The organism is Streptomyces antimicrobicus, assembly GCF_020532625.1.
Classification (GTDB): Bacteria; Actinomycetota; Actinomycetes; order Streptomycetales; family Streptomycetaceae; genus Streptomyces; species Streptomyces antimicrobicus.
In genome coordinates, this window is the sequence record NZ_JAJAUY010000022.1 from 1 (window position 1) to 56720 (window position 56720).

Annotated in this window: 54 protein-coding genes and 1 pseudogene (1 of these 55 running past the window's edge); 36 read left to right on the forward strand and 19 right to left on the reverse strand. The window is 72.4% G+C overall.

Features of this window, described 5'->3' with window-relative positions:
* Window positions 1-344: pseudogene (locus tag LG632_RS08495) on the reverse strand (hypothetical protein); the annotation flags it as partial.
* Window positions 345-588: 244 nt separating this feature from the next.
* On the opposite strand from LG632_RS08495, the gene gcl reads away from it, so the two are divergent.
* Complete coding sequence (gene gcl, locus LG632_RS08500) at window positions 589-2376, forward strand: glyoxylate carboligase (protein WP_226726241.1); 1788 nt, start codon at window positions 589-591, stop codon at window positions 2374-2376.
* 103 nt (window positions 2377-2479) lie between these two features.
* Here the strand turns inward: gcl and LG632_RS08505 are convergent, their stop codons facing one another.
* Together LG632_RS08505 and LG632_RS08510 are read right to left on the reverse strand one after the other, a co-directional pair.
* The gene (locus tag LG632_RS08505) at window positions 2480-3118 is read right to left on the reverse strand and encodes an HdeD family acid-resistance protein (RefSeq protein ID WP_226726242.1); all 639 of its coding nucleotides are present in this window, start codon (window positions 3116-3118) and stop codon (window positions 2480-2482) included.
* A 17-nt stretch (window positions 3119-3135) separates the two neighbouring features.
* Window positions 3136-3975, reverse strand: a complete 840-nt coding sequence (locus LG632_RS08510; RefSeq protein ID WP_226726243.1) for a class II glutamine amidotransferase — start codon at window positions 3973-3975, stop codon at window positions 3136-3138.
* 234 nt (window positions 3976-4209) lie between these two features.
* Between LG632_RS08510 and LG632_RS08515 the strand changes: the two genes are divergently transcribed.
* Together LG632_RS08515 and LG632_RS08520 are read left to right on the forward strand one after the other, a co-directional pair.
* Window positions 4210-4632, forward strand: coding sequence for a DUF6325 family protein (locus LG632_RS08515; protein ID WP_226726294.1), 423 nt, complete (start codon window positions 4210-4212; stop codon window positions 4630-4632).
* Window positions 4633-4651: 19 nt separating this feature from the next.
* Window positions 4652-4930, forward strand: coding sequence for an SHOCT domain-containing protein (locus LG632_RS08520; RefSeq protein ID WP_226726244.1), 279 nt, complete (start codon window positions 4652-4654; stop codon window positions 4928-4930).
* A 400-nt stretch (window positions 4931-5330) separates the two neighbouring features.
* On the opposite strand, the gene LG632_RS08525 is transcribed toward LG632_RS08520, so the two are convergent.
* The 3 genes from LG632_RS08525 to LG632_RS08535 form a co-directional block, all read right to left on the reverse strand.
* Window positions 5331-6788 carry a catalase gene (locus LG632_RS08525; RefSeq protein WP_226726245.1) on the reverse strand — a complete coding sequence of 486 codons (1458 nt, stop codon included), beginning with the start codon at window positions 6786-6788 and terminating at the stop codon, window positions 5331-5333.
* A 226-nt stretch (window positions 6789-7014) separates the two neighbouring features.
* A complete protein-coding gene (locus tag LG632_RS08530) occupies window positions 7015-7914 on the reverse strand; it encodes a 2-hydroxy-3-oxopropionate reductase (RefSeq protein ID WP_226726246.1) in 900 nt (299 codons plus the stop codon).
* A 71-nt stretch (window positions 7915-7985) separates the two neighbouring features.
* Window positions 7986-8819, reverse strand: a complete 834-nt coding sequence (locus LG632_RS08535) for a TIM barrel protein (protein ID WP_226726247.1) — start codon at window positions 8817-8819, stop codon at window positions 7986-7988.
* 125 nt (window positions 8820-8944) lie between these two features.
* Here LG632_RS08535 and LG632_RS08540 point away from each other — a divergent pair, with 125 nt between their 5' ends.
* The 7 genes from LG632_RS08540 (at window position 8945) to LG632_RS08570 (ending at window position 14822) form a co-directional block, all read left to right on the forward strand.
* Window positions 8945-9196 carry a hypothetical protein gene (locus tag LG632_RS08540; protein ID WP_226726248.1) on the forward strand — a complete coding sequence of 84 codons (252 nt, stop codon included), beginning with the start codon at window positions 8945-8947 and terminating at the stop codon, window positions 9194-9196.
* Window positions 9193-9576 carry a helix-turn-helix domain-containing protein gene (locus tag LG632_RS08545; protein ID WP_226726249.1) on the forward strand — a complete coding sequence of 128 codons (384 nt, stop codon included), beginning with the start codon at window positions 9193-9195 and terminating at the stop codon, window positions 9574-9576. The genes LG632_RS08540 and LG632_RS08545 overlap by 4 nt, the downstream gene beginning before the upstream one ends.
* 153 nt (window positions 9577-9729) lie before the next feature.
* Window positions 9730-10236 (forward strand): 2-oxo-4-hydroxy-4-carboxy-5-ureidoimidazoline decarboxylase, encoded by a 507-nt coding sequence (gene uraD, locus LG632_RS08550; protein WP_226726250.1) that lies wholly within the window; start codon window positions 9730-9732, stop codon window positions 10234-10236.
* Window positions 10237-10243: 7 nt separating this feature from the next.
* The gene (uraH, locus tag LG632_RS08555; RefSeq protein ID WP_226726251.1) at window positions 10244-10636 is read left to right on the forward strand and encodes a hydroxyisourate hydrolase; all 393 of its coding nucleotides are present in this window, start codon (window positions 10244-10246) and stop codon (window positions 10634-10636) included.
* Between the two features lie 6 nt (window positions 10637-10642).
* The gene (pucL, locus tag LG632_RS08560) at window positions 10643-11566 is read left to right on the forward strand and encodes a factor-independent urate hydroxylase (protein WP_226726252.1); all 924 of its coding nucleotides are present in this window, start codon (window positions 10643-10645) and stop codon (window positions 11564-11566) included.
* Between the two features lie 201 nt (window positions 11567-11767).
* Window positions 11768-13162: an 8-oxoguanine deaminase gene (locus LG632_RS08565; RefSeq protein WP_226726253.1), complete on the forward strand. Its 1395-nt coding sequence runs from the start codon at window positions 11768-11770 to the stop codon at window positions 13160-13162.
* Between the two features lie 277 nt (window positions 13163-13439).
* Window positions 13440-14822, forward strand: coding sequence for a nucleobase:cation symporter-2 family protein (locus LG632_RS08570; RefSeq protein ID WP_374203433.1), 1383 nt, complete (start codon window positions 13440-13442; stop codon window positions 14820-14822).
* Between the two features lie 67 nt (window positions 14823-14889).
* Here the strand turns inward: LG632_RS08570 and LG632_RS08575 are convergent, their stop codons facing one another.
* From LG632_RS08575 to LG632_RS08585, 3 genes are all read right to left on the reverse strand, one after another.
* Window positions 14890-16083: a GDSL-type esterase/lipase family protein gene (locus LG632_RS08575; protein WP_226726254.1), complete on the reverse strand. Its 1194-nt coding sequence runs from the start codon at window positions 16081-16083 to the stop codon at window positions 14890-14892.
* Between the two features lie 286 nt (window positions 16084-16369).
* Entirely contained in the window at window positions 16370-17989 is a 1620-nt protein-coding gene (aceB, locus tag LG632_RS08580; protein WP_226726255.1) for a malate synthase A, read from the reverse strand.
* A gap of 251 nt (window positions 17990-18240) precedes the next feature.
* Window positions 18241-18810: a nucleotidyltransferase family protein gene (locus LG632_RS08585; RefSeq protein ID WP_308108144.1), complete on the reverse strand. Its 570-nt coding sequence runs from the start codon at window positions 18808-18810 to the stop codon at window positions 18241-18243.
* Window positions 18811-19146: 336 nt separating this feature from the next.
* Between LG632_RS08585 and yczR the strand changes: the two genes are divergently transcribed.
* Window positions 19147-20643, forward strand: coding sequence for a MocR-like transcription factor YczR (gene yczR / locus LG632_RS08590; RefSeq protein WP_226726256.1), 1497 nt, complete (start codon window positions 19147-19149; stop codon window positions 20641-20643).
* Window positions 20644-20700: 57 nt separating this feature from the next.
* Here yczR and LG632_RS08595 read toward each other — a convergent pair whose 3' ends face one another.
* A complete protein-coding gene (locus LG632_RS08595; protein WP_226726257.1) occupies window positions 20701-21330 on the reverse strand; it encodes a response regulator in 630 nt (209 codons plus the stop codon).
* Window positions 21327-22583: a sensor histidine kinase gene (locus LG632_RS08600; RefSeq protein ID WP_226726258.1), complete on the reverse strand. Its 1257-nt coding sequence runs from the start codon at window positions 22581-22583 to the stop codon at window positions 21327-21329. Before LG632_RS08600 ends, LG632_RS08595 begins: the two co-directional genes overlap by 4 nt.
* Before the next feature lie 233 nt (window positions 22584-22816).
* Here LG632_RS08600 and LG632_RS08605 point away from each other — a divergent pair, with 233 nt between their 5' ends.
* Together LG632_RS08605 and LG632_RS08610 are read left to right on the forward strand one after the other, a co-directional pair.
* Window positions 22817-23899, forward strand: coding sequence for an ABC transporter permease (locus LG632_RS08605; protein WP_226726259.1), 1083 nt, complete (start codon window positions 22817-22819; stop codon window positions 23897-23899).
* Complete coding sequence (locus LG632_RS08610) at window positions 23896-24579, forward strand: ABC transporter ATP-binding protein (RefSeq protein ID WP_226726260.1); 684 nt, start codon at window positions 23896-23898, stop codon at window positions 24577-24579. Before LG632_RS08605 ends, LG632_RS08610 begins: the two co-directional genes overlap by 4 nt.
* 114 nt (window positions 24580-24693) lie before the next feature.
* Here the strand turns inward: LG632_RS08610 and LG632_RS08615 are convergent, their stop codons facing one another.
* Window positions 24694-25497, reverse strand: a complete 804-nt coding sequence (locus LG632_RS08615; protein WP_226726261.1) for an IclR family transcriptional regulator — start codon at window positions 25495-25497, stop codon at window positions 24694-24696.
* A gap of 325 nt (window positions 25498-25822) precedes the next feature.
* On the opposite strand from LG632_RS08615, the gene allB reads away from it, so the two are divergent.
* Together allB and alc are read left to right on the forward strand one after the other, a co-directional pair.
* Window positions 25823-27181: an allantoinase AllB gene (gene allB, locus LG632_RS08620; RefSeq protein WP_264201566.1), complete on the forward strand. Its 1359-nt coding sequence runs from the start codon at window positions 25823-25825 to the stop codon at window positions 27179-27181.
* 2 nt (window positions 27182-27183) lie between these two features.
* On the forward strand, window positions 27184-28302 hold the full coding sequence (alc, locus tag LG632_RS08625; RefSeq protein WP_226726263.1) for an allantoicase: 1119 nt from the start codon (window positions 27184-27186) through the stop codon (window positions 28300-28302).
* 224 nt (window positions 28303-28526) lie between these two features.
* Here the strand turns inward: alc and LG632_RS08630 are convergent, their stop codons facing one another.
* Window positions 28527-29258 carry an SDR family oxidoreductase gene (locus LG632_RS08630; RefSeq protein WP_226726264.1) on the reverse strand — a complete coding sequence of 244 codons (732 nt, stop codon included), beginning with the start codon at window positions 29256-29258 and terminating at the stop codon, window positions 28527-28529.
* 195 nt (window positions 29259-29453) lie between these two features.
* Between LG632_RS08630 and LG632_RS08635 the strand changes: the two genes are divergently transcribed.
* Window positions 29454-30068 (forward strand): dihydrofolate reductase family protein, encoded by a 615-nt coding sequence (locus LG632_RS08635; protein WP_226726265.1) that lies wholly within the window; start codon window positions 29454-29456, stop codon window positions 30066-30068.
* A gap of 201 nt (window positions 30069-30269) precedes the next feature.
* Entirely contained in the window at window positions 30270-31454 is a 1185-nt protein-coding gene (locus tag LG632_RS08640) for a cytochrome P450 family protein (protein ID WP_226726266.1), read from the forward strand.
* A 102-nt stretch (window positions 31455-31556) separates the two neighbouring features.
* Here the strand turns inward: LG632_RS08640 and LG632_RS08645 are convergent, their stop codons facing one another.
* A complete protein-coding gene (locus LG632_RS08645; RefSeq protein WP_226726267.1) occupies window positions 31557-32594 on the reverse strand; it encodes a Gfo/Idh/MocA family protein in 1038 nt (345 codons plus the stop codon).
* 168 nt (window positions 32595-32762) lie between these two features.
* On the opposite strand from LG632_RS08645, the gene LG632_RS08650 reads away from it, so the two are divergent.
* The 12 genes from LG632_RS08650 (at window position 32763) to LG632_RS08705 (ending at window position 42674) form a co-directional block, all read left to right on the forward strand.
* Entirely contained in the window at window positions 32763-33770 is a 1008-nt protein-coding gene (locus tag LG632_RS08650) for a sugar ABC transporter substrate-binding protein (RefSeq protein WP_445271386.1), read from the forward strand.
* The gene (locus LG632_RS08655) at window positions 33767-34804 is read left to right on the forward strand and encodes an ABC transporter permease (protein ID WP_226726269.1); all 1038 of its coding nucleotides are present in this window, start codon (window positions 33767-33769) and stop codon (window positions 34802-34804) included. The genes LG632_RS08650 and LG632_RS08655 overlap by 4 nt, the downstream gene beginning before the upstream one ends.
* Complete coding sequence (locus LG632_RS08660; RefSeq protein WP_226726270.1) at window positions 34801-35658, forward strand: ATP-binding cassette domain-containing protein; 858 nt, start codon at window positions 34801-34803, stop codon at window positions 35656-35658. The genes LG632_RS08655 and LG632_RS08660 overlap by 4 nt, the downstream gene beginning before the upstream one ends.
* Complete coding sequence (locus tag LG632_RS08665) at window positions 35655-36821, forward strand: ROK family glucokinase (protein WP_226726271.1); 1167 nt, start codon at window positions 35655-35657, stop codon at window positions 36819-36821. The genes LG632_RS08660 and LG632_RS08665 overlap by 4 nt, the downstream gene beginning before the upstream one ends.
* Window positions 36818-37411: a hypothetical protein gene (locus tag LG632_RS08670; protein ID WP_226726272.1), complete on the forward strand. Its 594-nt coding sequence runs from the start codon at window positions 36818-36820 to the stop codon at window positions 37409-37411. Before LG632_RS08665 ends, LG632_RS08670 begins: the two co-directional genes overlap by 4 nt.
* A gap of 9 nt (window positions 37412-37420) precedes the next feature.
* Window positions 37421-38053, forward strand: coding sequence for an MBL fold metallo-hydrolase (locus tag LG632_RS08675; RefSeq protein ID WP_226726273.1), 633 nt, complete (start codon window positions 37421-37423; stop codon window positions 38051-38053).
* A 57-nt stretch (window positions 38054-38110) separates the two neighbouring features.
* Entirely contained in the window at window positions 38111-38890 is a 780-nt protein-coding gene (locus tag LG632_RS08680; RefSeq protein ID WP_226726274.1) for an exodeoxyribonuclease III, read from the forward strand.
* 16 nt (window positions 38891-38906) lie between these two features.
* Window positions 38907-39347, forward strand: coding sequence for a DUF6278 family protein (locus LG632_RS08685; RefSeq protein WP_226726275.1), 441 nt, complete (start codon window positions 38907-38909; stop codon window positions 39345-39347).
* 96 nt (window positions 39348-39443) lie between these two features.
* Complete coding sequence (locus tag LG632_RS08690) at window positions 39444-40187, forward strand: amino acid ABC transporter ATP-binding protein (RefSeq protein ID WP_226726276.1); 744 nt, start codon at window positions 39444-39446, stop codon at window positions 40185-40187.
* Between the two features lie 13 nt (window positions 40188-40200).
* Entirely contained in the window at window positions 40201-41136 is a 936-nt protein-coding gene (locus LG632_RS08695; protein ID WP_226726277.1) for a glutamate ABC transporter substrate-binding protein, read from the forward strand.
* A 15-nt stretch (window positions 41137-41151) separates the two neighbouring features.
* Entirely contained in the window at window positions 41152-41796 is a 645-nt protein-coding gene (locus LG632_RS08700) for an amino acid ABC transporter permease (RefSeq protein ID WP_226726278.1), read from the forward strand.
* Entirely contained in the window at window positions 41793-42674 is an 882-nt protein-coding gene (locus tag LG632_RS08705) for an amino acid ABC transporter permease (RefSeq protein ID WP_226726279.1), read from the forward strand. Before LG632_RS08700 ends, LG632_RS08705 begins: the two co-directional genes overlap by 4 nt.
* Before the next feature lie 36 nt (window positions 42675-42710).
* Here the strand turns inward: LG632_RS08705 and LG632_RS08710 are convergent, their stop codons facing one another.
* A complete protein-coding gene (locus tag LG632_RS08710) occupies window positions 42711-44318 on the reverse strand; it encodes a CocE/NonD family hydrolase (RefSeq protein ID WP_226726280.1) in 1608 nt (535 codons plus the stop codon).
* A 114-nt stretch (window positions 44319-44432) separates the two neighbouring features.
* Window positions 44433-45680: a L,D-transpeptidase gene (locus LG632_RS08715; RefSeq protein ID WP_264201567.1), complete on the reverse strand. Its 1248-nt coding sequence runs from the start codon at window positions 45678-45680 to the stop codon at window positions 44433-44435.
* Between the two features lie 286 nt (window positions 45681-45966).
* Here LG632_RS08715 and LG632_RS08720 point away from each other — a divergent pair, with 286 nt between their 5' ends.
* The 6 genes from LG632_RS08720 (at window position 45967) to LG632_RS08745 (ending at window position 52880) form a co-directional block, all read left to right on the forward strand.
* Complete coding sequence (locus LG632_RS08720) at window positions 45967-47076, forward strand: lipid II:glycine glycyltransferase FemX (protein WP_226726300.1); 1110 nt, start codon at window positions 45967-45969, stop codon at window positions 47074-47076.
* The gene (murJ, locus tag LG632_RS08725; RefSeq protein ID WP_226726281.1) at window positions 47073-48734 is read left to right on the forward strand and encodes a murein biosynthesis integral membrane protein MurJ; all 1662 of its coding nucleotides are present in this window, start codon (window positions 47073-47075) and stop codon (window positions 48732-48734) included. Before LG632_RS08720 ends, murJ begins: the two co-directional genes overlap by 4 nt.
* A gap of 55 nt (window positions 48735-48789) precedes the next feature.
* Window positions 48790-49470, forward strand: coding sequence for a response regulator (locus tag LG632_RS08730; RefSeq protein ID WP_226726282.1), 681 nt, complete (start codon window positions 48790-48792; stop codon window positions 49468-49470).
* A gap of 15 nt (window positions 49471-49485) precedes the next feature.
* Complete coding sequence (locus LG632_RS08735) at window positions 49486-50943, forward strand: ATP-binding protein (RefSeq protein ID WP_226726283.1); 1458 nt, start codon at window positions 49486-49488, stop codon at window positions 50941-50943.
* Between the two features lie 89 nt (window positions 50944-51032).
* Window positions 51033-51536: a hypothetical protein gene (locus LG632_RS08740; RefSeq protein WP_226726284.1), complete on the forward strand. Its 504-nt coding sequence runs from the start codon at window positions 51033-51035 to the stop codon at window positions 51534-51536.
* Between the two features lie 81 nt (window positions 51537-51617).
* A complete protein-coding gene (locus LG632_RS08745; protein ID WP_226726285.1) occupies window positions 51618-52880 on the forward strand; it encodes a cytochrome P450 in 1263 nt (420 codons plus the stop codon).
* Here LG632_RS08745 and LG632_RS08750 read toward each other — a convergent pair.
* The gene (locus LG632_RS08750) at window positions 52840-53565 is read right to left on the reverse strand and encodes a hypothetical protein (protein ID WP_226726286.1); all 726 of its coding nucleotides are present in this window, start codon (window positions 53563-53565) and stop codon (window positions 52840-52842) included. The two genes, LG632_RS08745 and LG632_RS08750, sit on opposite strands and share 41 nt — an antisense overlap.
* Window positions 53566-53667: 102 nt before the next feature.
* On the opposite strand from LG632_RS08750, the gene ggt reads away from it, so the two are divergent.
* A complete protein-coding gene (ggt, locus tag LG632_RS08755) occupies window positions 53668-55467 on the forward strand; it encodes a gamma-glutamyltransferase (RefSeq protein WP_226726287.1) in 1800 nt (599 codons plus the stop codon).
* 43 nt (window positions 55468-55510) lie between these two features.
* Here ggt and LG632_RS08760 read toward each other — a convergent pair whose 3' ends face one another.
* Window positions 55511-56419, reverse strand: a complete 909-nt coding sequence (locus LG632_RS08760) for an aldo/keto reductase (RefSeq protein ID WP_374203434.1) — start codon at window positions 56417-56419, stop codon at window positions 55511-55513.
* 80 nt (window positions 56420-56499) lie between these two features.
* On the reverse strand, window positions 56500-56720 hold the 3' end of the coding sequence (gene map / locus LG632_RS08765) for a type I methionyl aminopeptidase (RefSeq protein WP_226726289.1). Its footprint extends 568 nt past the window's final position; the window shows 221 of its 789 coding nt (coding positions 569-789); its start codon lies off the right edge, out of view — the gene reads right to left on this strand; it ends in the stop codon at window positions 56500-56502.

Genomic DNA, 56720 nt, shown 5'->3' on the forward strand with positions numbered 1-56720 from the left:
GCGCCCGCAGGCGCCCCGTCGCCCCGCCCCGCACCAGGCCGGGACACCAGCGGCGCCGGCTGCCCCGAGGCCGCCGGGCGGACCGGTCGCACCGGGATGTGCATGACCGTCCCGCAGCCCGTGCAGCCCACCTCCGGCCGCGGCCACTCGCTCTCCCGCCCGCAGGAGCCGCAGCGCACCGCCACCCAGCCCTCCGACCAGGTCCGGTGCGTCAGCGGCACGGCCGGCTCCAGCAGGTCCAGCGGCGGGGAGACCGGGCTGCCGCAGGCGCAGGGGAAGACCGGGACGACGTAGTCGTTCTCGTTCAGACAGGCCGGGCAGCGCACCGGAACCTTCTCCGCCATCGGACCTCCACCCCTGAGTGCCACGCGCCGTGCGCTTCTGCGTCCCACGTCACCATCCCACGTCCTTCCCGGCGCCCGGGCCTTTTGTGCAACTCACCGACCGAAACCTGGCTTTTGGTGGGTTCCGGGGTGCGGCGGCGCCTTGACGTGCGGGAAGACCTCCGTTTAGCTTGTTCCGTATAGCAGAACAATACTTCCGGATTACGGAAACCTCCCGGAAAACAGCCTGATCGCAGGAGTACCGATGCCTCGTATGACCGCCGCTGCCGCGGCCGTGGAGATCCTCAAGCGCGAGGGTGTTGACCAAGCGTTCGGCGTGCCCGGCGCGGCCATCAACCCCTTCTACCGCGAGCTCAAGAACGTCGGTGGCATCAACCACACGCTCGCCCGCCACGTCGAGGGCGCCTCGCACATGGCCGAGGGGTACACCCGCGCCAAGGCGGGCAACATCGGTGTCTGCATCGGTACGTCCGGCCCCGCCGGCACCGACATGATCACCGGCCTGTACTCCGCGATCGCGGACTCGATCCCGATCCTGTGCATCACCGGACAGGCCCCGGTCTCGAAGCTCCACAAGGAGGACTTCCAGGCCGTCGACATCGCCACCATCGCCAAGCCGGTCACCAAGGCGGCCACGACCGTCCTGGAGGCCGCGCAGGTCCCCGGCGTCTTCCAGCAGGCCTTCCACCTGATGCGCTCCGGCCGTCCGGGCCCGGTCCTGATCGACCTGCCGATCGACGTCCAGCTGACCGAGATCGAGTTCGACCCCGAGACGTACGAGCCGCTGCCGGTCTACAAGCCGTCCGCGACCCGCGCCCAGGCCGAGAAGGCCCTCGGCTTCCTGCTGGAGTCCGAGCGCCCGCTGATCGTCGCCGGCGGCGGCATCATCAACGCCGACGCCTCCGACCTGCTCGTCGAGTTCGCCGAGCTGACCAGCATCCCGGTCATCTCCACCCTGATGGGCTGGGGCACCATCCCGGACGACCACGAGCTGGCCGCCGGCATGGTCGGCGTCCAGACCGCGCACCGCTACGGCAACGCCACGTTCCTGGAGTCGGACTTCGTCCTCGGCATCGGCAACCGCTGGGCCAACCGCCACACGGGCTACAACCTGGAGGCGTACACCAAGGGCCGCAAGTTCGTCCACGTCGACATCGAGCCCACCCAGCTCGGCAAGATCTTCGCCCCGGACTACGGCATCGCCTCCGACGCCAAGGTCGCGCTGGAGCTCTTCGTCGAGATCGCCAAGGAGTGGAAGGCCGCGGGCAAGCTCCCCGATTTCACCGCCTGGGCCGCCTCCGCGCAGGAGCGCAAGGCCACGCTGCAGCGCCGTACGCACTTCGAGAACATCCCCATGAAGCCGCAGCGCGTCTACGAGGAGATGAACAAGGCGTTCGGACCGGAGACCCGCTACGTCACCACCATCGGTCTCTCGCAGATCGCCGCGGCCCAGTTCCTGCACGTCTACAAGCCGCGCCACTGGGTCAACTGCGGTCAGGCCGGCCCGCTCGGCTGGACCATCCCGGCCGCCATCGGCGCCGCCACCGCGCAGCCGGACGTCCCGGTCGTCGCCCTGTCCGGCGACTACGACTTCCAGTTCATGATCGAGGAGCTGGCGGTCGCCGCCCAGCACAAGGTCCCCTACGTCCACGTCCTGGTGAACAACGCCTACCTGGGCCTGATCCGTCAGGCGCAGGGCGGCCTGGGCATCAACTTCGAGGTCAACCTCGAGTTCGAGAACATCAACACCCCGGAGATCGGCGTCTACGGCGTCGACCACGTCAAGGTCGCCGAGGGCCTGGGCGTCAAGGCCATCCGCGTCACCGACCCGGAGAAGCTCGGCGAGGCCTTCGAGCAGGCCAAGAAGCTGGCGCAGGAGTTCCAGGTCCCGGTCGTCGTCGAGGCGATCCTGGAGCGCGTCACCAACATCGCGATGAGCAAGACCGTCGACATGAGCGACGTCACGGAGTTCGAGGAGCTCGCCACGGAGCCGGGCCACGCTCCGACCGCCATCAAGGCCCTGAAGGTCTGAGACTGCTAGGACCGGCCCGCCGCCCCGGCGGCCCGCCGAGCAGCACCGCGGCCCCCGTCCCCTCGCAGGAGGGTACGGGGGCCCGCGCGTGTGCGAGCCCCGCTCAGCGCCGCAGGGCGGACCGCAGGGCGAAGGCCGCTGCGGTCTCCGCGAGGCCGAGCAGCACCAGCCAGAGCCCGAGCAGGCGGGTGAGGGCGACGGCGGACTCGATCGGCAGGCACAGCACGACGATGCCCGCGACCACGCCGAGCGCCGCCATCCCGAAGGCGAGGCCGCGGTGCGCCAGCTGCTTGTCCGCGACCGCCGCGTAGACGCCCAGCATGCCGGAGATCAGCCAGACCATGCCGATGATCAGGGCCAGCACCGTGATGGTCAGCCGGGGACCTCGCAGGCACAGCACGCCGGCCACCACGTACACCACGGCGACCAGCAGGCGCGACCACCGCTCACCGGCCTGCGGGTGTCCGGCGAACGCCGCCACGAACTGGAAGACGCCCGCGGCCAGCAGGTAGAGCCCGATGAGCACCGCCACCACGTGCAGGGACTTGTCCGGCCACACCAGCAGGAGGACACCGAACACCAGCGTCGCCAGGGCCGACGCCAGCACCCATGTCCAGGAGGCGCCGAGCAGCGCGAGCCGGTCGAGCGGATCGCCCGGGCTGCCGGGCGGTGCGGAGGAGCGGCCGAAGGGTTCGTCGTCCTCGGCCGGCGGCTGCGCGGCGGGGCGTTCGGGGAAGGTCATGGTTGCTCCTCACCAGGTCAGGCGGGCAAGGGGGCGAACGTGTGCAGGGAGTCGTGACCGACCCGGACGACCCCGTAGGTGTGCTCGGGCACCTCGTTCCAGGCGCCGGGGAGGTCGCTCAGCGGCTCCGACACCACGAGCCGCGTGTCGTCGGACACCTCCTGGAGGAAGCTCACGTCGGGGTGCAGCGCCCGCAGGGACTCCACCCGGGTGCTGTAGAAGAGCGACCGCGCGATGCCGGCGCTGGCGTAGCGGAACGCCCACACCGCCCGTCCGTCGGTCACGGCGACGGTCATCTGCACAGGGTCCGCGACGCCGTGCGCGCGGCCGGTGCGCTCGACCAGGCCCACCATCCGGGCCACCGCGCCCGGAGGGTCCTCCTCCAGGCCGAGGGTCAGGGCCAGGAAGAACATCACCTCGGAGTCCGTGGTCCCCTCCATCTCCAGGAACAAGGAGGGTTCGACCGCCACGCAGAGCTCCCTGCGCAGCTGGTGGAAGCCGACGATGGAGCCGTTGTGCATCCACATCCAGCGGCCGTGCCGGAAGGGGTGGCAGTTCGTCTGCTGCACCGCCGTGCCCGTCGAGGCCCGGATGTGCGCGAAGACCAGCGGTGACATGACGTGCTGGGCTATCTCCCGGAGGTTGCGGTTGTTCCACGCCGGTCCGACGTCCCGGAGGACCGCCGGGGTGTCCGTACCGGTCTCCCTGGCGTACCAGCCGACCCCGAAGCCGTCGCCGTTGGTCGTCTCCACGCCCAGCCGGGAGTGCAGGCTCTGGTCGATCAGCGAGTGCGCGGGCTTGTAGAGGATGGTGTCGAGCAGCACGGGCGTCCCCGAGTAGGCCAGCCACCGGCACATGGTCGATCACCCCTTCCGGGTGTACGTCGTGCCCCTTGAGCATGGCCGGGTACCCGGACCCCCCACCTCACCCGTCGGGGGTGATCTCCGCGGGCCGTACCGCGGGCTACGGTCGTTCAGGCCCGCCGGTCCGAGCGGTGAGCAGGAACCGGCGTGACCGGAGCAGCCGGCGTGACGGCAGGAGCAGACGTGACGGGAGGAGCAGACGTGACCAGAGAAAACGGCCTCGACGAGCTGGGGCCCATCGACTACCTGGTGGTCCAGTTCCCGGGCAGTCACCTGACCGGTGAGGGGATGCCGCTGCTGGCCGACCTCGTGGACCGCGGCATCATCCGCATCCTCGACCTCACCTTCCTCACCAAGGGCGAGGACGGTGCGGTGCGCGGGCTGGCCCTGGCGGACGTGACGGGTGACGGCAGCCTCGACCTCACCCTCTTCGAGGGGGTCTCCTCGGGGCTGCTGGGCGAGGAGGACATCTCCGAGGCGGGCACGCTCCTCGAACCGGGGGACTCCGCGGCCGTACTGCTGTACGAGAACCTGTGGGCGGCGCCCCTTGCCGGCGCCCTCCGCAGGGCCGATGCCCGGATGATCGCGAGCGGCCGCGTACCGGTCCAGCACGTGGTCGAGGCGCTGGACGCGCTCGACGCGGCGGCCTGAGGAGACGGAGGCGAACAGCATGCCCGGACTACTTCGAGGCGTCGTACGCACCGCGGCGATCGCGGGGACGGCCACCGCCGTCTCCAACCGCGTCTCGCGCCGGCAGGCCGGCCGCTGGGCCCGGCAGGAGGCCCCGCCGGAGGCGCCGCTCCAACCGCCGCCCGCCCCGGCGGCGGCGCCCCCGCCCGGTATGGACGACAAGATCAGCCAGTTGAAGGAGCTCGCCACGCTCAAGGAGCAGGGCGTGCTCACCGAGGAGGAGTTCTCCGCGCAGAAGGCCCGCATCCTGGCCTCCTGAGGCACCCCCGCCCACGACAGAGAGCCGAGCCACGGGACCGTCCGTGACTCGGCTCTCTGGGTTGTTTCCGCCCGACGGGGCGAGGCTGGCGCGACAGGACGTTCGCACCCGCCGGGCGGGGTCCAAGGGGAGGAGGAATTCCTCAGGTACAGGGGGCTCTGTGCGTGGCCCCTGTACCCGAGGCGGCTGGGACCGCGGTGGTGGCGACGGACCCGCAGACGGCGTCTCCCTCAGGTCAAGAGACGTGCCTGACGCGTCCTTACCACCGCACTGGCTCGACACCACCGCGGTCCTCGTCCTGCCCATTGCCGCGAACCACCCCTCATCCGGGTCCTCGGCAGCGGGCCGGCACCCGGGGCCTGACCTCCCGTCAGGCCCCCGGCGCGTTCTCGGGGGAGGCTCAGTCCTCGCGCAGGGCGCGGACGGCTTCCTCGACGCGCTTGCCGTAGTCGGCGTCGGCGGCGTAGAAGTGAGCCAGGTTCTTCTCGATGACGTCCTCGCGGGAGACCTGGGACAGGCCGCCGGCGATGTTCGCCACCAGACGCTTCTTCTCGTCCTCGGACATCAGGCGGAACAGCTCACCGGCCTGGAAGAAGTCGTCGTCCTTGGTGTGCAGCGGGGCCGCGTGGGTGCCGGTCCAGCCGGACACCGCCAGCGGGGCGCCGAGCGCGTCGCCCGTCTCCGCCGGGCCCTGGTACGAGTTGGGCTCGTAGTTCTTGTCGAAGCGCGAGCCGTTGCGCTGCGCCATGAAGCCGTCGCGGCCGTAGTTCTGCGCGGTGGTCGCCTTCGGGGCGTTGACCGGCAGCAGGGTGTGGTTCACACCGAGGCGGTAGCGCTGGGCGTCGGCGTAGGCGAACAGGCGGCCCTGGAGCATCTTGTCCGGCGAGGCGGTGATGCCCGGGACGAAGTTGTTCGGGGAGAAGGCGGACTGCTCGACCTCGGCGAAGACGTTCTCCGGGTTGCGGTCGAGGACCAGGCGGCCCACGCGCTGCAGCGGGTAGTCGGCGTGCGGCCACACCTTGGTGAGGTCGAACGGGTTGAAGCGGTAGTCGGCGGCCTCGGCGGCCGGCATGACCTGGACGTACAGGGTCCAGCTCGGGTTCACACCGCGCTCGATGGCCTGCAGCAGGTCGGTCTGGTGGGAGTTCGGGTCCTTGCCGGCGAGCTCGGCGGCCTGCTCGGAGGACAGGCAGCGGATGCCCTGGTTCGTCTTGAAGTGGTACTTGACGAAGAACGCCTCGCCGGCGGCGTTGGTCCACTGGTACGTGTGGGAGCCGTAGCCGTTCATGTGACGGTACGAGGCCGGGATGCCGCGGTCACCCATCAGCCAGGTGATCTGGTGCGTCGCCTCGGGGGCGTGCGCCCAGAAGTCCCAGACGTTGTCCGGCTCCTGCTTGCCCGTGAACGGGTCGCGCTTCTGGGAGTGGATGAAGTCGGGGAACTTGATCGGGTCCTTGATGAAGAACACCGGGGTGTTGTTGCCGACGAGGTCGTAGTTGCCGTCCTCGGTGTAGAACTTCAGCGCGAAGCCGCGCGGGTCGCGGACGGCGTCCGCGCCACCGAGGGAGTCGGCCACGGTCGAGAAGCGCAGGAACGTTTCGGTCTTCTTGCCGACCGTGTTCAGGAACTTGGCCGAGGTCCACTGGGTGACGTCGTCGGTCACCTCGAAGTAGCCGTACGCGGCGGAGCCGCGGGCGTGCACGACGCGCTCCGGGATGCGCTCACGGTTGAAGCGGGCGAGCTTCTCCAGGAGCTGCTGGTCCTGGATGAGGAGCGGGCCACCGACGCCGGCGGTGGCGGAGTTCTGGTTGTCGGCGACCGGGGCGCCGGACTCGGTCGTAAGCACGCGCTTCGACATCGTGGACCTTCCGTACGGGAGCTGCTGACGGAAAGCGTCTTCCGCCATGCGGAGGAGCCTAGATTCCGGCGGAACGCAACGTCAACAGTTTGTTGAACATAGAGGTGGGGAGGTGCTCCGGACGGCACCGGCGCTTGGGCGCGACAGGACAGGTGTCAGCACCGGTGCCATCCGGAAACTCAGGTCCCCCGAGGGGGATCCGGCTCGTCGCCGAGCGCGGCAGCGGTCAGACCTGCGAGCCGGAGAGGCGCTCGACCGCGCGCAGCAGGGCCGAGTGGTCCAGGCCGCCGTCGCCCTGGGCGCGCAGGGAGGCGACGAGCTGGGCGACCACGGCGCCGACCGGGAGGGCCGCACCCACGTTGCGGGCGGCGTCGGTGACGATGCCCATGTCCTTGTGGTGCAGGTCGATCCGGAAGCCGGGCTTGAAGTCGCGGTTGAGGAAGTTGTCCTTCTTGCGGGTCAGGACCGTGGAGCCGGCCAGGCCGCCGTTGAGGACGTCCAGGGCGGCCTGGAGGTCGACACCGGACTTCTCCAGGAAGACCACGGCCTCGGCGCACGCCTGGATGTTGACGGCGACGATCAGCTGGTTGGCCGCCTTGACCGTCTGGCCGGAGCCGTGCGGGCCGCACAGGACGATGGTCTTGCCGAGGGCCTCCAGGATCGGCAGGGCCGCGTCGAAGTCGGCCTTCTCGCCACCCACCATGATCGACAGGACGGCCTCGATGGCGCCGGCCTCGCCGCCGGAGACCGGGGCGTCCAGGACGCGCAGGCCCTTCTCGGCGGCGTTCTTGGCCAGGTCGACCGAGGTCTGCGGGGTGATCGACGACATGTCGATGATCAGCGCGCCGGACTTGGCGTTCTCCAGGATGCCCTCGGGGCCGTAGGAGATGGCCTCGACGTGCGGGGAGGCGGGCACCATCGTGATGATCACGTCGGCGTCCTTGACGGCCTCGGCGATCGAGCCGGCCGCGGTGCCGCCGGCGGCGGCGAGACGGTCCAGCTTGTCCTGCTCCAGCGTGTAGCCGGTCACGGAGTAGCCGGCCTTGAGGAGGTTCTCGGACATGGGCGAACCCATGATGCCGAGGCCGATCCACGCGATCTTCGGGAGCGCGGTGACGTTGCTCATGATGAGGTCCTTCTCTTGATACGTACGAAAAGTGCGGGGGGCGCCTGGGCCTTCGCCCGGACTTCGTCCCCTTACTCGGCGGCGCGGGCCTCGGCCGGCAGCCACCCGAAGGAGGCGGCGGCGTCGGCGGCCTTGTACTCCAGGCCGACGAAGCCCTGGTAGCCGGCCTTCTTGAGCTGGTCGAGGAGGTCCTCGAGGGGCAGCTCGCCCGTGCCCGGGGCGCCCCGGCCCGGCTTGTCCGCGATCTGGACGTGGCCGGTCTTGGCGGCGTACTTTTCGATGACCTCGGAGAGGTCCTCATCGTTCATCGCCAGGTGGTACAGGTCGAGGAGGAACTTCGCGTTCCCCAGGCCCGTCGCCTCGTTGACCTTGTCCACGATCTCGATCGCGGACGGCGCGCTCACCAGCGGGTAGAGCGGCGACTCGGGCTTGTTGAGCGTCTCGATCAGCAGGATCGCGCCGACGCGGTCGGCGGCCCGGGCCGCGACGACCAGGTTCTCCAGGGCGAGCTCGTCCTGGACGGCGGGGTCCACGCCCTCGACGCGGTTGCCGTAGAGGGCGTTGAGCGCCTTGCAGCCCACCGACCGGGCGAAGTCCGCCGCGACGTCGATGTTGGCCCGGAAGCGCTCCGACTCCTCACCGGGCACGGAGAGCGCGCCGCGGTCGGGGCCGGGGAGCTGACCGGCGTAGAAGTTCAGGCCCACCAGCTGGGTGCCGGCGTCCTCAAGGGCCTTCTTGAGGGCGTCCAGCTCCTCCTGAGCCGGGGTGGGGGTGTCGATCCAGGGCCACCACAGCTCGACCGCGGTGAAGCCGGCCGCGGCGGCGGCCGCGGGGCGCTCCAGGAGCGGGAGTTCCGTGAAGAGGATCGAGAGGTTCACATCGAAGCGCTGGTCCGTGTATCCCATGAGGGGTGTGCGCTCCTTCCGTATTGCGGAAGTTTGTTTCTGCTTGATGGAAGACTGCAAGGCGGGCGTCCCAGTTGTCAAGTGCGGACTGCCGAAAAATCGTGACCTCGGGGTAGCTTGACGCCGTGCGATTGAGAGTGGAGTTCACGACCGAGCCCTTCGACCTCGAAGAGGCCCCCGCCCACGCCGTGGCCGCCCGCGAGGTCATCCAGAAGGCCCAGCTGGACGCGGTCGACGTCGGCCCGTTCGGCAACACCGCCGAGGGTGAGGCCGGCGAGGTGCTGGGGGCGGTGGGCGCGCTGCTGCGCGACGCGTTGGAGGCCGGGGCCACCCGGGTCTCGCTCCAGGTGAACGTGATCGGGGAGGACACCCCATGACCGAGCCCCGCGACCACCCGTTCGTCACCGCGGTCAAGCCGCTGGTCGACGCGATGGGCGGCGAGCTGATGGATCCGGCCCGGGCCGAGCCCGACGACGTGGTGCTGAGCTGGGAGGGCGAGGAACTGCTGGCGGTACGGCTGCCGCAGCTGTCCGACTCGCTGGACCACATCCTGGCCGCGCTGGAGCGCCGGCATGGCATGCCGCTGGCCCAGCTCGACCGCAAGGCCAAGCAGGACGTCGTGCGCATACTGGAAGCGCGGGGCGCGTTCTCCGTGCGGCACGGTGTCGAAACGGTGGCCACGGCTCTCGGTGTGAGCCGCTTCACGGTCTACAACTACTTGAACCGGGAAAACCCGAACAAAAGCAACCAAGCGTGAGCTGATTTTCACAGCAGGTGACAGGCCGCCGTCCGATTCAACCGGGCGGCGGCTTTTGTGTACGGGAAGTTTCAACAAAGTGTTGACGCCGTGTTGTCGAGGGCGTTAGCTATGCGCAGCCCGTCAAAGCAATCAGGCCACGGAGGCTTTCCCGTGACTTCGAGTTCGACCCCGGGGCTCTCCCGGTTCAACGCCTTGGACGACAGCGCGGCCGCGGCCGCGCTGCACGAGGTGTGCGCCAGTTCGGCATGGGGCAGCAAGCTGCTGGCCCAGCGCCCGTACGCCACCGCCGACGACCTGTTCGCCGCGAGCGACGCCGCCATGGCGGAGCTCACCGCCGCGGACCTCGCGGAGGCGATGGCCGGCCACCCGCCGATCGGCCGCCCGAAGCCGGGAGACCCGACCTCCGCCCGCGAGCAGCGGGGGATGGCCGGGGCCTCCGAGGAGCTCAAGAGCGAGCTGCTCGAACTGAACCTGGCCTACCAGGAGAAGTTCGGCCACGTCTTCCTGATCTGCGCCACCGGTGCGACCGGTGAGCAGATGCGCGACGCGCTCAGGATCCGGATCGAGAACACCGCCGAGACCGAGCGGGAGATCGCCCGCGGCGAGCTCGTCAAGATCAACCGGATTCGCCTGACGCGACTCGCAGAAGGAGAGTGAAGAGCAGATGAGCACGCAGACCACCGCCTCGGTGTCCACCCACATCCTGGACACCAGCATCGGCCGCCCGGCCGAGGGCGTCGCCATCACCCTGTCGGCCCGCTCCGGCTTCGACGCCGACTGGGCGACGCTGGGCGGGAGCGCCACCGACGCCGACGGGCGCTGCAAGGACCTGCCGGCACTGCCGGAGGGCACCACCCACGTACGTCTCGACTTCGAGACCGAGGCGTACTTCGCCAAGAAGCAAGCCGCCGAGGCGCAGCAGGACGCCCCCCGCGTAAGGGACAGCGGTGCGTTTTTCCCCGAGGTCACGCTCACTTTCGCCGTGAACCCGGGCGAGCACTACCACGTACCGCTGCTGCTCAACCCGTTCGGCTACTCCGTTTACCGAGGGAGCTAGCAGACCATGCCCACGATTCTCGGCCAGAACCAGTACGGCAAAGCAGAGAACCGCGTCGTCAAGATCACGCGGGACGGCGACACCCACCACATCAAGGACCTGAACGTCTCCGTCGCCCTGTCCGGCGACATGGACGACGTCCACTACTCCGGCTCGAACGCGAACGTCCTGCCCACGGACACCACCAAGAACACGGTGTACGCGTTCGCCAAGGAGTACGGCATCGAGTCCGCCGAGCAGTTCGGCATCCACCTGGCGCGCTGGTTCGTCGGCAGCCAGGAGCCGATCTCCCGTGCGCGCATCCGCATCGAGGAGTACGCCTGGGAGCGGATCCAGACCTCGGACGCCAACTCCAAGTTCATCGGCGCCGACGAGGTCAAGCACTCCTTCGTCCGCAAGGGCCAGGAGACCCGCGTCACCCAGGTCACCTACGACGGCCAGAACTGGGAGGTCATCTCCGGCCTCAAGGACCTGATCGTCATGAACTCCACCAACTCGGAGTTCTGGGGGTACGTGAAGGACAAGTACACGACCCTGCAGGAGGCGTACGACCGCATCCTGGCCACCCAGGTGTCGGGCCGCTGGCGGTTCAACTGGACCGACGACGAGCAGCGGATGCCCAACTGGGAGAAGTCCTACGAGGCCACCAAGAAGCACATGCTGGAGGCCTTCGCGGAGACCTACTCCCTCTCCCTGCAGCAGACCCTGTACCAGATGGGTTCGCGCATCATCAACCACCGTTCGGAGATCGACGAGGTCCGCTTCTCGCTCCCGAACAAGCACCACTTCCTCGTCGACCTCGAGCCCTTCGGCCTCAAGAACGACAACGAGGTGTACTTCGCCGCGGACCGGCCGTACGGTCTGATCGAGGCCACGATCCTGCGGGACGGCGCCGACGCGCGCATCCCGGTGGACATGACCAACCTCTGAGCAGGCACCCCGGGGTCCCGGGGCCGCGTCACGGCCCCGGGACCTGCGTCCCACCCGCAACACTGCGAACTTCCTGAACTCGGCACCCGGAGCATCAGACGGGGCGGCAGTACTGTCAGCTGCCACGGCCCCCGGTTTCGGTACTCAAATCCCCTGGGTCCTGCCGTGCCCGCACCGCCACTGAAAGCACGAGGAAGCCCCATGGCAGCCACTGACAGCGCGGTCGAGCGCATCGTCATCGAGAACTGTGCGATCGCGACCGTCGATGCGAACGACACCGAGTACGCCTCGGGTCACATCGTCATCGCCGGCAACAAGATCGAGGCCATCGGCGCGGGCGACGCCCCCGAGAACCTCGACAACGTCGTACGCCGCATCGACGGCACGGGCCACCTCGTGACCCCCGGTCTGGTCAACACCCACCACCACTTCTACCAGTGGATCACCCGGGGCCTGGCCACCGACCACAACCTCTTCAACTGGCTCGTCGCGCTGTACCCGACGTGGGCGCGCATCGACGAGCAGATGGCCTACTCGGCCGCCCAGGGTTCGCTCGCCGCGATGGCCCGCGGTGGTGTCACCACCGCGATGGACCACCACTACGTGTACCCCAAGGGGGCCGGCGACCTCTCCGGCGCGATCATCCGCGCCGCCTCCGAGATGGGCGTCCGCTTCACCCTCGCCCGCGGCTCCATGGACCGCAGCGAGAAGGACGGCGGCCTGCCGCCGGACCACGCCGTCGAGACCCTCGAAGGCGCCCTGGCCGACACCGAGGCGACGGTCAAGAAGTTCCACGACGCCTCCTTCGACGCCATGACCCAGGTCGCCGTCGCCCCCTGCTCCCCCTTCTCGGTCTCCACCGAGCTGCTCAAGCAGGGCGCCGAGCTGGCCCGCCGCCTCGGCGTGCGCATGCACACCCACGGCAGCGAGACGGTCGAGGAGGAGAAGTTCTGCCACGAGCTCTTCGGCATGGGCCCGACCGACTACTTCGAGTCGACCGGCTGGCTCGGCGAGGACGTGTGGATGGCGCACAGCGTCCACATGAACGACTCCGACATCGCCGCCTTCGCCCGGACCAAGACCGGTGTGGCGCACTGCCCGTCCTCCAACGCCCGGCTGGCCGCCGGCATCGCCCGCGTCCCCGACATGCTCGCCGCCGGTGTCCCGGTCGGCCTCGGCGTCGACGGCACCGCCTCCAACGAGTCCGGCGAGCTGCACACCGAGCTGCGCAACGCCCTGCTGATCAACCGCCTGAACCCGGTGCACCGCGAGGCCGCGCTGAACGCCCGCCAGTCGCTGCGCCTGGGGACGTACGGCGGCGCGCAGATCCTCGGCCGCGCCGACAACATCGGCTCGCTGGAGGTCGGCAAGCTCGCCGACCTGGTGCTGTGGAACCTGTCCACCTTCCTGCACTCCTCGATCGCCGACCCGGTCACCGCCCTGGTCTTCGGTGCGGCCGCCCCGGTGACCGCCTCCTTCGTCAACGGCAAGCAGATCGTCGAGAACAACCGCCTGCTGACCGCCGACGAGGACGCCATCGCCCGCTCCACGCGGGAAGAGGCGCAGCGCCTGGCGCGGATCTCCGCGCAGGCCTGATCCCACGGTTCCGGCCGGGGGGGACGGCCCCCGGCCGGCCGCCGTGGACCCGAGCGGGGTCCGCGGCAGCCGCTCCCGGGCGGTGCCCGAGGTTCGCCGAGGGCGCCTCCCGGGAGTGGTGACTCGTGCCACCACCGGCCTGCGGCCCACCCGCCGGTGCGTTCTTCCCCCTCCCGCCCCTTCGCCCCCTTCCGCGCGCCGCACCGCGCTCGCTTTTGCATCACCTCCCTGACACCCGTGTCCCCTGCCGACGCGTTAACCGACCGGAGGAACGCCCGTGGCCGCCATGCCCAGGTTCCGCAAAGCAGCAGTCGCAGTACCGGAGGAGAAACACCCGGTCGACGAGACCCTCCCTCCGCTCAAGATGTTCACCAGCGGTCTGCAGCACGTGGCCGCCATGTACGCGGGGGTGGTGGCCCCTCCCATGATCGTCGGACCGGCCGTCGGGCTCTCCGCCACCGAGACCGCGTTCCTGATGGGGGCCTCGCTGTTCACGGCGGGTCTCGCCACGCTCCTGCAGACGCTGGGGTTCTGGCGGATCGGCGCCCGGCTCCCCTTCGTCAACGGCGTCTCGTTCGCCGGTGTGACCCCGATGATCGCCATCGGCAAGGACCAGGGCGCCGACGCGCTCCCCGTCATCTTCGGGGCGATCGTCGCCGCCGGGCTCCTCGGCTTCTTCGCCGCCCCCTACTTCGGCAAGCTCGTCCGCTTCTTCCCGCCCGTGGTCACGGGCACGGTCATCACCCTGATCGGGGTCTCGCTGCTGCCGGTGGCCTTCAACTGGTCCCAGGGCGGCAACCGTACGGCCGCGGACTACGGCTCGATGCAGAACATCGGGATGGCCGCCCTCACGCTGGGGATCGTGCTGGTGCTGCGCCGCGTCCTGCGCGGTTTCCTCCAGCAGATCGCGATCCTCCTCGGCCTGGTCGCCGGCACGCTGGTCGCGATACCGCTCGGCATGACCGACTTCGACGCCTTCCGCTCCGCGGCCTGGGTGGGCTTCCCGACGCCGCTGCACTTCGGCGCACCGCAGTTCCACCTCGCCGCCGTGGTCTCGATGTGCATCGTCATGCTGGTCTGCATGACCGAGTCCACCGCCGACATCCTGGCCCTCGGCCGGATCGTGGACCGGCCCGCCGACGCCCGGACCATCGAGGGGGGCCTGCGCGCCGACACGCTCGGCAGCGCGCTGAGCCCGCTGTTCAACGGATTCATGTGCAGCGCCTTCGCCCAGAACATCGGCCTGGTCGCCATGACCAAGGTGCGCAGCCGGTTCGTGGTCGCCGCCGGCGGCGGCATCCTGATCCTGCTCGGCCTGTGCCCGAAGGCCGCCTCGGTCATCGCCCTGGTCCCGCTGCCCGTCCTCGGCGGCGCCGGCATCGTGCTGTTCGGCTCGGTCGCCGCCAGCGGTATCCAGACCCTGGCGGGGGCGGCCATGGAGCGCGGCGAGAACGCCCTGATCGTCGCCGCCTCGGTCGGCGTGGGCCTGATCCCCATCGCGGCGCCGGAGTTCTACCACGCCTTCCCCAAGGACCTGCTGGTCGTGCTGGACTCGGGGATCAGCACCGGCTGCCTGGCGGCGATCGGGCTGAACCTGGCCTTCAACCACCTGGGTGCCCGCAAGGCGGCCCCCGCCCCGGACCCGGTCCCGGTGCACTGAGCGGCGAAACGGAAGCGGCCGCGGTCCCCTTCGGGCTCCCGAGGGGGACCGCGGCCGCTTCGCCGGTTCACGGGGCGGCGGTCAGGTACATCCCGTTGTGGTCGGCGCCCGCCGTGTTGCGGCAGGAGAAGTCGCCGGACGGCTTGGCCGCGATCAGGCTCAGACAGCGGCCCAGCGCCAGCTGCCCGTAGTAGTTCGGGTGCATGGACTCCTGCACCGGACCCTGGGTCTCGCTGCTGTCGATCCAGCGCGCCCACTCACTGCTCTGCGCGGACGCCGGCACGGTCGAGCTCACCAGCTTGCTGGCCCTGGCGCACACCTCCCGGCCCTGGAGCATGTCCCGCAGGTCCAGGAACTGCACGCCCTTGGCGGTGGCGACGCCCCGCAGCCGGTTCGCGAGCTGGGGCACCAGCGAGTCCCGGGCCCAGTCCGAGTCCCGGTTCCAGAACGGGCAACCGCCGGTGTTCAGCCGGCTCCAGTCGCTCTGCGGGTAGCGGTTCTCGGCGCCGCGCGGAATGGGGGAGGGGTAGGACTGGAGCACGATCCGGTAGTCCCCGGCGGCGTATCCGGCGCCGGACATCACGGCGCGGATCTCGTCCACGGACTTGCCGACCTTCTGCATGACGCCGTCGATCCGCTGGTCCACGTTGCCCTGCTGGTCGTCGTAGCAGTAGGAGTTCCAGATCACGAAGTCGAGCGCGCAGTCCTTGATGATGTCGGCGAAGCCGAGGTCGTTGCCGCCGATGGAGAGCGTGATCAGCTTGACGTCGTGGCTGCGGGCGACGGCGGCCAGCTGGTCGGCCTGCGGGGCCTCGCCCTTGTACGCCACGCCGCCGTGGGAAGCGCGGAAGACGTTGTCGGCGGTGGCGCCCGAGCAGGCGAGGTTGACGGCCACGTCGGCGAGCGGACCGGCGGTCTTGATCTCGGCCGAGTCCGAGCGGTGGCAGCCGTTCGCCTCCGAGGTCCCGTACACCTTCGACGGGTCGTAGGACGAACCGCTCAGCCAGGCCCGGTCGGTGCCGTTGCGGCTTGCGGTGTTGGTGAGGCTGTTGCCCTTCCAGCGCCCGGCCTCGCCGGATATGTAGCTGTCGCCCAGGGAGACGACCGCCGTGGGGCCCTGACCGGGGCCGGCCAGAGCCGTGCCGGAGCCGGCCGTCAGCGCGGTGGTGAGGGCGAGCGGGAGGACCAGGCCGGCCCCGGCGAGCCGTCGCACGCGGCGGCCGGGCCTCTTCTTCTCGCGGGCGGTGCGGAATCCGATCACTGCGGAACTCCTGCGGTCGGCCATGACGAAGCCAGGGACGACTTCGGTGCATGGCTGGGAAGTGGGGGAACCGCCGGCCGGTGGCACCGGAAAGGTGACACGGGCCGCATTGTTACCGCTAGGTAGCCGCAGGTTACGATGATGTAACGACCGACCGGTCGTTCGGGGGCGGTGGTTCCGCTCCGGTTCCGCTTCGCGCACGGCCGAGCCCCCGGTGCCTTTCGACACCGGGGGCTCGGTCGCCGGGTTCGGCCGCTGTGCGAATTCAGCCGAATCCAGGGGTCCTTCAGCCGACGAGCTGCTCGTAGGCCGGGAGCGTGAGGAAGTCCGCGTAGTCGGCGTCCAGCGAGACCTGGAGCAGCAGGTCGTGCGCCTGCTGCCACTTGCCCGCCGCGAAGGCCTCGTCGCCGATCTCGGCGCGGATCGCGGCCAGTTCCTCCGCGGCGACCTTGCGCGCCAGCTCGGCCGTGGCCCGCTCGCCGTTCTCGAAGACCACGCCCGCGTTGATCCACTGCCAGATCTGGGAGCGGGAGATCTCGGCGGTGGCCGCGTCCTCCATCAGGTTGAAGATGGCGACGGCGCCCAGGCCCCGCAGCCAGGCCTCGATGTACCGGATGCCGACCTGGACGGCGTTGCGCAGGCCCTCGTAGGTGGGCCGGGCGTCGAGCGAGTCGATCGCGATGAGGTCGCCGGGGGCCACCGCCACGTCCTCGCGCAGCCGGTCCTTCTGGTGGGGCTTCTCGCCCAGCACCGCGTCGAAGGAGGCCATCGCGATGGGGACCAGGTCCGGGTGGGCGACCCAGGAGCCGTCGAAGCCGTCGCCGGCCTCCCGGTCCTTGTCGGCCTTGACCTTCTCGAAGGCCACCTTGTTGACCTCGGCGTCCTTGCGGGAGGGGATGAAGGCCGCCATGCCGCCGATGGCGTGCGCGCCGCGCTTGTGGCAGGTGCGGACGAGCAGTTCGGTGTACGCGCGCATGAACGGGGCGGTCATCGTCACCGCGTTGCGGTCCGGCAGGACGAACTTCTCGCCGCCGTCACGGAAGTTCTTGACGATGGAGAAGAGGTAGTCCCAGCGGCCCGCGTTCAGGCCCGCCGCGTGGTCGCGCAGCTCGTAGAGGATCTCCTCCATCTCGTACGCGGCGGTGATCGTCTCGATCAGCACGGTCGCGCGGACGGTGCCCTGCGGGATCCCCACGTGGTCCTGGGCGAAGACGAAGATGTCGTTCCAGAGGCGGGCCTCCAGGTGCGACTCCGTCTTCGGGAGGTAGAAGTACGGGCCCTTGCCGAGGTCGATCAGCCGCTGGGCGTTGTGGAAGAAGTACAGGCCGAAGTCCACCAGGGCGCCCGGGACCGCGCGGCCGTCGACGGTGATGTGCCGCTCCTCCAGGTGCCAGCCGCGCGGGCGCATCACCACGGTGGCCAGTTCCTCGGCGGGCTTGAGGGCGTAGGACTTGCCGGTGCGGGCGTCGGTGAAGTCGATCCGGCGCTCGTAGGCGTCGATCAGGTTGAGCTGGCCGAGGACCACGTTCTCCCAGGTGGGGGCCGAGGCGTCCTCGAAGTCGGCGAGCCAGACCTTGGCGCCCGAGTTGAGGGCGTTGATGGTCATCTTGCGGTCCGTCGGACCGGTGATCTCCACCCGGCGGTCGTTCAGCGCCGCCGGTGCCGGCGCCACCTTCCAGTCGCCCTCGCGGATCTGTGCGGTCTCCGGGAGGAAGTCGAGGTGGGAGGTGCGGGCGATCTCGGCGCGGCGCTCGGCGCGGCGGGCGAGGAGCTCGTCCCGGCGGGGGGTGAACCGCCGGTGCAGCTCGGCCACGAAGGCGAGGGCCGCTTCGGTGAGGACTTCCTCCTGCCGGGGCAGGGGCTCGGCGTCGACGATGGCCAGCGGGGACGGCGCTGGTGCGGACATAACTGTCACTCCTTCAGCGGCGGTGCCTGGCGGCCGCGGGGGAATGCTCGCGCGGGACGGCACGCAGTGCCGTCGGGTGTGGAGAGTTCCGCAATACGGTCGCGGGCGCCGTCTGGGGTTCAGGGCGCTTCTGACCAGTGGATAGTAATTTCCTCATGGTGGAAGTTCAATGGTTTGTTGATGTCGAGATTCTCTGGGTCGACAGATCATCGGTCGCGGTGGCCCTGAGTGCCACCACGATCACACCGCGCTCAGGCCAGACGCGCCAGGTCGGGCGGCGTGTCGATGTCGAAGGCCTCGGCCACGTCCGCGCACTCCACCAGGGTGAGCTCGTCGGCGTGCCGCGTCAGGTGGACCCGGGCGCCCTTGTCGCCCACCGCCGTCGCGGCGATGTCCGCCCACCGGTCGGCCCCGAACAGCACCGGGTGCCCGCGCTCCCCGTCGTACGCCGCCGCCACGAGCGAGGCGGGGGAGCGGTACGCCGCCCGCACCCGGGCCACCGCCGCCGCGCCGATGCCCGGCTGGTCCACCAGCGACACCAGGGCCGCGCGGGCGCCCGTACCGGCCAGGGAGGCGAGCCCGACGCGCAGCGAGGAGCCCATGCCCTCGGCCCAGTCCGGGTTGTCGACCACCACGCAGCCGCTCAGGTCCGCCCGCTCGCGCACCTCCTGCGCCGCCGCTCCGAGCACCACGTGCAGCGGGGCGCAGCCCGCCTCGCGCAGCACCCGGACGGCGTTCTCGACCAGCGGCCGGCCGCGGTAGGGCAGCAGGGCCTTGGGGCGGCCGCCGAGGCGCCGGCCGCCCCCGGCGGCGAGCAGCAGCCCGGCGATCAGGGGTGCGGCAGCGGGCTCACGGACCCGGCGGGACTCCGGCTCGCGCTCGGACCCGGGTGCGGTGCGGTAGGTGTCGGTCGCCATGGCTCCGATTCTCGCCCCCGCCGCGCCGCCCGGTTCCCCACCCCGGCCAGGGCCCCCCGCAGCCGCGGCAGCAGGCGCAGCCGCAGGGGCTCGGCGACCCGGTCCTCCCGGGCCGCCAGCAGGGCTCGTTCGTCACGGTCGGTCAGCATCTTCGCGGTACTCCCTTGCGGATCGAGGGCCAATACCGCGAGTCTGGGCGCTGATTGGCCTGGCCGTCAGAGCCAATCGGGGGAGGTTGGCATGGCGAACGGGCGAGTGGTCCACACGGCGGACAGGACGGTCGGCAGCCGCCAGCTCGCCGCCCTGCTCCCGGCGCACGTGCGGGCCCGCCCCGGCTACCGGGCCCTCGCCGACGCGATCCGCACCCTGATCCTCGACGGCCGGATCGCCCTGCACGTCCGGCTCCCCGCCGAACGCGAGCTCGCCGAACGCCTCGGCGCCAGCCGGGCCACCGTGACCGGTGCCTACGACCTGCTGCGGGAGAGCGGGTACGTCCGCAGCAGGCGAGGATCCGGCACCTTCACCGAGCTGCCCGACGGCCACCGCCCCGTCGGCGCCCACGCCCTGCTCGGCGCCGGCGGCACCGGCGGCTTCCTGCCCGACGGGGACCCCGGCATCGACCTGGCCATCGCCGCCATGGGCGCGCCCGAGGACACCCTCACCGAGGCCCTGGCGTGGGCCGCGCCCCGGCTGCCCGCCGCCGCCCGCACCCCCGGCTACCTCCCCTTCGGCCTGCCCGAGCTGCGGGCGGCGGTCGCCGACCGCTTCACCCGCCGGGGCCTTCCCACCCGGCCCGAGCAGATCCTCGTCACCGCCGGCGCCCAGCAGGCCCTGACGCTGGTGATCGGCCTGCTGTGCCGGGCCGGCGACCGCGTGGTCACCGAGAACCCGACCTACGCCAACGCCCTCGACGCGCTGCGCCACGCCCGGCTGCGCACGGCCCCGGTCGCCGTCACCGACGCCGGCTGGGACATGGAGATCGCCGAGTCCACGCTGCGCCAGACCGTGCCCCGGCTGGCCTACGTCATCCCCGACTTCCACAACCCCACCGGCGCCCTGATGCCCGAGGACCAGCGCCTGGCCCTGCTCTCGGCCACCCGTCGCACCGGCACCTGGCTGGTGGTGGACGAGACCATCGCCGACATCGCCCTCGACGTGCCCGCCCCGGCGCCGCTGGCCGCCCTCGCCCCGCCCGGGGGCGCCGACCACGTCCTCACCATCGGCTCGCTGAGCAAGACCCACTGGGGCGGGCTGCGGGTCGGCTGGGTCCGGGCCACCGCCCGGCTCGTCGCCGAGCTGACCGCCCTGCGCGCCGCCACCGACATGACCGGCTCGGTCCTGGACCAGCTGGTCGCGCTCCCGCTGCTCGACGGGCTGGAGCGGAACCTGCCGGCCCGGCTGGACCAGCTGCGCGTACGGCGCCGGGCCCTGGTCGAGGCGCTGGAGCGGCACACCCCCGAATGGTCCTGGTCGGTGCCGCCCGGCGGGCTCTCCCTGTGGGTGGACCTGGGCGAGCCGGTCAGCTCGGCCCTGGCCGAGCGCGCCGCCGCGGCGGGCGTGCACCTGGGCCGCGGCGCCCGGTTCGGTGTGGACCCCGGTACGTTCGAGCACCGGCTGCGCATCCCCTACACCCTGGCCCCCGACCGGCTCGACGAGGGCGTGCGGCGGCTGGCCGCGGCCTTCCACGACGGGGTACCGCTGCCGCCGGCGGTGGACCGGCCGCACTGGGTGGCGTAGGGGAGCGTCACGGGGCCGGGGCCGCCAGGGGTGCCGCTCCGGCACGGCGCCCCGTCCTCACGGGGTCCGGATCAGGCGGCGGGCGCCCGCCGCCGCCACGGCCGCCGTACGCGACTCCACGCCGAGCTTGGCGTAGATGTGCACCAGGTGCGACTTCACCGTGGCCTGGCTGAGGAACAGCCGCTTGGAGATCTGCTGGTTCGACAGCCCGTCCGCGACCAGCTGGAGCACCTCCAGCTCCCGCTTGGTCAGGGCCTCGGCCGGCGTCCGCATCCGGTCCATCAGCCGCAGTGCGACGGCCGGGGCCAGCGCCGACTGCCCCGCCGCGGCCGTCCGCACCGCCGCCGCCAGCTCCTCCGGCGGGGCGTCCTTGAGCAGGTACCCGCAGGCCCCGGCCTCGACCGCGGCCAGGATGTCGGCATCGGTGTCGTACGTCGTGAGCACCAGCACCCGCGGCCCGCCCGGCCGGGCGGTGATCGCCGCCGTGGCCTGCGAGCCGTGCATCCCGGCGCCGAACTGCAGGTCCATCAGCACGACGTCGACCTGTTCGGTGGCGGCCAGTTCCACCGCCCGCTCGGCGGTGGCGGCCTCCGCCACCACCGTGAAGCCGGGCTCGGTGTCCAGGACCGCGCGCAGGCCCGCCCGGACCACGGGGTGGTCGTCGGCGAGCAGCAGCCGGATCGTCATCGGGGCGCCTCCACGGGCAGCGGCAGGGTCACGGCCACGGCGGTGCCCTGGCCGGGGGCGGACTCCACGGTGAACGTGCCGCCCAGGGACTCCGCCCGCGAGCGCATCGCGGGCAGCCCGAAGCCCCCGTCGGCGGCCGTGATCCGGGCCGCCTCTCGGGTCTCGGGCGGGCGCGGGTCGAAGCCCCGGCCGTCGTCCACGATGTCCAAGGTCACCGAGGAGTCCATGAAGGTCAGGGTGATCTCGGCGCGTTCCGCCCGCGCGTGCCGCACCACATTGGCCAGCGCCGACTGCGCGATCCGCAGCAGGGCCACCTCGTACGGGGTCGGCAGCTCGGCCGGGGTGCCGCTCAGCGAGAACCGGACGCGGGGGCCGGGCGCGCCCGTGCACAGCCGCTCCAGCGCCGCCGCGAGGGAGCCGTGCTCCAGGTCGGGCGGGGTGAGCGCGCGCACGAACCGGCGGGCCTCGGCGAGGTTCTCCTGGGCCGCCTCCCTGGCCCGGGCGATGTGGGCGAGCGCCGCCGCGGAACCCGCGCCGGCGCCGCCCGCACCGGTGCCCGCACCGGTGCCCGCACCGGTGCCCGCACCGGTGCCCGGGCCGGGTGCCGGCGTACGGTCCTCCGCCAGGGCCCGTTCCGCCGCCCGCAGCAGCAGCTGGATCGAGGACAGGCCCTGGGCGAGCGTGTCGTGGATCTCGCGGGCCAGCCGCTCCCGCTCGGCCAGGACGCCCGCGCCGCGTTCGGCGGCGGCCAGCTCCGCCCGGGTCGTGATCAGCTCCTCGATCAGCTTCCGGCGCCGCTCGCTCTCCCGGTACAGCGCCTGGTAGCCCAGCACGGTGGCCACGGCCACGGCCGCGCCCAGCACCGGGCCGAGGAACGCCCCCGGTGTCACCGCCCCGCTGTGCGCGAGGAACCCGCCGATCGCCGCGCAGGCGGTCAGCGCCACCGCCGGCACGCCCCACCGCAACGGCAGCAGGTGCAGCTGGAGGAAGTACAGCGGGAAGGCGATCCACAGCCCGTCGGGCGAGACCACCAGCAGGGCCGTCCACGCCGCGCCCAGCGCGGCCAGCCACCACGCCCCGGCCCGGGGCGAGGCGTGCACGGCGGGGGCCCGTACCCCGGCGGCGTACACGGCGGCCAGCAGGACGGCGGCCGCCACCACCCGGCCCGCCCCGGGCGCGGACCCGGCCAGCGCCCGCCCGACGGCCAGCGCCAGCAGGCCGAGCAGCAGTGCGTGCAGGCACAGCCGCAGCACGCGTGTGACGGGCGTCAGCGGACGGGAGGGGCGGGGGAGCCGAGGGCCCGGGGAGCGCGGGGCCCGGCCGGAGCGTCGGGAGTCGGAACGGGAAAGCATCGCCCGACCAGCGTAGATCGGTCGCGGCGGGGACCGGTCAACCGAAAGTTCGATGTCGGAATGCTCCTTTCGACACCACGATCGCTCCCGTGGCGCGATGCCCCGGGCCCGCGCCGGCGGACAAGGTGGGGGACATGTTCGTCGCATGGAGAGATCTACGGTTCGCCAAGGGCCGATTCGCCCTGATGGGCGCGGTGGTCGTGCTGATCACACTGCTGGTCGGGCTGCTGTCGGGGCTGACCTCGGGGCTGGCCCGGGAGAACGTCTCCGCCGTCACCGGCCTGCCCGCCACCCACCTGGCGTTCGCCGCGCCCCCGGGAGGCCAGGAGGTGTCCTTCACCCGGTCCCAGGTCCCCGAGAGCGCCTGGCGGGCCTGGAGCGGGCAGCCGGGGGTGCGCTCGGCCCGGCCGGTCGGCATCCGTACCACCGACGCCGCCGCCGGTGAGCGCACCGCGGCCGTCTCCGTCTTCGGTGTGGAGCCGGCGGGCGGGCTCGCCCCGCGCGGCCTGGCCCCGGGCCAGGTGGTCCTCTCCGAGAAGGCCGCCGAGGAGCTCGGCGGCGCGAAGGCGGGCGGCACGGTCCGGGTCGGCCGGCTGGAGCTCACCGTCGCCGCCGTCTCCGGCACCGCCGCCTACAGCCACACCCCGGTGGTCTGGGCCGACCTGCGCGACTGGCAGCGGATCGGCGACCCGGGCACGTCCCCGGAGGCGGTGGCCACCGTGGTCGCCCTGGACGCCGACGGATCGGCCGACCTGGCGGCGGGCGACCGGGCCGCGGGCACCACGGTCCGGACGATCGCCGAGGCGCTCGGCGCCATAGGCTCCTACCAGGCCGAGAACGGCTCGCTCCAGCTGATGCGGGGCTTCCTCTTCGCCATCTCCGCCCTCGTCATAGGGGCCTTCTTCACGGTCTGGACGATCCAGCGCAGCGCCGACGTGGCCGTCCTGAAGGCACTGGGCGCCGCCACGCCGTACCTGCTCAAGGACGCGCTCGGCCAGGCCGTGGTCCTGCTGGCGGCCGGCGCCGGGCTGGGGACCGCGCTGGCGGCCGGGCTCGGGGCGCTGATCAGCGGCAGTGACGTGCCGTTCGTCCTGGACGCGCCCACCGTGCTGGTCCCGGCCGCCGTGATGATCGCGCTCGGCGCCGCCGGCGCCGCCCTGTCCGTCCGGCGGATCACCGCCGTCGACCCGCTGACCGCCCTCGGGAGCGCCCGATGACCCTCCTCCTGCACGACGTCACGCTCACCTACCCCGACGGCGAGAGCCGCCTGACGGCCCTGGACGCGGTCGGTCTGGAGGTACCCGCCGGGACCCTGACGGCGGTGGTCGGACCGTCCGGATCGGGCAAGTCCAGCCTGCTCGCCGTCGCGGCCACGCTCGTCACCCCGGACTCCGGGCGGGTCGTCGTGGCCGGCCGGGACACCGCCCCGATGAGCGCGGCGCAGAAGTCGGCGCTGCGCCGCGAGCACATCGGCATCGTCTTCCAGCAGCCCAACCTGCTCGCCTCGCTCACCGCCGCCGAGCAGCTGCAGGTCATGGCCCATCTCTCCGGCCGGCCCGCGCGGCAGCTGCGTCGGCGCGCGCTGGAGCTGCTGGACGCGGTGGGGCTCGCGGACAAGGCCGACAAGCGCCCGCACCAGCTCTCCGGCGGCCAGCGCCAGCGGGTGAACATCGCCCGCGCCCTGATGAACGAGCCCACCGTGCTGCTCGTGGACGAGCCCACCAGCGCCCTGGACCACGAGCGCGGCGCGGCCGTGCTGGACCTGCTGGTCACCCTCACCCGGGAGCGCTCCACCGCCACCGTGCTGGTCACCCACGACCGGGCGCACCTGGAGCGGATGGACCGCACGGTGACGATGACGGACGGCCGGCTGGCGGATCCGGTGGCCGCCGCCTGACCCGGCGGCGGACCCCCGACGTGCGAGAGCCCGGACCCCGCGCAGGGGGTCCGGGCTCTCGCACGTCGGGGTGGGCCGTCCGCGGCCGGGCCGCGTCCGCTCCGTCGTCCCCGCTCAGGCGGGGTTCTGGTTGGCCAGGGCCACCGACAGCTCGGCGGCGATCTCCTGCAGGATCGGCACGAACGACTCGGCCACCGCCTCCGTGACCCGGCCCGCCGGCCCCGAGATGGAGATCGCGGCGGCGGTCGGCGAGTTCGGCACCGACACGGCCAGGCAGCGGACCCCTATCTCCTGCTCGTTGTCGTCCACCGCGTAGCCGAGCTTGCGGACCTGCTCCAGCGCCTCCAGGAATCCCTCGGGCGTGGTGATGGTCTTCTCGGTCGCGGCCGGCATGCCGGTACGGGCCAGCAGGGCGCGGACCTCGTCGGCCGGGGTGTGCGCCAGGAGCGCCTTGCCCACGCCGGTGGAGTGCGGCAGCACCCGGCGGCCCACCTCGGTGAACATCCGCATGGAGTGCTTGGAGGGAACCTGCGCCACGTACACGATCTCGTCGCCGTCGAGCAGCGCCATGTTCGCCGTCTCGCCGGTCTCCTCGACCAGCCTGGCCAGGTACGGCCGGGCCCAGGTGCCCAGCAGCCGCGAGGCGGACTCGCCGAGCCGGATCAGGCGGGGGCCGAGCGAGTAGCGCCGGTTCGGCTGCTGGCGCACGTACCCGCAGGCGACCAGCGTCCGCATGAGACGGTGGATCGTGGGCAGGGGGAGTCCGCTGGCGGCGGAGAGCTCGCTGAGGCCGACCTCGCCACCCGCGTCGGCCATGCGTTCGAGCAGATCGAAGGCGCGCTCGAGGGACTGGACGCCGCCGGTGGCGGCGGTCGTCTTGGCGGAAGCGTCGGTGGTGCTGGCGCTGGACGTCGGCACGGCGCGGTCCTTTCGGTGCTGGCAGGCAAGGCAGCAGCCTACCCGGCCACGGCCGCCGGCCCTAGTGTCGGGCCGGGGCCGTCGCCGCCGGTCAGAGCGGGTTTGTCCGGGTGTCGGACGGCCTTCGGTGGTGGCCCGCAGGGCTCCCGGTGGCGGTAGCTACGTTCTGTAGAGTGAAATCCTAATTCCATTGTGTGGAAACCTCCAAGTGCGACTCGGTTCGCGTGGGGTGACCCTCCGGGGTGCCCCGGGTGGCTCTTGACGGCTTCTGGATCGACGGGAAGACTCCGTCAACAGAACGTTGAATTTCGCTCTGTGGAAGTAGATGGGGAGGTTCCGGGTGTCCGACGTGGCAGTGGAACTGGTACTGCGCTCGACGCGCGTCATCACCCCCGAGGGGACGCGCGCCGCTTCGGTGGCCGTCGCCGCCGGGAAGATCGCGGACGTGCTGCCCTACGAGGCCGAGGTGCCGGCCGGTGCCCGCCTGGTGGACCTCGGCGAGGACGTCCTGCTGCCCGGCCTGGTCGACACCCACGTCCACGTGAACGACCCCGGCCGCACCGAGTGGGAGGGCTTCTGGACGGCCACCCGCGCCGCCGCGGCCGGTGGCATCACCACCATCCTCGACATGCCGCTCAACTCGCTGCCGCCCACCACCACGACCGCCCACCTGGCCGTCAAGCGGGACGTGGCCCGGGAGAAGGCCCACGTCGACGTCGGCTTCTGGGGCGGCGCCCTGCCCGACAACGTCAAGGACCTGCGCCCGCTGCACGACGCCGGCGTCTTCGGCTTCAAGTGCTTCCTGTCGCCCTCCGGCGTCGAGGAGTTCCCCGAGCTCGACCAGGAGCAGCTGGCCGCCTCCCTCGCGGAGATCGCCGGCTTCGGCGGTCTGATGATCGTGCACGCCGAGGACCCCCACCACCTGGACGCCGCGCCCGTCGTGCCCGGCCCCAGGTACGCCGACTTCCTCGCCTCCCGGCCGCGCGACGCCGAGAACACCGCGATCGAGAACCTGATCGCCCAGGCCCGGCGGCTGAACGCGCGCGTCCACGTGCTCCACCTGTCCTCCAGCGACGCGCTGCCGCTGCTCGCCGCCGCCAAGGCCGAGGGCGTGGCGGTCACCGTCGAGTCCTGCCCGCACTACCTCACCCTCACCGCCGAGGAAGTGCCCGACGGGGCCAGCGAGTTCAAGTGCTGCCCGCCGATCCGCGAGGCCGCCAACCAGGACCTCCTGTGGCAGGCGCTCGCCGACGGCACCATCGACTGCATCGTCTCCGACCACTCGCCCTCCACGGCGGACCTCAAGACGTCCGACTTCTCCACCGCGTGGGGCGGCATCTCCTCCCTCCAGCTGGGCCTGCCGGCGATCTGGACGGAGGCGCGCCGGCGCGGCCACACCCTGGAGGACGTCGTCCGCTGGATGTCCGCCGCCCCGGCGCGCCTGGCGGGTCTGACGCAGAAGGGTGCCATCGAGGTCGGCCGGGACGCCGACTTCGCGGTCCTGGCCCCTGAAGAAACGTTCCTCGTGGACCCGGCCGAGCTCCACCACCGCAACCAGGTCACGGCGTACGCGGGCAGGACCCTGCACGGCGTCGTGAAGTCCACCTGGCTGCGCGGGCGGCAGATCGCCGACCACGGCACCCCGTCCGAGCCCACCGGCCTCCTCCTCGAAAGGCAGAACTGACCGTGGCGATCCCCCGCTTCACCGGCAACGCGAACCCGTACGGCGGCGGCGACCCGTACGCCGACTACCGCACGGCCGAGTTCCCGTTCACGCAGTACGCCAACCTCGCCGCCCGCGAGCTCGGCGCCGGTGTCGTCGCAGCCAACGACGAGTTCTTCGCCCAGCGCGAGAACCTGCTGGTCGCCGAGGCCGCGCACTTCGACCCCGAGCACTTCGGCCACAAGGGCAAGGTCATGGACGGCTGGGAGACCCGCCGCCGCCGCGGCGTCGGCCCCGACCAGCCCTGGCCGACCGCGGAGGACCACGACTGGGCGCTCGTACGCCTGGGCGCCCCCGGGGTGATCCGCGGCATCGTCGTCGACACCGCCCACTTCCGCGGCAACATGCCGCAGGCCGTCTCCATCGAGGCCACCCACTGGGACGGCGCCCTCGCGCCGACCCCGGAGGAGCTCCAGGGCGACGACGTCAAGTGGACGACGATCGTCCCGCGCACCCCGGTCGGCGGCCACGCGGCCAACGGCTTCGAGGTGAGCGTGGAGCAGCGCTTCACGCACCTGCGCGTCAACCAGCACCCCGACGGCGGCATCGCCCGCCTGCGCGTCTACGGCGAGGTGCTGCCGGACCCGAAGTGGCTGGCCACCCTCGGCACCTTCGACGTCGTGGCCCTGGAGAACGGCGGCGCCGTCCAGGACGCGTCCAACCGCTTCTACTCGCCGCCCACCAACACCATCAACCCGGGCCGCTCCCGCAAGATGGACGACGGCTGGGAGACCGCCCGCCGCCGCGACCGCGGCAACGACTGGATCCGCTACCAGCTGGTGGCCGAGTCGGAGATCCGCGCCGTCGAGATCGACACCGCCTACCTCAAGGGCAACTCGGCCGGCTGGGCCTCGCTGTCGGTGCGCACGGGCGAGGAGGGGGAGTGGCAGGAGTTCCTGCCGCGCACCCGCCTGCAGCCCGACACCAACCACCGCTTCGTGCTGGACACCCCGGCCGTCGGCACCCACGTCCGGATCGACATCTTCCCGGACGGCGGCTTCTCGCGGCTGCGGCTGTTCGGCTCCCTGACGGAGACCGGCGCGGCCGCGCTGACCGCCCGTCACCAGGAGCTCGGCGGCTGACACCGGCCCGACGCACGTCCTCGGGGGCCGACACCCCCGGGGTCCGGTCGCGGGCGGCGCGACACCCGCCCGTGATCCCCGCGGGTGACCGGAACGCACTGCCGGCCACCCTGGGACAGCCCGTGGGGCCCACCGCGAGCACCCGCTCGCGGTGGGCCCCGTCGGCGTCCGCCCGTCCGCCCGTCCGCCCGTCCGCCCGTCCGTCGGTCCGCCGCGCCCGCCGGCTACGCCGCGTACCCGCCGTCGACGGAGAACTCCGCTCCGGTCACGTACGCCGCCCCGTCCCCGGCCAGGTACGCCACCAGCGCCGCGACCTCCTCCGGCCGGCCGAACCGCCCGAGCGCCGTCGCCGCGCTCTGCCCCGCCGCGTACGGGCCGTCGGCCGGGTTCATGTCGGTGTCCACCGGGCCGGGATGCACCACGTTGGCGGTGATCCCGCGCCCGCCCAGCTCCCGGGCCAGCGCCCGGTTGAGCCCGGTCAGCGCGGCCTTGCTCATCGCGTAGAGCGTCCCGCCGGGCGCCTGTACCCGCTGGGTCATGCAGCTGCCGACCGTGATGATCCGGCCACCTTGCCCCATCCGGGCGGCCGCCGCCTGCGACGCCAGGAAGACCCCGCGCACGTTGACCGCGAGGACCCGGTCCACGTCGGCCGGGGTCAGCTCCTGCAGCGGGCGGACCACCCCCACCCCCGCGTTGTTGACCAGTACGTCGAGCCGGCCGAGGGCCTCGGCGGCCCGCGCCACGGCGTCCGCGGCCCCGGCCGCCTCCCCGGCGTCGGCCCGCAGGGCCACGCCCCGCCGGCCGGTCGCCTCGATCCCGCGGACCACGTCCTTCGCCGCCGCCTCCCCGGCGACGTACGTGATCGCCACGTCGGCCCCGGCCCCGGCCAGCCGCAGGGCGATCGCCGCCCCGATGCCGCGGCTGCCGCCCGTCACCAGTACCGCCTTGTCGTCCATCGTTCCTCCGTGCGCAGTGCGTCGCGCCCGACTCGTCGGGCTATCCGGTTGACGCTTCAATCAAATGTCCTCGCTGCGCCCTGTGCTGGCGGGAATCCGACCCGGCGTTCGTGCGTGGCGCGGCGACGAGGCGCGCGCGCTCGGGGAGTCTGCATCAGTGGAGAGGCCGACGACCGACCCCGAGGAGCCGACGCCATGGGAAAGCTGACCCTGACCACCTTTGTGACCCTCGACGGAGTGATGCAGGCGCCGGGCGGCCCGGACGAGGACCCCAGCGACGGCTTCCCGTACGGCGGCTGGCAGGTCCCGCTGCTGGACGACGAGGGCAACGCCTTCGTCACCGAGGTCTTCGACCGCGCCGCGGCCTTCCTGCTGGGCCGGCGCACGTACGAGATCTTCGCCGCCTACTGGCCGGCCCACGACGACCCCGACAGCGTGATCGCGCACAAGCTCAACGCGCTGCCCAAGTACGTGGCGTCCACCTCCCTCAAGGACCCCGCCTGGGGGCCGGTGACCGTGCTGGACGGGGAGCTCCAGGCCGAGATCGTCCGGGTCAAGGACGGCCTCGACGGCGAACTCCAGGTGTGGGGCAGCGGACGGCTGGCCCAGTACCTCCTCGCGCGGGACCTGGTGGAGGAGTTCCACCTGCTCGTCCACCCCGTCTTCCTCGGCAAGGGGCGCCGCCTGTTCCCCTCCGGCGGCCTGCCCACCGCCTGCGAGCTGGTCGCCTCCCGGACCACGACACGCGGCACGGCCGTCCTCACCTACCGGCCCACCGGCCGCGCCGCGTTCGGCTCCTTCGCGGACTGAGCCGCCGCCGGGGTCCCGGCGCACCGGCGGGCACGAGCCGGCCGCAGCCGGCGGGCGTGACCCGGCCGGCTCCGGCGGCGCGACCCGGCCGGCTCCGTCGGGCGCGACCCGGCCGGGCCGGAACGCGTGTCCGAATCCCGCCCCCGGCCGCGGGACACCGCCCTACGCTGAACGCAACCACGGGAAAGGGGCAGGACCGGGATGGCGGACCTGGACGTCGGCGGCCACGCCGAGGGCTTCACGGCGGACCCGTACCCGTACTACGCCGAGCTGCGCGAGGCCGGTCCGGTGCACCGCGTCGCCCTGGACAACGGCGACCTGGTCTGGCTGGTCGTCGGCCACGAGGCCTGCCGGGAGGCGCTGAACCACCCCGCGCTGTCCAAGAACTGGCAGGACTCGGTGTACTTCGGGGACGTCGTCGCCAGCGCCGTCAACCACCACATGCTCGAATCCGACCCGCCCCGCCACACCCGGCTGCGCCGGCTCGTCGCCCGCGAGTTCACCGGCCGCCGGGTCGAGGCGATGCGCCCCCGCGTCCAGGAGATCACCGACGGGCTGCTGGACGCGATGGCCGCCGACGGCGCCCGCCGGGCCGATCTGATCCGGTCGCTCGCCTTCCCCCTGCCCATGACCGTGATCTGCGAACTGCTGGGCGTCCCCGACCTCGACCGCGAGCAGTTCCGCCGCTGGTCCAACGAGGTGGTCGCGCCCTCCAGCCCGGCCGCGTCCTCCTGGGCCCTGGCGGAGGTCGCCCACTACCTCGGCGAGCTGATCGAGGACAAGCGGTGCAGCCCCGGCGAGGACCTGATGAGCGCGCTCATCAGGACCCGCGACGAAGGCGGCGACCGGCTCAGCCACGAGGAACTGGTGAGCATGGCCTTCCTGCTCCTCGTCGCCGGCCACGAGACCACGGTCAACCTCATCGGCAACGGCGTGCGGGCCCTGCTCGACCACCCCGACCAGCTCGCCGCGCTGCGCGCCGACCCGGACCTGCTCGACGGGGCCGTCGAGGAGATGCTGCGCTACGACGGCCCGGTGGAGAACTCCACCTTCCGCTTCGCCCGCGAGGACACCGTGGTCGCCGGGGTCCCGGTCCCCGCCGGGGACGCCGTCCTCGTCTCGCTGGCCGGGGCCGACCGGGACCCGAGCCGCTTCCCCGCGCCCGACACCTTCGACATCCGGCGCGCCCCGCAGGGCCACCTGGCCTTCGGCCACGGCATCCACTTCTGCCTGGGCGCCCCGCTGGCCCGGCTGGAGGGCCGGATCGCGGTCCGTTCCCTGCTGGAACGCTTCCCCGGGCTGGCCCGGGACCCGGAGGGCGAGGAGCCGGAGTGGATCACCGGCACGCTGATCCGGGGCATGAAGCGGCTGCCGGTGCGCTGGTAGCCGCCGGTGCCCGGACCGGACGACCTCGGCGGACCCGCACCCGCACCCGGCGCGGGCGCCCGCCCGCGCCCCGGCTCGGCCCTCGGGGGCCCGTGCCCCTGCTCAGCCTCCCGGACCCCGCGCCGCCGGCTCCGCGGGGCCGCCCGGCACGGTGTCCAGCGCGACCTCCCGGCGCTCGCGCCGGGAGATCTCGCAAGCCTCCGCGATCCGCAGCGCGGCCAGGGCCTCCCGCCCGTCGCACGGGTTCGGGCCCTCGCCGCGCACCAGCCGCACGAACGCCGACAGCTCCGCCTCGTACGCGGGCCCGAACCGCTCCAGGAAGCCGGTCCAGGGTTTGCTCGCCGGGGGCGGCCCGTGCGGCTCGGTCGAGGCGATGGGCGTACGGTCGTCCAGCCCGGCCGAGACCTGGTCAAGGTCCCCGGCGAGCTCCATCCGCACGTCGTAGCCGGCGCCGTTGCACCGGCTGCCGGTGCAGGTCACCAGCGTCCCGTCGGTCAGCGTGAGCACCGCCGCGCCGGTGTCCACGTCCCCCGCCTCGCGGAACTGCGCCGGCCCCGCGTCCGAGCCGGCCGCGTAGACCCGTACCGCCTCCTGCCCGGTCACCCAGCGGACCATGTCGAAGTCGTGCACCAGGCAGTCCCGGAACAGCCCGCCCGAGGTCGGCAGGTACCCGGGCGGCGGCGGGGCGGGATCGGCGGTCATCGTGCGCACGGTGTGCAGCCGGCCCAGGGCCCCGGAGCGCACCAGCTCCCGCGCGGTGGCGTAGCCCGCGTCGAAGCGGCGCATGAAGCCCACCTGGAGCGTGCCGCCCACCGACTCGACCTCGCGCAGCACCGCCAGGGTCCCGGCCAGGTCGGGTGCCACCGGCTTCTCGCAGAACACCGGCAGCCCCGCCCGTACCGCCCGCACCACCAGCTCGGGATGGCCGGCCGTCGCGCAGGCCACGACCACCGCGTCCACCCCCCAGGTGAACACCTGGTCCACGGCCGGTGCCGCCGTGGCCCCCAGCCGGTCGGCCACCCGCGCGGCCCGCGCCGGGTCGGCGTCGGCGAGCACGAGCGAGCCCGCCTGCGGGTGGCGGCTGAGCGCAGCGGCGTGGAACGAGCCGATCCGGCCGGTTCCGACGATCCCGATGCGCATGCACTCAACCTGACCCCGGACGGGTCGGCTGTCAATCTGCCCGACCCTGCCCGGCTGTGCCCCGATGACCCTCCAAGGTCCACTGTGGCGGATACTGGGCGGCTGAAACCTGAAATGACCAGGTTGTGACGACGAGCGATCGGCGAAGCGAAGGGATGGCACACCGACGTGTCTAGGGTTCGGACAGGAGCGCGCTGGGTGGGGGCCGTGGTCGCCGCGGCGCTCGCCGCGTCCCTCGCGGGATGCAGCAGTACGGGCGGCAAACGCGCCGAGGAGCGCGCGAAGGCCGCCGCGGGACGTCCGGCCGTGTCCACCCCGCGCTGGACCTTCGCCATGATCACCCACGCGGGCGACGGCGACACCTTCTGGGACATCGTCCAGAAGGGCGCGAAGGAGGCCGCGGCGAAGGACAACATCAACTTCGTCTACTCCCACGACGACCAGGGCCAGGCGCAGGCCCAGCTGGTCCAGAACGCCATCGACCAGCGGGTCGACGGCATCATCGTCAGCCTCGCCAAGCCCGAGGCGCTCAAGGACGTGGTCGGCAAGGCCGTCAAGGCGGGCATCCCGGTCGTCACCGTGAACTCCGGCGCCGAGCAGTCCCGGGCCTACGGAGCCCTCACCCACATCGGGCAGGACGAGGGGATCGCCGGCGAGGCCGTGGGCACCGAGCTGACCGCCCGCGGCCGCACCAAGGCGATCTGCGTGCTGCACGAGTCCGGCAACGTCGGCCACGAGCAGCGCTGCGCCGGCGCCAGGAAGACCTTCGGCGGCGCCATGGAGAACCTGTACGTCGAGGGCACCAACATGCCCTCCGTCCAGGCAGCGATCCAGGCCAAGCTCCAGGCCGACCCCGGCGTGGACGCCGTCGTCACCCTCGGCGCCCCCTTCGCCGCCACCGCCGTCAAGGCCAAGGAGGGCGCCGGCAGCAAGGCCGAGGTCGACACCTTCGACCTGAACCCGGCCGTGCTGCAGGGGCTGAAGTCCGGCGGGCTCGGCTTCGCCGTCGACCAGCAGCCCTACCTCCAGGGCTACGAGGCGGTCGACCTGCTGTGGCTCTACCGCTACAACGCGAACGTCCTCGGCGGCGGCAAGCCGGTGCTGACCGGGCCGCAGATCGTCACCAAGGACCAGGCGGCCCAGCTGGAGGAGTACATCCGGCGGGTGACCCGATGAGCACGGCCACCGCCCCGGCCGACGAACGCCTCGCCCCGGCCGGTGCCGTACGGCGGCTGCTCGGGCGGCCCGAGCTCGGCGCGGTGGTGGGCGCCGCCGCCGTCTTCGTCTTCTTCTCCTTCGCCGCCGACAGCTTCCTGCGGGCCTCCAGCCTGAGCACCGTCCTGTACTCGGCGTCCACCATCGGGATCATGGCCGTACCGGTCGCCCTGCTGATGATCGGCGGCGAGTTCGACCTGTCCGCCGGTGTGATGGTGACCACGTCGGCGCTGTTCAGCTCGATGTTCAGCTACCAGCTCACCGCCAACGTCTGGGTGGGCGTCGGGGTCTCCCTGCTGGTCACCCTCGCCCTGGGCTTCTTCAACGGGTTCATGCTCACCCGCACCAAGCTGCCCAGCTTCATCATCACCCTGGGCACCTTCCTGATGCTGACGGGCCTGAACCTCGGCCTCACCAAGCTGATCAGCGGCGGCGTGTCCACCAAGGCCATCGGGGACATGGAGGGCTTCCCCTCCGCCCAGGCCCTGTTCGCCTCCCAGTGGGACGTCGGCGGGGTCACGCTGAAGGTCACGATCCTGTGGTGGCTGGCGCTGGTCGCCGTCGCCACCTGGATCCTGCTGCGCACCCGGGCCGGCAACTGGATCTTCGCGGTCGGCGGCAACGACGCCGCGGCCCGCGCGGTCGGCGTCCCCGTCGTCCGCACCCGGATCGGCCTCTACATGGGCGTCGCGCTGTGCGCCTGGATCTCCGGCCAGCACATCCTGTTCAGCTACGACGTCGTCCAGTCCGGCGAGGGCGTCGGCAACGAGTTCCTCTACATCATCGCGGCCGTCATCGGCGGCTGCCTGATGACCGGCGGCTACGGCTCCGCCGTCGGCTCGGCCGTGGGCGCCTTCATCTTCGGCATGACCAGCAACGGCATCGTGTACGCCCAGTGGAACCCGGACTGGTTCAAGTTCTTCCTCGGCGCGATGCTGCTGCTGGCCACCCTGCTCAACGCGTGGGTGCGCAGGCGGGCGGAGGAGAGGCGATGACGGCGCTCGTGAAGCTGACCGGGGTCAGCAAGTTCTACGGCAACGTCCGCGCCCTCGAAGGCGTCTCCCTGGAGGTGTCGGCCGGCGAGATCACCTGTGTGCTGGGCGACAACGGCGCCGGCAAGTCCACCCTCATCAAGATCGTCGCCGGCCTGCACCAGCACGACGCGGGCAGCTTCGAGATCGAGGGGGAGGAGACGGTCCTCGCCAACCCCCGGGCCGCCCTGGACCGCGGCATCGCCACCGTCCACCAGGACCTGGCCGTCGTCCCGCTCATGCCGGTCTGGCGCAACTTCTTCCTCGGCTCCGAGCCGACCACCGGCCGCGGCCCCTTCCGCCGCATGGACGTGTCCTTCATGCGGCGGACCACCCGGGCCGAGCTGCTGCGCATGGGCATCGACCTGCGCGACGTCGACCAGCCCATCGGCACCCTCTCCGGTGGCGAGCGGCAGTGCGTGGCCATCGCGCGCGCCGTGTACTTCGGCGCCAAGGTGCTGGTCCTGGACGAGCCCACGGCCGCCCTCGGCGTCAAGCAGTCCGGGGTGGTCCTCAAGTACGTGGCCGCCGCCCGGGACGCCGGGCTCGGCGTGGTCCTCATCACCCACAACCCGCACCACGCCCACCTCGTCGGCGACCGCTTCGTCCTGCTCAAGCGCGGGGTCATGGCCGGCAGCCACACCCGCGACTCGATCACCCTGGACGAGCTGACCCGGCAGATGGCCGGCGGTTCCGAGCTCGACGAGCTGAGCCACGAACTGGCCCGGGTGGCACAATCGCCCCAGGGCACCCCGCCCGCCCCGGCCGCGCCGCCCGGGTCCGCCGACCGCACCCGTAGGGACGACACGCCTCGATGAGCACGTACCGGGACTTCACCCTCGCCCGCCGGGGCTCGGCGCGGGGCACCGTCCTGCGGACGACCGTCGGGACCCGTGAGCGCCGGTCGCACCTGACCGCCCCGCGCGTCCCGACCGTCGGCATCGACATCGGCGGCACCAAGGTGATGGCCGGCGTGGTCGACGCGGACGGGGTCATCCTGGAGAAGCTGCGCACCGAGACCCCCGACAAGTCCAAGAGCCCCAAGGTGGTCGAGGACACCATCGTCGAGCTGGTCCTCGACCTCTCCGACCGGCACGACGTGCACGCGGTCGGCATCGGCGCGGCCGGCTGGGTCGACGCCGACCGCTCCCGGGTGCTGTTCGCCCCCCACCTCGCCTGGCGCGACGAGCCGCTGCGCGACGCCCTGCAGTCCCGGCTCGCGGTCCCGGTGATGGTGGACAACGACGCCAACACCGCCGCCTGGGCCGAGTGGCGCTTCGGCGCCGGCCGCGGCGAGGACCACCTGGTCATGATCACCCTGGGCACCGGCATCGGCGGCGCCATCCTGGAGGGCGGCCAGGTCAAGCGCGGCAGGTACGGCGTCGCCGGCGAGTTCGGCCACATGCAGGTCGTCCCCGGCGGGCACCGCTGCCCCTGCGGCAACCGCGGCTGCTGGGAGCAGTACAGCTCCGGCAACGCCCTGGTCCGCGAGGCCAAGGAGCTGGCCGTCGCCGACTCGCCCGTGGCCCACAACATCCTCGCCCGGGTCGGCGGGAACATCCCCGAGATCACCGGACCGCTGATCACCGAGCTGGCCCGCGAGGGCGACGCCATGTGCGTCGAGCTGCTGGAGGACATCGGCCAGTGGCTCGGGGTGGGCATCGCCAACCTCGCCGCCGCCCTCGACCCGTCCTGCTTCGTCATCGGCGGCGGCGTCAGCGCCGCCGACGACCTCCTGATCGGCCCCGCCCGGGACGCCTTCCGCCGCCACCTGACCGGCCGCGGCTACCGGCCCGAGGCCCGGATCGCCAAGGCGCAGCTGGGTCCGGAGGCCGGCATGGTCGGCGCCGCCGACCTGGCCCGCCTCGTCGCCCGGCGGTTCCGCCGGGCCAAGCGGCGGCGCGTCGAGCGGTACGAGCGGTACGCTCGACCGGGCCGGCGCGACACCCCCGGCCGTGACCAGGACCAGGAACTGCAGTGAACCCGCCCCCCACCCTGCCCCGCCAGACGTCCGCCCCCGACGGGGGCGACAGCGCCCACCCGCCCGCCGAGGACCGCCGGCACGTCGTGCGGCGCCGCTGGCTGACCGCGATCATCATCGTGCTGCTCATCGGCGTACCGGCCGGCTACCTGTTCGTCTCCGCCCAGCAGAGCCGGGAGAGCGGGCGCGACAAGGCGGCCAAGGTCGGCGCCACGCACGTCCGCCCGGGCTGGCCCTCGCGGGTGCAGCGCAGCATCTACGAGGTGCCGATCCCGGACAAGGCCTGGCGGGTGGGGTACCTGGAGACCAACAACTGGCACACCAGCCGGCTCTACGTGCAGTTCGCCGTGTCCCCGCAGGACCTGGACGCCTTCCTCGCCTCGTACGGCGTCGCCCGCGACGACCTGACCCGCGGCGTCAGCATCAGCCACCGCGACACCGAGGCCGCCGGCTGGCACTGGGACCCCAAGAACGCCTGGTACGGCACCACCCACGACCAGCCCGACCCGCGGCCCACCCAGGACGTCACGGTGGACCTCAGCGACCCCGAGCACCCCAAGGTCTACGTGGTGTCCACGGCCACGCCGTAGCCTTGGATCATGAAGCTCACCAAGCGGCTCCACTCCTGTGTCCAGCTGGAGAAGGACGGGCGCGTCCTCGTCGTCGACCCGGGCGCCTTCAGCGAGGCGGACGCCGGGCTCGGCGCGGACGTCCTGCTGGTCACCCACGAGCACCCCGACCACTTCGACGAGGGCCGGCTGCGCGCCGCCCTCGACGCGAACCCGGCCGCGGCGCTGTGGACCCTGCGCAGCGTCGCCGACCAGCTGTCCGCCGCCTACCCGGGCCGGGTGCACACCGTCGGCCACGGTGACACCTTCACCGCGGCCGGCTTCGAGGTGCAGGTGCACGGCGAACTGCACGCCGTGATCCACCCGGACATGCCGCGGGTGACCAACGTCGGCTTCCTGGTCGAGGGTTCCCTGTTCCACCCCGGCGACGCGCTGACCGTCCCGGACGCGCCCGTCGAGACGCTGATGCTCCCGGTGCACGCGCCGTGGAACAAGGTCGGCGAGGTGATCGACTACGTCCGCGAGGTCAAGCCGGCCCGCGCGATCGACATCCACGACGCCTACCTCGCCGACATCGCCCGGCCGATCTACGACCGGGCCCTGGAGCTGCTGGGCGGCGCCCCGCACGCCCGGCTCGCGGCGGGGGACGCCACCGACGTGTGACCGGCGGCCTCCGGCGGGGCCCGGCGGCTGTCGGTGCCGGGCGGTAGGTTGGAGGGCATGCGTATCGCCACGTTCAACGTCAACTCCATCACCGCCCGGCTGCCCCGCCTGCTGACCTGGCTGGAGACCTCCGGCACGGACGTCCTGTGCGTGCAGGAGACCAAGTGCACCGCCGAGCAGTTCCCCTACGACGCCCTGCGCGAGCTGGGCTACGAGGCCGCGGTCAACGCCACCGGCCGCTGGAACGGCGTGGCGGTGCTGTCCCGGGTGGGTCTGGAGGACGTCGTCACCGGCCTGCCCGGCGGGCCCGACTACGAGGGCGTGCAGGAGCCCCGGGCGATCTCCGCGACCTGCGGCGGCGTGCGCCTGTGGTCGGTCTACGTGCCCAACGGCCGCGAGGTCGAGCACGACCACTACGGCTACAAGCTGGACTGGTTCAAGGCGCTGACCGCCGCCGTCGCCGAGGACGCGGCCGGCGAGCGCCCGTTCGCGGTGCTCGGCGACTACAACGTGGCGCCCACCGACGAGGACGTCTTCGACCCGGCCGTCTTCGCGGGCCTGACGCACGTCACCCCGGCCGAGCGGGCCGCCCTGGAGGCGCTGCGCGCCGCGGGTCTCCAGGACGTCGTGCCCCGCCCGCTGAAGTACGACCGCCCGTACACGTACTGGGACTACCGCCAGCTCGCCTTCCCCAAGAACCGCGGCATGCGCATCGACCTGGTGTACGGCAACCAGGCGTTCGCCGCCGCCGTCAAGGACGCCTACGTGGACCGCGAGGAGCGCAAGGGCAAGGGGGCCTCGGACCACGCGCCGGTCGTTGTCGATCTGGACGTGTGATGCCACGCTGGACGGTATGAACATCCCCTTCCTGGACAACTGGCTCCACCGGCACGAGACAGGACAGGGCGCGGCGCTGGCCGCCGCGCTCGCGGAGGATCCCGAGGGCGTGGTGGAGATGTTCTCGGAGTGCGAGATGCTGCGGGTCCACGCCCGTACGGCCGGGCTGGAACTGGACGAGACGCCCGCCTCGTTGGAGGCCCTGGACCAGCTGATGCCCCGCTGGCGGCGGGACCCGGAGGCGGCGCCCTGGCTCGGCAACGACGCCGGTTTCTACCTGGGCACGGTGATCGTCCGGACCGTGCCGGGCGCCCGCTGGCAGGTCTGGCCGAACGGCCAGCCCGTGATCGCCCTGGCGTCGGGCCGCGAGCTGAACGTGGTGGAGTCGGGGGTGTCCTGGGCCATGACCGGGTCCCCCGAGCTCTCCCAGGCCTATGCCGAGGCGTCCGAGGCCTGATCTTCTTTATGCCCCTTTTAGGCGTGTCGAGGTGAAGTGCCCTCCCAGGCTGGATAGTTTGCGCTGACTCGACACGAGCTACAAGTGGGGCAGCGTATGGCCGTCGATCCGTTGATCGAGCTCCGGAACGTCAACAAGCACTACGGGCAGCTCCACGTCCTCAAGGACATCGACCTCACCGTCGGCCGTGGCGAGGTCGTGGTGATCATCGGCCCCTCCGGGTCCGGCAAGTCCACCCTGTGCCGGACCATCAACCGGCTGGAGACCATCGAGTCCGGCACCATCCTGCTCGACGGGCGGCCGCTGCCGGCCGAGGGCAAGGAGCTGGCGGCGCTGCGCGCCGAGGTCGGGATGGTCTTCCAGTCCTTCAACCTCTTCGCCCACAAGACCGTGCTGGCCAACGTCTCCCTCGCCCAGATCAAGGTCAGGAAACGCGGACGGGAGGAGGCCGACAAGCGCTCGCGCGAACTGCTGAACCGGGTGGGCCTGGCCGACCAGGCCGACAAGTACCCCGCCCAGCTCTCCGGCGGCCAGCAGCAGCGCGTGGCCATCGCCCGGGCCCTGGCCATGAACCCCAAGGCCCTGCTCTTCGACGAGCCCACCTCGGCCCTCGACCCGGAGATGATCAACGAGGTGCTGGAGGTCATGCAGCAGCTCGCCCGGGAAGGGATGACCATGGTGGTGGTCACCCACGAGATGGGCTTCGCCCGGTCCGCCGCCAACCGCGTCGTCTTCATGGCCGACGGCAGGATCGTCGAGGACCGCGCGCCCGAGGCCTTCTTCACCGCTCCCGAGAGCGAGCGGGCCAGGGACTTCCTCTCCAAGATCCTCAAGCACTGAGGGGCGCCGCGCCATGCACCACGCCCGCGGTCTCCGCCGCCGCCTCGCCCTCCTCCTGGCCGTCCTGGTCGTCCTGCTCGGCCCCGCCGCCACCGGGTGCGGCCGGGAGGGCAGCCCGCCGGTCAAGGGCCCCCAGCCCGAGGACCTCCCCGACTACCACGTCGCGACCGGCTTCCAGCTGCCCGACTCCCGCACCTGGGAGCGGGCCAGGAAGCGGGGACGGCTGGTCATCGGCGTCAAGGAGGACCAGCCCTACCTCGGCGAGAAGGACCCGGCCAGCGGCCGGTACTCCGGATTCGACATCGAGATCGCCAAGATGCTGGCGGCCTCGCTCGGCTTCGACCCGGACCGCCAGATCGAGTTCCGCACCGTCGCCTCCGCCAACCGCGAAACCGCCCTGCAGAACGGCCAGATCGACTACTACGTCGGCACCTACACCATCAACGACAACCGCAAGAAGCAGGTCGGCTTCGCCGGGCCCTACTACCTGGCCGGCCAGTCCCTGCTGGTGCGCAAGGACGAGAAGGACATCCACGGGCCCGGCGACCTCAAGGGCAAGAAGGTCTGCTCGGCCGCGGGCTCCACCCCCCTGCAGCGGATGCAGAAGGAGCACCCCGAGGCGGTGCTCGTCTCCTACGACACCTACAGCGTGTGCGTCGACAACCTGCTCACCTACCAGGTGGACGCCGTCACCACCGACGACACCATCCTCCTCGGCTACGCCGCCAAGGTGCCCGACGAGCTCAAGGTCGTCGGCAAGCCCTTCTCCACCGAGCCGTACGGCATCGGCGTACCGCGCGGCGACACCGCGCTGCGTCTCGCCCTCGACGACGCCCTGGCCGAGCACGAGAAGAACGGCGACTGGAAGAAGGCCTACGACGCAACGCTCGGGCTGTCGGGCAATCCGGCCCCGAAGCCGCCCGCCATCGACCGCTACCCGGCGAGCTAGGGAGACCCGCCCCACATGGACGTCCTCATCGAGAACTTCTCGCTGTACGCGCAAGGCTTCCTCGGCACCGTCGAACTGACCGTCTACGCCTCCCTGCTCGCCCTCGTCCTCGGCTTCCTGATGGCCTCCTTCCGGGTCGCGCCCGTCGGCTCCTTCCGGGCCTTCGGCACGGTCTGGGTGACCGTGCTGCGCAACACCCCGCTGACCCTGCTGTTCTTCGCGGTGCTGCTCGGCCTGCCCCGCTTCGGTCTGGTCCTGCCGTTCGAGGTCTTCGCCGTCATCGCCCTGGGCTGCTACACCTCCGCCTTCATCTGCGAGGCCCTGCGCTCGGGCATCAACACCGTGCCCAAGGGCCAGGGCGAGGCGGCCCGGTCGCTGGGGATGTCCTTCACCCAGACCCTCGGCACTGTGGTGCTCCCGCAGGCCTTCCGCTCGGTCATCCCGCCCATCGGCTCGACCCTGATCGCGCTCGCCAAGAACTCCGCCATCGCCGGCGCCTTCAGCGTCACCGAGCTGCTGGGGACGTACAAGACCCTCAACGAGCTCGGCTACAGCATCATCTGGACCTTCGTCTGGATCGCCGTCGGCTATCTGATCATCACCTTGACCATCAGCGCGCTGTTCAACGTGCTGGAGAAGCGCTACGGAGTCGCCCGGTGACCGTCCACTCCCTGCACGGTGACCTCCAGTCGACCGCCCTCTACGACATCCCCGGCCCCAAGGCCCGGCGCCGGCACTTCCTCTACGGGATCCTCTCGACGGTCCTGATCGTGGCCCTCGCCGGCTGGATCCTCTACCTGCTGTTCGACACCGGCCAGTTCACCGCCGCCAAGTGGGCCCCGTTCACCTACGAGGGCATCCAGCGGCTGCTGCTGGAAGGCCTCGGGAACACCCTGAAGGCCTTCGCCTACGCCTCGGTGCTCTCGCTGGCGCTCGGGGCGGTGCTCGCCACCGGCCGGCTGTCGGCGCACCGGCCGGTGCGCTGGCTGGCCACGCTGTTCGTGGAGTTCTTCCGGGCCATGCCGGTGCTGGTGATGATCTTCTTCATCTTCGTGGCGCTGAAGGTCCAGCCGCTGCCGGCCCTGGTCGCGGGGCTGACCCTCTACAACGGCTCCGTGCTGGCGGAGGTCTTCCGCTCCGGCATCAACGCCGTGGACCGGGGCCAGCGCGAGGCCGCGTACGCCCTGGGCATGCGCAAGACCCAGGTGATGACGTTCGTGCTGGCCCCGCAGGCGGTCCGGGCGATGCTGCCGACGATCATCAGCCAGCTGGTGGTGGCCCTGAAGGACACCTCGCTGGGCTTCCTGATCACCTACGAGGAGTTCCTGCACGCAGGCAAGCTCATCGCCTCGAACCTCGACTACGACCTGCCCTTCATCCCGGTGGTCCTGGTGATCTCGCCGATCTACATCGGGTTGTGCATGCTGCTGTCCTGGTTCGCCACCTGGGTGGCGCGCAGGGAGCGGCGCAGCTTCAAGACCAGGGCGGTGGAGGTCGCCCCCGCGGAACCCGGGACGGTGCTGCCGGGACAGCTGTAGCCGCACCGAGCGGCCCCACCCGGCAGCAGCCGGAGATCACTGCTCGCGCAGCGGCACCGAGACGTACGAGGGATCGGCGCGCGGCGAGGAGAAGGTCAGCTGTGCGCCGGTGGGGTTGTGCTCGATGTACAGCGAGTCCACGGTGTCGATCACCAGAGCCAGCCGGTGTCCCGCCGGCACGTCGTACGCCGTGGAGAACAGCTCCAGGTCCACCCCGAAGGCCCGGCCGGGGGTCTTGCCGTGGAAGGTGTACGGGGCGTTGCTGACCAGCTTGCCGATGCCCAGGGGCCCGACGTCGTAGAGGTAGGCCACGAAGGTGCCGTCGCCGTGCGTGGGGGTCACGGTGGTGTGGAGCTTCACCGTGCCGCGGATCCGGCGGGCCTCGGCGTAGCGCTCGGACTGCCAGACGGCGGCGAAGGCCCGGGGCAGCAGGGGGATCGAGGCGGTGGGGGGCGCCTTGACGAACTGGTCGAGGGCGGCGGACAGCAGCAGGATCCCGCCGTTCGCGCCGGAGTCGACGTTCGCCCAGAGGTGTTCGGAGTCGTTCAGCTCCAGCTTCTCGGTGCCGGCCGCGCCGACCGACTTCCAGTCGGGGTAGCCCTCGTAGCCCTCGGCGGTACGGGACTTGAGCTGGACGGGCTGCTCGCGGTTGATGCCGTTGTCGACGCCCTTGAGGTGGTGGTCGAACCAGCGGCGGGCGTTGGTCCAGGTGTCGTTGGGCAGTCCGAACAGGCCGGTGCCCTCGGCGGTGGCGTGGTCGCCCGGGCGGAACTCCAGTCGCTTGGGGCCGGTCAGCCGCTCGTAGAACGCCGCGTACTGGTTCGGCGGGAAGATGGTGTCGCCCCAGGCGTTGCCGAGCATCACGGCGGCGCCGCCGGCGTTGATCCGGTCCACCTGGGCGGCGGGGGAGCGCAGCCGGCCCCGGGCGATCATCTCGTCCTCCTGGTCCAGCCGGGAGGCGAGGAAGTCGCGCAGCACCTGCTGGAGTTCGGGTCCGGGGCGGCCGGTCAGGGCGCCGGAGGCGCCGAGCAGGGCGGCGGCCTGGAGGTGCTGGGTGCGGCCGGAGTAGATCGACTCGATCAGGTCCGCCCAGCCGCTCAGGGCGACCACGGCCTTGATCCGGTGGTCCTGCCCGGCCGCCTGCAGGCTGATGCCGGCGCCGTAGCTGACCCCGCCGACGCCGATGCGGGCCGGGTCGGCCGGGGTGCGGGCCAGGGCCCAGTCGATGACGGCGGAGACGTCGGCGATGTCCGGGGGACCGGCCACCTCGATCTGCCCGCCGGAGAGCCAGAAGCCGCGGGAGGTGTAACTGACCACGACGTAGCCGGAGTCGGCCAGCTGCTTGGCCTGGGCGGCGTACTCGATCTGCGGCATGGCCCAGCTGGTCGGGAGGACGATCAGCGGGTACGTCCGCCCGGCCCGGTCACCGGCCGGGGCCCAGACGTTGCCCTTGAGCGTGATGCCGCCGGAGCCGGGGATGTCGTGGAAGGTGACGCCCGACGACGGCCCGGACTGCTCGGCCTGCTCCGACTGCCCGGCCTGCACCGGCTGGGGGGTCGCCGCCCGGGCCTGGTGGGGGGCCAGGCCCAGGGTGGCGGCGGTGAGCACGGCCGCCACGGCCGCGGCGGTGGTGGTGCGGTCCATCGGTCGCTCCTCGTGTGCGCCGGGTCGGTAAAGTGACCCGACGGTAACGGGAGGGGCTTACCGCAGGTAACCCATCGGTAAGTTACGCGGTGGTAACGATCGTGCGGGCGAGGGTCAGCCGGCCTGCGGGGCGCCGTTCAGCGCGCTCTTCGCCTTCCACTGCTCCCAGCTGAGGTTCCACTCGCCGTAGCCGTTGCCGATGTCCGCCTGGCCCTTGGAGCCTTCGCCGACGACCTCGACGAGGTCGCCGATCTGCGCCTGCGCGAACAGCGCCTCGGCGTCGGCGTCGCTCATCCCCACGCAGCCCGAACTGCTGTTGACGCGGCCGAATTTGCCGGCGTTCCACGGGGCGGCGTGGATGTACATGCCGGACCAGGTCACGCGCATCGAGTAGTCGACCATCTTGTCGTAGGAGTCGCCCAGGCCCACCGTCTGCGAGTCCATCCGGATGGTGCCCTCCTTGGTCATCAGCACCATCTTCCCGGACCAGGAGGCCTTCTTGCCGCCGGGCGTGCCCGCCGAGACCGGGATCGTCCGCACGGTCCTGCCGTCCTCGATCACCGACATCGTCTTGGTGTCCAGGTTGACCTCCAGACGGCGGTCCTTGCCTATCTTGAACTCGGTGTTGTAGTCCCGCGCGAACAACCCGCTGCCGGAGTCCACCCCGTTGAGGTTCATCTGCACCTTCACCTCGGTGCCCGGCTTCCAGTACTCCTTGGGCCGCCAGTCCACCCGGTCGTTGCCGGAGTAGTCCTTGAACCAGCCCCAGGAACCCTCGGTGTTGTTCGAGGTGGTGACCTTCAGCTGCTTCTCCACCTCGGCCTTGTTCTTCACCGGGTTGTCGAACACCAGCGAGATCGGCTGGGCGATGCCGACCGTGCCGCCGGTGGCCTTGCCCGGGACGATCGCCACCTTGTTCACCTTGTCCGCGGCCGTCGTACGGAACTGCGCCGACGCGCTCTGGCTGTCGGTGTTCTGCGCCTCGACCTTGTACTCGGCGCCCGGCGCCGCATTGCGCTCCGAGGTCCACGTGCGGCCGTCGTCGGATATCCTGCCCGGCAGCTCACCGCCCTTGGCGTCGGTCACCTTCACCAGGGAGAACTTCCCGTCGGCGAGCGTCACCTTCACCGGCTCGCCCGCCTTGACCTGATCGCCCGTGAGGTTCACGGAGATGGCCATGTCCTTCTTCTTCGCCTCACCGCCCTTGGCGTCGCCACCGCCCGAGCCCCCCGAGCCCCCCGACCCGCCCGAACAGGCGGTCAGCGCGGCGGCCAACAGCGCCGCCCCGGCCACGGCGGCATGACGGCTGCGCACCTGAAGGGCCCGGCGGCGCGGACGTGCGGTACGGCGTGTGCGGCTCAACGAAAACCCCTCCGAAGTAATGATCGTTCGCAAAGGAGGATGCGAATGCCCCGACTTTAGGTTGCGCCCGGCACCGAAAAACATGGCGGAAGCCGTTGTGACGAGGACCGCAGCGAAACGGTCATCGTCCGGTCACAATCGCCGCTCGGCTTGGTCATGGTGCGCTGTGAAACTCCCGGTCATCCCCGTCGGACCCACCGGAAGGCACCCCGCCGTGTGCGCATTGCTCGTGAATTCCACCCCGCACGACCAGGACCCGGACGGCAGCCGGCCGGGGGAGCTCACCGTGCGCGCGCTGACCGGTTCCGCCTATCTGGAGTTCCTCGGCCGGCACCGCAGGGCGAGTTTCCTGCAGTACCCCTCCTGGGGCGGGGTGAAGGACCTCTGGCGCTCGGAAACGGTCGGATGGCACGTGCCCACCGGTGAACTCGTCGGCGGCGCCCTCGTTCTCTATCGCCAATTTCCCGGCACCCGCAAATACTTCGCCTACCTTCCCGAAGGCCCCGTCGCCGACTGGTCCGACCCCGGTCTCGACCGCTGGCTCGACCCCCTGATGCGGCACCTGCGCGCGGCCGGCGCCTTCGCCGTGCGGATCGGCCCCACCCCGGCCTACCGCCGCTGGGACGCGGCCACCCTCAAGGCCGCCACCGGCCCCGGCCGGCAGCTCTCCGACGTGCTCGCCACCGAGGTGGACCCGCTCGGCGCCGCCCTCGCCGACCGGCTGCGCACCCGGGGCTGGCAGCGCTGCGGCGGGGAGTCCGACGGCGACGCCCAGCCCCGGCACGTCTTCCGCGTGCCCCTGACCGGCCGCACCCTGGACGACCTGTGGTCGGGCCTGAACCAGGAGTGGCGCCGCAACGTCCGCAAGGCCGCGAAGGCGGGCGTGGAGACCTGCCTGGGCACCGCCGACGACCTGCCCGAGTTCCACCGGCTGCTGGGCATCACCGAGGAGCGCGACGGCTTCCGGCTCGGCCGCTCGCTCGCGTACTACCAGCGGCAGTACGAGGTGCTCAACGCCGAGCAGCCGGGCCGGATGCGGCTCTACCTCGCCCGCCACCAGGGCGAGATCCTCGCCGCCCACACCATGATCGTGGCCGGCTCCCGGGTCTGGTACCAGACCGGCGCCTCCGCCGACCACCGGCGCGAGGTACGCCCCAGCAACGCCCTGCAGTGGCGCATGCTCAAGGACGCCCACGCCCTCGGCGCGGACGAGTACGACATGCGCGGGGTACCCTCCACACTCGACCCCGCCGCACGCTCCTTCGGACTGCTGCGCTGGAAGCTCGGTACCGGCGGAGAGGTCGTGGAAACGCTCGGCGAGTGGGAGAAACCGATGGACGGATACGCCAACAGCACCCTCTACAAGGCCTTCCAGGCGTACCTGGCCCGCCGGTGAGCGCCACCGCCACCGCGCCGCAGACCGCGCCGCACACCCCCCGGAAGTCCTCCGTCCTGCGCAGCGGCGCGCTCATGGCCGCCGGCTCGATCGTCTCCCGCGCCACCGGCTTCCTGCGCTCCGCGGTCGTCGTCGCCGCGCTCGGCACCGGACTGCTCGGCGACACCTACGCGGTCGCCAACACCGTCCCCAACATCCTGTACATGCTGCTCATCGGCGGCGCCCTCAACGCCGTCTTCGTGCCCGAGCTGGTCCGCGCCGCCAAGGAGCACGCCGACGGCGGCCGGGCGTACACCGACCGGCTGCTCACCGCCTGCACCGCCGCCCTGGTCGTGCTCACGGCCACCGCCGTCCTGGCCGCACCGCTGATCGTCGAGGTGTACACCCCCTACGACGGCGCCCGGGCGAGCACCACCGTGGCGCTGGCCCGCTACTGCCTGCCGCAGATCCTCTTCTACGGTCTGTTCACCCTGCTCGGGCAGGTCCTGGGCGCCCGCGGCCGGTTCGGCGCGATGATGTGGACCCCGGTCCTCAACAACGTCGTCGTCATCGCCGTCTTCGGACTCTTCCTGTACCTCACCCACGGCTCGCCCGAGGGCCTGACCGCCTCCGGCACGGCCCTGCTGGGCGTCGGCACCACCGCCGGCATCGTCGTCCAGGCCCTCGCCCTGGTGCCGTCGCTGCGTGCGGCCGGCTTCCGCTGGCACCCGCGCTTCGACTGGCGCGGCCGCGGCCTCGCCCGGCCGCTGCGCAACGCCGGCTGGCTGGTGCTGCTCGTCCTCACCAACCAGATCGCCTACTGGGTCGTGACCCGGCTGTCCACCGCGACCGGGCAGCACGCCGTCGAGGCGGGCGTGGCCGGCGGCGCCGGGTACACCGCCTACAGCAACGCCTACCAGCTGTGGATCGTGCCCCAGGGCATCATCACCGTCTCCCTGGTCACCGCCCTCATGCCGCGCATGAGCGCCGCCGCCACCGACGGCGACCTCACCGCCGTCCGCCGCGACGTCTCCTCCGCCCTGCGCACCAGCGCCGCCCTCGTGGTGCCCGCCGCCTGCCTGTTCGCCGCCCTCGCCCCGTGGGTGACCGGCAGCGTCTACGGGTACGGGCGCACGGGCGGCGCGGACATCGCGGTCATGGCCGGCATGCTCACGGCCTTCGCCCCCGGCCTGGTCGCGTTCTCCGCCCAGTACGTCCTCTCGCGCGCCTTCTACGCGCTGTCCGACACCCGCACCCCGTTCTTCCTGAACCTGGTCGTCGCGGGACTGAACGCCGGCCTGTCCGCCACCGCGTACCTGGTCCTGCCGCCGCGCTGGGCCGTCACCGGCATGGCCGCCGCCTCCTCCGTCGCCTTCACCGCCGGCGCCGCGCTCACCGCGTACACCCTCGCCCGCCGGCTCGGCCCGCGCGGGGCCGCCCCCCGCGCCGCGCGCCGCGCCACCGCGCTGCGCACCCACCTGCGCCTGCTCCTCGCCTGCCTGCCGGCCGGGGCCGCCGGCCACCTGGCCGCCCGCGCCGCCGAGCCCGCCGGCTACTTCGCCGCCGTCGGGGCGGGAACCGCCACCCTGCTGGTGGTCGTCGTCCTCCTCGCCCGGCCGCTGAGACTGACCGAGATCACCGACCTGCTGGACTCCCTGCGCCGCCGCCTCGGCCGCTAGCCGTAGCGGCCGATCGAGGGACGAAAGCCATGAAGCCACCTGGAATACTGATCCGATGCCACGCGTACTGCTGATCGAGGACGACCCCTCCGTCCGGGAGGGAGTGGGCCTGGGCCTGCGCCGCCGGGGCCATGACGTGCACGCCGCGGAGACCGGCGAGGAGGGCCTGGAGCTGCTCGCGGCGACCCGGCCCGACCTGGTCCTGCTGGACCTGATGCTGCCCGGCATCAACGGCGTCCAGGTCTGCCGGCGCATCCGCGAGACCAGCCAGGTCCCCATCATCATGCTCACCGCCCGCGGGGACGACTTCGACATCGTCGTCGGCCTGGAGGCCGGCGCCGACGACTACATCGTCAAGCCCGCCCGCACCGAGGTCATCGAGGCCCGCATCAAGGCGGTGCTGCGCCGGCACACCGACCCCGTGGGCCGGCCCGAGGTGGAGTTCCACGGCGAGCTCGCCGTCGACCGGGCGGGCCTGACCGTCTCCCGCAACGGCGAGCGGGTGGCCCTCGCGCCCAGCGAGATCAAGCTGCTGCTGCACCTGTCCGCCTCCCCGGAACAGGTCTTCAGCCGCCAGCAACTGCTGGAGTACGTGTGGGAGCACAGCTACCACGCCGACGCCCGCCTGGTGGACGCCTGCGTCCGCCGGCTCCGAAGCAAGATCGGCGACCCGGCCGGCAACCCCCGCTACATACAGACCGTGCGCGGCTTCGGCTACCGCTTCGGCCCCCTGTGAGCCGGTGAACCCCCGGTGAGACGGATCAGGGCGATATCCCCCTGGGGCCTGCGCACCCGGCTGGTCGCCGCGTTCCTCCTGGTCGCGGCGATCAGCGCGGTCGGCACCGCGGCCCTCACCTACCGGCAGGCGCGCACGGCCGTGCTCACCCAGAGCCAGGACACCGCCGTCAGCGGCCTGCGGGACCAGCTGGCCGCGCACACCCTGCAACTGCCGCTGGACCAGCAGCAGCTCCAGCAGATCGTCACCGAGCTCGGCAAACGCGGCACCCCCCACGGCTGGCACGTCTACGGCGAGTACGGCAGTCTGCGCGCCGGCTCCAACCCCGGCGGGCCGCCCACCTCGCCGCTGATCACCGCCGACATGCGAAGCCGCCTCGGCGGCGTGCCGCACGGCGCCTTCCAGCGGACCACCGACGCGAACGGCACCCCGTACGTGGTCGTCGGCATGCCCGCCACCTTCCGGCTGGGCGGCGTACGCCGGCCCACCGGTGCCGTCTTCTACGCCGTCATGCCGCTGGCCACCGAGCGGCAGACCGTGCAGCTGATGGTCGACGCGGCGCGCAACGGCGCCCTGCCGGGGCTCGCCATCGCCCTGGTGCCTGCCCTGCTCGCCGCGCGCAGCGTGCTGCGCCCCGTGCGGAACCTGCGCAAGGCCGCCCAGCGCATGGGCCGCGGCGAGCTGGACACCCGGATCGAGGTCCGCGGCGCCGACGAACTCGCCGGGCTGGCCCGTACCTTCAACGAGACCGCCCGGGCCCTGGAGAACTCCGTGGACGAACTGCGCCAGGCCGAGGCCCGGGCCCGCCGGTTCGCCGCCGACGTCTCCCACGAGCTGCGCACGCCGCTGACCGGCATGCTCGCCGTCACCGAGGTGCTGGACGAGGACGCCGAGCGGCTCGACCCGGACACCGCCCGGGCGCTGCGGCTGATCAGCAACGAGACCGGCAAACTCGCCGTCCTGGTCGAGGACCTGATGGAGATCTCCCGCTTCGACGCCCGCGCCGCCGAGCTCAACCTGGACGACGTCGATCTGGCCGAGGCCGTGCGCAAGACCCTCGAACGCCGGCACTGGGTCGACGAGCGGGTGGTCACCGACCTGCCGGAGGGCGTGCGGGCCCGGCTCGACTCGCGCCGCTTCGACGTCGTCCTCGCCAACCTCGTCGGCAACGCCCTCAAGCACGGCGGGGCCCCGGTCCGGGTGTCCGTGCGGACCGAGACCCGGGTCGGCGGCGACTGGCTCACCCTCCGGGTCGCCGACAGCGGTCCCGGCATCGCCCCCGAGGTGCTGCCGCACATCTTCGACCGGTTCTACAAGGCGGACGCGGCCCGCACCCGGTCCGCCGGGTCCGGACTGGGACTGGCGATCACCAAGGAGAACGTCCACCTGCACGGCGGGACCGTCCGCGCGGCCGCCGGGCCGGACGGCGGCGCCGTGTTCACCGTCGAGATGCCGTTGGAGGCCGGCGCATGAGGGGTGTCGGAGGTGCCAGGGGTGCCAGGTTTGTCGGAGGTGTCGGAGGTGTCGGAGGCGTCAGGGGCGCCGGAGGTGTCAGGGGCGCCGTGGGGGTGGTCGCTCTCGCCCTCGGCGGGGCGCTGCTGACCGCCGGCTGCGGCATCAAGCCGACCGGGGTGATCGAGAGCGGCCAGCCGGCGGAGGTCTCCGTGGCCATGGCCTCGTACGCCACCCAGGTGTACTTCCTCTCACCCACCGGCGGCCTGGTGCCCGTGCCGGAGTCGGGCTACCCGCCGGCTGCGCCCAGCGACGTCCTGCGCCGGCTGCTGCGCGGGCCCCGCGAGAGCGAACGCGCCGCCGGACTGCGCACCGAGGTGCCCGCCCTGCCCGACTCCAAGGAGAGCGGCCCGTCCTGGCGGGTGGAGCAGAACGGCGACGGCGAGATGACGGTCCGGCTGCCCTTCCCGGTGCGTCCGCTCAGCGCCGGTGCCCAGCGGCAGCTGGTGTGCACCGCGGCCGGTACCGCCGGCGCGGCGCCGACCACGGTGGAGGTCACCCTCTTCGGTCCGGACGGCGGCCTCCCGGCGGCCCACTGCCCCGCCCTCGGCTGACCCCCGGCCGGCGCCCGCCCGGGGTGCCGGCCCCCGGCGGGGCTCTTGCGGCCACCGGCCCCCGGCCGCCACCGTGGCCCCATGGAGCACACCGCGGACGTCCCCGACGTGTTCGACCCCCGCCGGTACGCCGAGGGGCTGCCGCACGCGAGCTACCGGGTGCTGCGCGAGCACCACCCGGTCGCCTGGCAGGCCGAACCGGAGGTGCTCGGCTGGCCGGCCGGACCCGGATTCTGGGCCGTGACCCGGCACGCGGACGTGGTGCGGGTGCTGCGCGACCACCGGACGTACTCCTCGCACCTGGGCGCCACCCAGATCCGCGACCCCGACCCGGCCGACCTGCCGTTCCTGCGCCGCACCATGCTCAACCAGGACCCTCCCGAGCACGGCCGGCTGCGCCGGCTGGCCGCCCGCGCCTTCACGCCCGCCCGGGTCGACGCCTTCACCGCCCGGGTCCGGGAGCGGGCGCGTACCCTGCTGGCCGCGGCCCGCGCGGACGCCACCGACGGGGTGGCCGACCTGGTCACCGCCGTCACCGACGAGTACGCGCTGCTCAACCTCGCCGACCTGCTGGGCGTACCGGCCGCCGACCGGGCGCTGCTGCTCGACTGGACCGTCCGCGTCATCGGCTACCAGGACCCCGACGAGACCCCCGAACCCCGGCGCGGGCCCGACGGCCGCCCGCTCGACCCGCGCTCGCCGGCCCTGCTCGGCGAGATGTTCGGGTACGCCCGGGAGCTGGCCGCGTACAAACGCGCCCACCCCGGCGACGACCTGATGACCGCCCTGGCCGGAGCCGGACTCGACGAGCCCGAACTGGAGATGTTCTTCTTCCTGCTCACCGTCGCCGGCAACGACACCGTCCGCAGCGCCGCCCCCGGCGGACTGCTGGCCCTGGCCCGGCACCCCGACGAGTTCGCCCGCCTGCGCGACGGCTCGGTGGCCGCCGCGAGCGCCGTGGAGGAACTGCTGCGCGTGCACCCGCCGGTGCTCAGCTTCCGCCGCACCGCCGCCGTCGACACCGAACTGGCCGGCCGGCCGGTCCGCGCCGGGGACAAGGTCGTGGTCTTCCACGCCTCCGCCAACCACGACGAGCGGGTCTTCCCCGACCCCTACCGGCTCGACCTCGGCCGCCGGCCCAACCCGCACGTCTCCTTCGGCGACGGCCCGCACGTCTGCCTCGGCGCCCACTTCGCCCGGCTCCAGCTCCGGGTGCTGCACGAGGAGTGGCACGCCGCCGGCCTGCCCGTGCCCGAACTCGCCGGCGAACCGCGCCGACTGGTGTCCAACTTCATCAACGGGCTCAAGTCGCTGCCGGTTCGGCTGTCCGGGCCGCGGTCGTGACGTCGGCGACCAGCTCGGTGACGTCGGGGCCGTAGGCGTCGGAGTTGACGACCTTGAGCACCAGCGCGAACGACCGGTCCTTGTACCGCTCGGCCAGCTTCTCGTGGTGCCGGGCGAGGTAGCGGGCGGCGGCCTGGTTGCTCACCGCGGTCTGACCGCAGATCAGGAACACCGGGCGGGTCCCCTCCCGGGTGGTCAGCCGGGCCAGCAGCACGTACTCCACCGCGCCCTGGCGCCAGCGGTACGTCTCCCCGCCCACCGTGATCGCCCCCCGGTCCGGGACCGGTTCGCCGGAGACGTTGAAGTCCACGCCCGGCAGCATCGAGGCCAGGTGGGCGGCCGTACGGGCGTTCGAGGTCGGGCCGCCGACACAGAACTCGGCGCGTTCCCCGAAGCCCTGCCGCGCGCCGTCGTGGGTGACGATCTGCACCGTGGCCCCGCAGTCCTTGATCAGCGCCGAGATCTCCAGCAGCGCGAACGCGTCGTTGCGGTGCACCGACCGCTCGGAGTCCCCCACCTTGCGGTTGACCACGAACAGGCAGTCCGAGCCGGCCGGCAGCCCGAAGAAGGCCTGCTTGCGGCGGAGTTTGCGGCGCCACAGGTAGGTCCGGCCGAACCAGCCGAAGCCACCGCTGACGGCGGTGGCTATCACCCCGAGCACGATGTTGCGCACGTCGTCGTTCATGCGGCGGATGGTAGCGGCCACGACGCGCCGCTGACGCGGGCGGTCCGGTGAAGTTAGAGTGCCGCTTCCAGGCCCCGCGCAGGTCCTCGACCGGAGGTACGGATGCGTCGTCCCGCCGCACGCCCCTTAGCGCTCGTCGCCCTCGTCGGGGCGCTCGTCTCCACCGGCGCCGCGGCTCCGCCGCCGGCCGCCGGCACGCCCGCCAAGGTCCCTGTCGCCGTCGGCTACGGCGGAGCGGTCGCCAGCGTCGACCCCGACGCCTCGGCCGCCGGTGTCGCCGTGCTGCGGTCCGGCGGCAACGCCGTGGACGCCGCGGTCGCCACCGCGGCGGCGCTGGGCGTCACCGAGCCGTACTCCGCCGGCATCGGCGGGGGCGGCTACTTCGTCTACTACGACGCGGCCACCCGCCGCGTGCACACCGTCGACGGCCGCGAGACCGCGCCCGCCTCCGCCACCGAGACGCTCTTCCAGGAGAACGGCGTCCCCATCCCGTTCGCCGAGGGCATGACCAGCGGACGTTCCGTCGGTGTCCCCGGTACCCCGGCCACCTGGCGGACCGCCCTGGACGCCTGGGGGTCGCAGCCGCTGGACCGGCTCCTCAAGCCCGCGGTGAAGCTGGCCCGGGACGGCTTCACCGTCGACGCCACCTTCCGCGCCCAGACCCAGGCCAACCAGGACCGGTTCAAGGACTTCCCCGACACGGCCGCGCTGTTCCTGCCGGGTGGTCAGCTGCCCGTGGTCGGCTCGACGTTCAAGAACCCCGACCTCGCCGCCACCTACACCGAACTGGCCCGCAAGGGCACCGGCGCGCTCTACCGGGGGCCCATCGCCGACGACATCGTCCGCGCGGTCCGCAAGCCCCCGGTGGACCCGGCGGCCACCCGCGTCGTCCGGCCCGGCGACCTGACCGCCGCCGACCTGCGGGCGTACGCCACCAAGCGGCAGGAGCCGACCCGGATCCGGTACCGGGGCCTGGACGTCTACAGCATGGCGCCCTCGTCCTCGGGCGGCACCACCGTCGGCGAGGCCCTCAACATCCTGGAGGGCTCGGACCTGTCCGAGCTGTCCGAGACCCAGTACCTGCACCGGTTCATCGAGGCCTCGCGGATCTCCTTCGCCGACCGGGGCCGCTGGGTCGGTGACCCGGCCGCCCAGGACGTGCCCACCCGGCAGCTGCTCTCCCAGCGGTTCGCCGACAGCCGCGCCTGCCTCATCTCCCCGGACAAGGCGCTGACCAGCCCGGTCGCTCCCGGCGACCCGCGCAGTCCGGCGCCGTGCGCCACCACCGGCGAGAGCGCCCCGACCACCTACGAGGGGGAGAACACCACCCATCTCACCGTCGCGGACCGCTGGGGCAACGTGGTCTCCTACACCCTCACCATCGAGTCCACCGGCGGCAGCGCCATCACCGTCCCCGGGCGGGGCTTCCTGCTCAACAACGAGCTGACCGACTTCTCCTTCGCCCCGGCCGCCCCCGGCGTGCCGGACCCGAACCTGCCCGGCCCCGGCAAGCGGCCGCGCTCGTCGATGTCGCCGACGATCGTCCTGGAGGACGGCCGGCCGGTCCTCGCGGTCGGCTCCCCGGGAGGCGCCACCATCATCACGACCGTGCTCCAGACCCTGACCGGTCACCTGGACCGGGGCCTGCCGCTGGTCGAGGCGATCGCCGCGCCGCGCGCCAGCCAGCGCAACCAGACCACGACCGAGCTCGAACCGGGGCTGTGGAACAGCCCGTTGCGCGGTCAGCTGGAAGCGCTCGGCCACGGCTTCCGGCAGAACCCCGAGATCGGCGCCGCCACCGGTGTCCAGCGGCTCCCGGACGGGCGCTGGCTGGCCGCCGCCGAGAAGAGCCGGCGGGGCGGCGGCTCGGCCATGGTGGTGCACCCGCACGGCAGGCCGTAGCACGCCGAGCGGGCACTCCCCTCCGCCACCCGGGCGCTGCCGCTCAGGGGAGGGGAGTGCCGCGGGCGGTGACCCAGAGTTCGTACCACTCCTCGTGGGTGAGGTCCGGCTCGCGGACGGCGGCGTCGCGGCAGGCGCGGATGCGGTCGGGGCGGGTGCTGCCGATGACCGCGGACACCCCCGCCGGGTGGCGCATCAGCCACCACAGCAGGACCGTCTCGGGCGTCGTGCCCTTCGCCTCGGCCAGCCGGACCAGCAGGGCGGCGGTGGCGTGCTCGGCGGCGGTCTGCTGCCGCCCGGTGTAGCGGCCCTGCGCCAAGGCACCCCAGGCCTGCAGGCGTATGCCGTGCTCGCGGCAGTGCTCCAGGGTGCCGAAGGGGAAGCCGTTGCCGGTGGCCTCCCGGGTGTTCAGCAGGACCCCGGCCTCGACCCAGTCGCGCCGGTACAGGCTCATCTCCAGCTGGTCGGCCACCAGCGGCACGTCCAGCCGCGCCTGGAGCGCGGCCATCTGCGCGGCGCCCATGTTGGACACCCCGAAGTGCCGTACGAGGCCCTGCCGGTGCAGGCCCGACAGGGCCGCGGCGATCTCGTCGGGGTCCGTCAGCGGGTCGGGGCGGTGCAGGAGCAGGACGTCGATCACATCGGTGCGCAGCCGGGTCAGGCTCTCCTCCACCCGGCGCGCGATGCTCGCCGCCCGCAGGTCGTACCTGCCGGGCAGGCCGTCCCCGGCGAGGCGGATGCCGCACTTGGTCTGGATCGTGATCCGCTCGCGCAGGCCCGGGGCCCGGGCCAGCACCTCCCCGAAGACGGCCTCGGACTTGCCGTGGCGGTAGATGTCGGCGTGGTCGAAGGCGGTGATCCCGCTGTCGAGCGCGGCCTCGACGGCGGCCTCGGCCGCGTCGATGTCGGCGGCGCCGTAGGGCTCGGTGTCCCAGGCGCCGCCCAGCCCCATGCAGCCGTGCAGCACCCGCCCGGTGCCCGGGGCCCCGCCCGTGCCGTGGCTCCCGGGGCCGGTCCCGTCCGTGTCCGTGGTCATGGGCCCACCCTAGGGGTGGGGGCCGCGGTCAGGATCCGGGGGCCGGCGGCGGTGACGGCGACCGTGTGCTCGGCGTGGGCGGCGCGGGAGCCGTCCGCGGTGCGCAGGGTCCAGCCGTCGGGGTCGGTGACGAAGGCGTCCCGGCCGCCCGCGAGGACCATCGGCTCGATCGCGAGGACCATGCCCGGGCGCAGCGTCATGCCGCGGCCGGGACGGC

Coding starts and splice junctions, on each gene's coding strand:
- ggt (WP_226726287.1), top strand. CDS start 53,668: ATGCGTCGTCCCGCCGCACGCCCCTTAGCGCTCGTCGCCCTCGTCGGG.
- LG632_RS08565 (WP_226726253.1), top strand. CDS start 11,768: ATGGCAGCCACTGACAGCGCGGTCGAGCGCATCGTCATCGAGAACTGT.
- yczR (WP_226726256.1), top strand. CDS start 19,147: ATGGCGAACGGGCGAGTGGTCCACACGGCGGACAGGACGGTCGGCAGC.
- LG632_RS08665 (WP_226726271.1), top strand. CDS start 35,655: ATGAGCACGTACCGGGACTTCACCCTCGCCCGCCGGGGCTCGGCGCGG.
- LG632_RS08510 (WP_226726243.1), bottom strand. CDS start 3,975: ATGTGCCGGTGGCTGGCCTACTCGGGGACGCCCGTGCTGCTCGACACC.
- LG632_RS08525 (WP_226726245.1), bottom strand. CDS start 6,788: ATGTCGAAGCGCGTGCTTACGACCGAGTCCGGCGCCCCGGTCGCCGAC.
- LG632_RS08700 (WP_226726278.1), top strand. CDS start 41,152: ATGGACGTCCTCATCGAGAACTTCTCGCTGTACGCGCAAGGCTTCCTC.
- LG632_RS08750 (WP_226726286.1), bottom strand. CDS start 53,565: ATGAACGACGACGTGCGCAACATCGTGCTCGGGGTGATAGCCACCGCC.
- LG632_RS08655 (WP_226726269.1), top strand. CDS start 33,767: ATGAGCACGGCCACCGCCCCGGCCGACGAACGCCTCGCCCCGGCCGGT.
- LG632_RS08605 (WP_226726259.1), top strand. CDS start 22,817: ATGTTCGTCGCATGGAGAGATCTACGGTTCGCCAAGGGCCGATTCGCC.
- LG632_RS08530 (WP_226726246.1), bottom strand. CDS start 7,914: ATGAGCAACGTCACCGCGCTCCCGAAGATCGCGTGGATCGGCCTCGGC.
- LG632_RS08760 (WP_374203434.1), bottom strand. CDS start 56,419: ATGGGGCTGGGCGGCGCCTGGGACACCGAGCCCTACGGCGCCGCCGAC.
- LG632_RS08630 (WP_226726264.1), bottom strand. CDS start 29,258: ATGGACGACAAGGCGGTACTGGTGACGGGCGGCAGCCGCGGCATCGGG.
- LG632_RS08695 (WP_226726277.1), top strand. CDS start 40,201: ATGCACCACGCCCGCGGTCTCCGCCGCCGCCTCGCCCTCCTCCTGGCC.
- LG632_RS08660 (WP_226726270.1), top strand. CDS start 34,801: ATGACGGCGCTCGTGAAGCTGACCGGGGTCAGCAAGTTCTACGGCAAC.
- uraH (WP_226726251.1), top strand. CDS start 10,244: ATGAGCACGCAGACCACCGCCTCGGTGTCCACCCACATCCTGGACACC.
- LG632_RS08520 (WP_226726244.1), top strand. CDS start 4,652: ATGCCCGGACTACTTCGAGGCGTCGTACGCACCGCGGCGATCGCGGGG.
- LG632_RS08675 (WP_226726273.1), top strand. CDS start 37,421: ATGAAGCTCACCAAGCGGCTCCACTCCTGTGTCCAGCTGGAGAAGGAC.
- allB (WP_264201566.1), top strand. CDS start 25,823: ATGGGGAGGTTCCGGGTGTCCGACGTGGCAGTGGAACTGGTACTGCGC.
- aceB (WP_226726255.1), bottom strand. CDS start 17,989: ATGTCCGCACCAGCGCCGTCCCCGCTGGCCATCGTCGACGCCGAGCCC.
- LG632_RS08635 (WP_226726265.1), top strand. CDS start 29,454: ATGGGAAAGCTGACCCTGACCACCTTTGTGACCCTCGACGGAGTGATG.
- LG632_RS08685 (WP_226726275.1), top strand. CDS start 38,907: ATGAACATCCCCTTCCTGGACAACTGGCTCCACCGGCACGAGACAGGA.
- LG632_RS08505 (WP_226726242.1), bottom strand. CDS start 3,118: ATGACCTTCCCCGAACGCCCCGCCGCGCAGCCGCCGGCCGAGGACGAC.
- LG632_RS08535 (WP_226726247.1), bottom strand. CDS start 8,819: ATGGGATACACGGACCAGCGCTTCGATGTGAACCTCTCGATCCTCTTC.
- gcl (WP_226726241.1), top strand. CDS start 589: ATGCCTCGTATGACCGCCGCTGCCGCGGCCGTGGAGATCCTCAAGCGC.
- LG632_RS08645 (WP_226726267.1), bottom strand. CDS start 32,594: ATGCGCATCGGGATCGTCGGAACCGGCCGGATCGGCTCGTTCCACGCC.
- LG632_RS08745 (WP_226726285.1), top strand. CDS start 51,618: ATGGAGCACACCGCGGACGTCCCCGACGTGTTCGACCCCCGCCGGTAC.
- LG632_RS08545 (WP_226726249.1), top strand. CDS start 9,193: ATGACCGAGCCCCGCGACCACCCGTTCGTCACCGCGGTCAAGCCGCTG.
- LG632_RS08595 (WP_226726257.1), bottom strand. CDS start 21,330: ATGACGATCCGGCTGCTGCTCGCCGACGACCACCCCGTGGTCCGGGCG.
- LG632_RS08710 (WP_226726280.1), bottom strand. CDS start 44,318: ATGGACCGCACCACCACCGCCGCGGCCGTGGCGGCCGTGCTCACCGCC.
- LG632_RS08640 (WP_226726266.1), top strand. CDS start 30,270: ATGGCGGACCTGGACGTCGGCGGCCACGCCGAGGGCTTCACGGCGGAC.
- LG632_RS08680 (WP_226726274.1), top strand. CDS start 38,111: ATGCGTATCGCCACGTTCAACGTCAACTCCATCACCGCCCGGCTGCCC.
- LG632_RS08730 (WP_226726282.1), top strand. CDS start 48,790: ATGCCACGCGTACTGCTGATCGAGGACGACCCCTCCGTCCGGGAGGGA.
- LG632_RS08690 (WP_226726276.1), top strand. CDS start 39,444: ATGGCCGTCGATCCGTTGATCGAGCTCCGGAACGTCAACAAGCACTAC.
- LG632_RS08610 (WP_226726260.1), top strand. CDS start 23,896: ATGACCCTCCTCCTGCACGACGTCACGCTCACCTACCCCGACGGCGAG.
- pucL (WP_226726252.1), top strand. CDS start 10,643: ATGCCCACGATTCTCGGCCAGAACCAGTACGGCAAAGCAGAGAACCGC.